Source organism: Paraburkholderia sp. DHOC27, assembly GCF_003429005.1.
Lineage (GTDB): Bacteria > Pseudomonadota > Gammaproteobacteria > Burkholderiales > Burkholderiaceae > Paraburkholderia.
Window position 1 is genome coordinate 518 of the sequence record NZ_QVQV01000004.1, and the last position, 56177, is coordinate 56694.

At 62.7% G+C, this 56177-nt stretch carries 56 protein-coding genes (1 of these 56 cut by a window edge); 22 read left to right on the forward strand and 34 right to left on the reverse strand.

What is annotated here, in order from left to right:
- Positions 1-434: 434 nt before the first annotated feature.
- The 8 genes from D0B32_RS15535 to D0B32_RS15570 all read right to left on the reverse strand — a co-directional run bounded on the left by D0B32_RS15535 (position 435) and on the right by D0B32_RS15570 (position 8743).
- The gene (locus tag D0B32_RS15535) at positions 435-896 is read right to left on the reverse strand and encodes a metallophosphoesterase family protein (protein ID WP_181969838.1); all 462 of its coding nucleotides are present in this window, start codon (positions 894-896) and stop codon (positions 435-437) included.
- Positions 897-937: 41 nt separating this feature from the next.
- Positions 938-1318, reverse strand: a complete 381-nt coding sequence (locus tag D0B32_RS15540) for a cupin (protein ID WP_181969821.1) — start codon at positions 1316-1318, stop codon at positions 938-940.
- Between the two features lie 9 nt (positions 1319-1327).
- Positions 1328-2722, reverse strand: coding sequence for an FAD-containing oxidoreductase (locus D0B32_RS15545; protein WP_117334893.1), 1395 nt, complete (start codon positions 2720-2722; stop codon positions 1328-1330).
- A gap of 305 nt (positions 2723-3027) precedes the next feature.
- Positions 3028-3219, reverse strand: a complete 192-nt coding sequence (locus D0B32_RS15550) for a hypothetical protein (protein ID WP_117334894.1) — start codon at positions 3217-3219, stop codon at positions 3028-3030.
- A 262-nt stretch (positions 3220-3481) separates the two neighbouring features.
- Positions 3482-4096 carry a glutathione S-transferase family protein gene (locus D0B32_RS15555; protein ID WP_117334895.1) on the reverse strand — a complete coding sequence of 205 codons (615 nt, stop codon included), beginning with the start codon at positions 4094-4096 and terminating at the stop codon, positions 3482-3484.
- Positions 4097-4234: 138 nt separating this feature from the next.
- Positions 4235-6544: a bifunctional diguanylate cyclase/phosphodiesterase gene (locus D0B32_RS15560; protein WP_117334896.1), complete on the reverse strand. Its 2310-nt coding sequence runs from the start codon at positions 6542-6544 to the stop codon at positions 4235-4237.
- Between the two features lie 182 nt (positions 6545-6726).
- Complete coding sequence (gene dapD / locus D0B32_RS15565; RefSeq protein WP_117334897.1) at positions 6727-7713, reverse strand: 2,3,4,5-tetrahydropyridine-2,6-dicarboxylate N-succinyltransferase; 987 nt, start codon at positions 7711-7713, stop codon at positions 6727-6729.
- Between the two features lie 265 nt (positions 7714-7978).
- A complete protein-coding gene (locus D0B32_RS15570; RefSeq protein ID WP_117334898.1) occupies positions 7979-8743 on the reverse strand; it encodes an SH3 domain-containing protein in 765 nt (254 codons plus the stop codon).
- Positions 8744-9023: 280 nt separating this feature from the next.
- Here D0B32_RS15570 and D0B32_RS15575 point away from each other — a divergent pair, with 280 nt between their 5' ends.
- On the forward strand, positions 9024-9818 hold the full coding sequence (locus D0B32_RS15575) for a hypothetical protein (RefSeq protein ID WP_310591198.1): 795 nt from the start codon (positions 9024-9026) through the stop codon (positions 9816-9818).
- A gap of 138 nt (positions 9819-9956) precedes the next feature.
- Here D0B32_RS15575 and D0B32_RS15580 read toward each other — a convergent pair whose 3' ends face one another.
- The 5 genes from D0B32_RS15580 to D0B32_RS15600 form a co-directional block, all read right to left on the reverse strand.
- The gene (locus D0B32_RS15580; RefSeq protein ID WP_181969822.1) at positions 9957-11462 is read right to left on the reverse strand and encodes a chemotaxis protein CheW; all 1506 of its coding nucleotides are present in this window, start codon (positions 11460-11462) and stop codon (positions 9957-9959) included.
- 14 nt (positions 11463-11476) lie between these two features.
- A complete protein-coding gene (locus tag D0B32_RS15585; RefSeq protein ID WP_259295019.1) occupies positions 11477-12007 on the reverse strand; it encodes a chemotaxis protein CheD in 531 nt (176 codons plus the stop codon).
- Positions 12000-12836, reverse strand: a complete 837-nt coding sequence (locus tag D0B32_RS15590) for a protein-glutamate O-methyltransferase CheR (RefSeq protein ID WP_117334900.1) — start codon at positions 12834-12836, stop codon at positions 12000-12002. Before D0B32_RS15590 ends, D0B32_RS15585 begins: the two co-directional genes overlap by 8 nt.
- A 26-nt stretch (positions 12837-12862) precedes the next feature.
- Positions 12863-14560, reverse strand: coding sequence for a methyl-accepting chemotaxis protein (locus D0B32_RS15595; RefSeq protein WP_117334901.1), 1698 nt, complete (start codon positions 14558-14560; stop codon positions 12863-12865).
- A 470-nt stretch (positions 14561-15030) separates the two neighbouring features.
- Positions 15031-15495 carry a hypothetical protein gene (locus tag D0B32_RS15600; RefSeq protein WP_117334902.1) on the reverse strand — a complete coding sequence of 155 codons (465 nt, stop codon included), beginning with the start codon at positions 15493-15495 and terminating at the stop codon, positions 15031-15033.
- Between D0B32_RS15600 and D0B32_RS32935 the strand changes: the two genes are divergently transcribed.
- Positions 15471-16001 carry a hypothetical protein gene (locus D0B32_RS32935; RefSeq protein ID WP_259295020.1) on the forward strand — a complete coding sequence of 177 codons (531 nt, stop codon included), beginning with the start codon at positions 15471-15473 and terminating at the stop codon, positions 15999-16001. The genes D0B32_RS15600 and D0B32_RS32935 overlap by 25 nt on opposite strands.
- 196 nt (positions 16002-16197) lie before the next feature.
- On the opposite strand, the gene D0B32_RS15610 is transcribed toward D0B32_RS32935, so the two are convergent.
- Positions 16198-17403, reverse strand: coding sequence for a YbfB/YjiJ family MFS transporter (locus tag D0B32_RS15610; RefSeq protein WP_117334904.1), 1206 nt, complete (start codon positions 17401-17403; stop codon positions 16198-16200).
- A 156-nt stretch (positions 17404-17559) separates the two neighbouring features.
- Between D0B32_RS15610 and D0B32_RS15615 the strand changes: the two genes are divergently transcribed.
- Positions 17560-18462 (forward strand): LysR family transcriptional regulator, encoded by a 903-nt coding sequence (locus tag D0B32_RS15615; protein WP_117334905.1) that lies wholly within the window; start codon positions 17560-17562, stop codon positions 18460-18462.
- Here the strand turns inward: D0B32_RS15615 and D0B32_RS15620 are convergent.
- Genes D0B32_RS15620 through D0B32_RS15635 form a run of 4 tightly spaced genes read right to left on the reverse strand, consistent with a single transcriptional unit; the run spans position 18447 to position 23592 of the window.
- On the reverse strand, positions 18447-20423 hold the full coding sequence (locus D0B32_RS15620) for a glycoside hydrolase family 127 protein (protein ID WP_117334906.1): 1977 nt from the start codon (positions 20421-20423) through the stop codon (positions 18447-18449). The genes D0B32_RS15615 and D0B32_RS15620 overlap by 16 nt on opposite strands.
- A gap of 13 nt (positions 20424-20436) precedes the next feature.
- The gene (locus D0B32_RS15625) at positions 20437-21378 is read right to left on the reverse strand and encodes a carbohydrate ABC transporter permease (protein WP_220444940.1); all 942 of its coding nucleotides are present in this window, start codon (positions 21376-21378) and stop codon (positions 20437-20439) included.
- On the reverse strand, positions 21371-22312 hold the full coding sequence (locus D0B32_RS15630) for a carbohydrate ABC transporter permease (RefSeq protein ID WP_117334908.1): 942 nt from the start codon (positions 22310-22312) through the stop codon (positions 21371-21373). Before D0B32_RS15630 ends, D0B32_RS15625 begins: the two co-directional genes overlap by 8 nt.
- Positions 22313-22323: 11 nt before the next feature.
- A complete protein-coding gene (locus D0B32_RS15635; RefSeq protein ID WP_117334909.1) occupies positions 22324-23592 on the reverse strand; it encodes a sugar ABC transporter substrate-binding protein in 1269 nt (422 codons plus the stop codon).
- Between the two features lie 244 nt (positions 23593-23836).
- On the opposite strand from D0B32_RS15635, the gene D0B32_RS15645 reads away from it, so the two are divergent.
- Positions 23837-24673: an AraC family transcriptional regulator gene (locus D0B32_RS15645; protein ID WP_117334911.1), complete on the forward strand. Its 837-nt coding sequence runs from the start codon at positions 23837-23839 to the stop codon at positions 24671-24673.
- A 70-nt stretch (positions 24674-24743) separates the two neighbouring features.
- Here D0B32_RS15645 and D0B32_RS15650 read toward each other — a convergent pair whose 3' ends face one another.
- The 3 genes from D0B32_RS15650 to D0B32_RS15660 form a co-directional block, all read right to left on the reverse strand.
- Positions 24744-25022 carry a hypothetical protein gene (locus D0B32_RS15650; RefSeq protein WP_117334912.1) on the reverse strand — a complete coding sequence of 93 codons (279 nt, stop codon included), beginning with the start codon at positions 25020-25022 and terminating at the stop codon, positions 24744-24746.
- A 468-nt stretch (positions 25023-25490) separates the two neighbouring features.
- Entirely contained in the window at positions 25491-25793 is a 303-nt protein-coding gene (locus tag D0B32_RS15655; protein ID WP_259295021.1) for a hypothetical protein, read from the reverse strand.
- Positions 25794-25983: 190 nt separating this feature from the next.
- Entirely contained in the window at positions 25984-26298 is a 315-nt protein-coding gene (locus tag D0B32_RS15660) for a DUF4148 domain-containing protein (protein ID WP_117334913.1), read from the reverse strand.
- 328 nt (positions 26299-26626) lie between these two features.
- On the opposite strand from D0B32_RS15660, the gene D0B32_RS15665 reads away from it, so the two are divergent.
- The 4 genes from D0B32_RS15665 to D0B32_RS15680 all read left to right on the forward strand — a co-directional run bounded on the left by D0B32_RS15665 (position 26627) and on the right by D0B32_RS15680 (position 30675).
- Positions 26627-28390, forward strand: coding sequence for a tannase/feruloyl esterase family alpha/beta hydrolase (locus D0B32_RS15665; protein WP_259295022.1), 1764 nt, complete (start codon positions 26627-26629; stop codon positions 28388-28390).
- A 441-nt stretch (positions 28391-28831) separates the two neighbouring features.
- Positions 28832-29347 (forward strand): carbonic anhydrase, encoded by a 516-nt coding sequence (locus D0B32_RS15670; RefSeq protein WP_117334914.1) that lies wholly within the window; start codon positions 28832-28834, stop codon positions 29345-29347.
- Positions 29348-29539: 192 nt separating this feature from the next.
- Positions 29540-30046, forward strand: a complete 507-nt coding sequence (locus D0B32_RS15675; protein WP_117334915.1) for a universal stress protein — start codon at positions 29540-29542, stop codon at positions 30044-30046.
- A 179-nt stretch (positions 30047-30225) separates the two neighbouring features.
- Complete coding sequence (locus tag D0B32_RS15680) at positions 30226-30675, forward strand: TerB family tellurite resistance protein (RefSeq protein ID WP_181969823.1); 450 nt, start codon at positions 30226-30228, stop codon at positions 30673-30675.
- Between the two features lie 76 nt (positions 30676-30751).
- On the opposite strand, the gene D0B32_RS15685 is transcribed toward D0B32_RS15680, so the two are convergent.
- On the reverse strand, positions 30752-31543 hold the full coding sequence (locus D0B32_RS15685; RefSeq protein ID WP_117334916.1) for an MHYT domain-containing protein: 792 nt from the start codon (positions 31541-31543) through the stop codon (positions 30752-30754).
- A 236-nt stretch (positions 31544-31779) separates the two neighbouring features.
- Complete coding sequence (locus D0B32_RS15690) at positions 31780-32166, reverse strand: ester cyclase (RefSeq protein ID WP_117334917.1); 387 nt, start codon at positions 32164-32166, stop codon at positions 31780-31782.
- 253 nt (positions 32167-32419) lie between these two features.
- Here D0B32_RS15690 and D0B32_RS15695 point away from each other — a divergent pair, with 253 nt between their 5' ends.
- Entirely contained in the window at positions 32420-33262 is an 843-nt protein-coding gene (locus D0B32_RS15695; RefSeq protein WP_117334918.1) for an enoyl-CoA hydratase/isomerase family protein, read from the forward strand.
- 75 nt (positions 33263-33337) lie between these two features.
- Here the strand turns inward: D0B32_RS15695 and D0B32_RS15700 are convergent, their stop codons facing one another.
- Positions 33338-34138, reverse strand: coding sequence for a prohibitin family protein (locus D0B32_RS15700; RefSeq protein WP_117334919.1), 801 nt, complete (start codon positions 34136-34138; stop codon positions 33338-33340).
- A 210-nt stretch (positions 34139-34348) separates the two neighbouring features.
- Between D0B32_RS15700 and D0B32_RS15705 the strand changes: the two genes are divergently transcribed.
- From D0B32_RS15705 to D0B32_RS15740, 7 genes are all read left to right on the forward strand, one after another.
- Positions 34349-35437, forward strand: a complete 1089-nt coding sequence (locus D0B32_RS15705) for an AI-2E family transporter (RefSeq protein ID WP_117334920.1) — start codon at positions 34349-34351, stop codon at positions 35435-35437.
- Between the two features lie 580 nt (positions 35438-36017).
- Positions 36018-37076: a LacI family DNA-binding transcriptional regulator gene (locus tag D0B32_RS15715; protein ID WP_117334921.1), complete on the forward strand. Its 1059-nt coding sequence runs from the start codon at positions 36018-36020 to the stop codon at positions 37074-37076.
- 218 nt (positions 37077-37294) lie between these two features.
- Positions 37295-38290 (forward strand): ABC transporter substrate-binding protein, encoded by a 996-nt coding sequence (locus D0B32_RS15720; RefSeq protein WP_181969839.1) that lies wholly within the window; start codon positions 37295-37297, stop codon positions 38288-38290.
- Positions 38287-39111, forward strand: coding sequence for an ABC transporter permease (locus D0B32_RS15725; RefSeq protein ID WP_117334923.1), 825 nt, complete (start codon positions 38287-38289; stop codon positions 39109-39111). The genes D0B32_RS15720 and D0B32_RS15725 overlap by 4 nt, the downstream gene beginning before the upstream one ends.
- Positions 39111-39974: an ABC transporter permease gene (locus D0B32_RS15730; protein WP_404935555.1), complete on the forward strand. Its 864-nt coding sequence runs from the start codon at positions 39111-39113 to the stop codon at positions 39972-39974. Before D0B32_RS15725 ends, D0B32_RS15730 begins: the two co-directional genes overlap by 1 nt.
- Positions 39971-41092, forward strand: coding sequence for an ABC transporter ATP-binding protein (locus D0B32_RS15735; RefSeq protein WP_117334925.1), 1122 nt, complete (start codon positions 39971-39973; stop codon positions 41090-41092). The genes D0B32_RS15730 and D0B32_RS15735 overlap by 4 nt, the downstream gene beginning before the upstream one ends.
- An 85-nt stretch (positions 41093-41177) precedes the next feature.
- Positions 41178-42005, forward strand: a complete 828-nt coding sequence (locus tag D0B32_RS15740; protein ID WP_117334926.1) for a phosphodiesterase — start codon at positions 41178-41180, stop codon at positions 42003-42005.
- A gap of 57 nt (positions 42006-42062) precedes the next feature.
- Here D0B32_RS15740 and D0B32_RS15745 read toward each other — a convergent pair whose 3' ends face one another.
- Positions 42063-42548: a DUF2569 domain-containing protein gene (locus D0B32_RS15745; protein WP_117334927.1), complete on the reverse strand. Its 486-nt coding sequence runs from the start codon at positions 42546-42548 to the stop codon at positions 42063-42065.
- 234 nt (positions 42549-42782) lie between these two features.
- Here D0B32_RS15745 and D0B32_RS15750 point away from each other — a divergent pair, with 234 nt between their 5' ends.
- The gene (locus D0B32_RS15750; RefSeq protein ID WP_117334928.1) at positions 42783-43985 is read left to right on the forward strand and encodes an MFS transporter; all 1203 of its coding nucleotides are present in this window, start codon (positions 42783-42785) and stop codon (positions 43983-43985) included.
- 64 nt (positions 43986-44049) lie between these two features.
- Here D0B32_RS15750 and D0B32_RS15755 read toward each other — a convergent pair whose 3' ends face one another.
- From D0B32_RS15755 to D0B32_RS15775, 5 genes are all read right to left on the reverse strand, one after another.
- Positions 44050-44490, reverse strand: coding sequence for a response regulator (locus D0B32_RS15755; protein WP_117334929.1), 441 nt, complete (start codon positions 44488-44490; stop codon positions 44050-44052).
- An 81-nt stretch (positions 44491-44571) separates the two neighbouring features.
- The gene (locus tag D0B32_RS15760) at positions 44572-45204 is read right to left on the reverse strand and encodes a response regulator transcription factor (RefSeq protein ID WP_117334930.1); all 633 of its coding nucleotides are present in this window, start codon (positions 45202-45204) and stop codon (positions 44572-44574) included.
- A gap of 153 nt (positions 45205-45357) precedes the next feature.
- The gene (locus tag D0B32_RS15765) at positions 45358-45894 is read right to left on the reverse strand and encodes a bacterioferritin (protein ID WP_117334931.1); all 537 of its coding nucleotides are present in this window, start codon (positions 45892-45894) and stop codon (positions 45358-45360) included.
- A gap of 98 nt (positions 45895-45992) precedes the next feature.
- Positions 45993-46154, reverse strand: a complete 162-nt coding sequence (locus D0B32_RS15770) for a DUF1328 domain-containing protein (RefSeq protein ID WP_074264073.1) — start codon at positions 46152-46154, stop codon at positions 45993-45995.
- Between the two features lie 55 nt (positions 46155-46209).
- Positions 46210-46386, reverse strand: a complete 177-nt coding sequence (locus D0B32_RS15775) for a DUF1328 domain-containing protein (protein WP_117334932.1) — start codon at positions 46384-46386, stop codon at positions 46210-46212.
- Between the two features lie 272 nt (positions 46387-46658).
- On the opposite strand from D0B32_RS15775, the gene D0B32_RS15780 reads away from it, so the two are divergent.
- Both D0B32_RS15780 and D0B32_RS15785 read left to right on the forward strand, forming a co-directional pair.
- On the forward strand, positions 46659-48062 hold the full coding sequence (locus D0B32_RS15780) for a sensor histidine kinase (protein ID WP_117335361.1): 1404 nt from the start codon (positions 46659-46661) through the stop codon (positions 48060-48062).
- Positions 48063-48263: 201 nt separating this feature from the next.
- A complete protein-coding gene (locus D0B32_RS15785; RefSeq protein ID WP_117334933.1) occupies positions 48264-48398 on the forward strand; it encodes an entericidin A/B family lipoprotein in 135 nt (44 codons plus the stop codon).
- A 356-nt stretch (positions 48399-48754) separates the two neighbouring features.
- Here the strand turns inward: D0B32_RS15785 and D0B32_RS15790 are convergent, their stop codons facing one another.
- Positions 48755-49546 (reverse strand): DUF4397 domain-containing protein, encoded by a 792-nt coding sequence (locus D0B32_RS15790; protein ID WP_117334934.1) that lies wholly within the window; start codon positions 49544-49546, stop codon positions 48755-48757.
- Between the two features lie 374 nt (positions 49547-49920).
- Here D0B32_RS15790 and D0B32_RS15795 point away from each other — a divergent pair, with 374 nt between their 5' ends.
- Entirely contained in the window at positions 49921-51975 is a 2055-nt protein-coding gene (locus D0B32_RS15795; RefSeq protein WP_117334935.1) for an NADPH-dependent 2,4-dienoyl-CoA reductase, read from the forward strand.
- 66 nt (positions 51976-52041) lie between these two features.
- On the opposite strand, the gene D0B32_RS15800 is transcribed toward D0B32_RS15795, so the two are convergent.
- Positions 52042-52899, reverse strand: a complete 858-nt coding sequence (locus tag D0B32_RS15800) for an oxidoreductase (protein ID WP_117334936.1) — start codon at positions 52897-52899, stop codon at positions 52042-52044.
- A gap of 129 nt (positions 52900-53028) precedes the next feature.
- Between D0B32_RS15800 and D0B32_RS15805 the strand changes: the two genes are divergently transcribed.
- A complete protein-coding gene (locus D0B32_RS15805; RefSeq protein WP_117334937.1) occupies positions 53029-53985 on the forward strand; it encodes a LysR family transcriptional regulator in 957 nt (318 codons plus the stop codon).
- A 95-nt stretch (positions 53986-54080) separates the two neighbouring features.
- Here the strand turns inward: D0B32_RS15805 and D0B32_RS15810 are convergent, their stop codons facing one another.
- Both D0B32_RS15810 and D0B32_RS15815 read right to left on the reverse strand, forming a co-directional pair.
- Positions 54081-54494, reverse strand: a complete 414-nt coding sequence (locus D0B32_RS15810; protein WP_117334938.1) for a VOC family protein — start codon at positions 54492-54494, stop codon at positions 54081-54083.
- Positions 54495-54554: 60 nt separating this feature from the next.
- Positions 54555-55178, reverse strand: a complete 624-nt coding sequence (locus D0B32_RS15815; RefSeq protein ID WP_117334939.1) for a LysE family translocator — start codon at positions 55176-55178, stop codon at positions 54555-54557.
- A 615-nt stretch (positions 55179-55793) separates the two neighbouring features.
- Between D0B32_RS15815 and D0B32_RS15820 the strand changes: the two genes are divergently transcribed.
- Positions 55794-56177 carry the 5' portion of an ATP-binding cassette domain-containing protein gene (locus D0B32_RS15820; protein WP_117334940.1) on the forward strand. 357 nt of this gene lie beyond the right edge of the window, so the window shows 384 of its 741 coding nt (coding positions 1-384); the start codon lies at positions 55794-55796; its stop codon lies off the right edge, out of view.

A 56177-nucleotide genomic window follows, 5' to 3' on the forward strand; every position in this document is an offset into this window, starting at 1 on the left:
TGGGCTGAACAGCAGCACGCAGCCAGCCAGGCCCGCAGCACCCGCCGCTCGCATAGCAATTGCCCGAAGAGGAGCGCGAAGCGTTGAACAAGCCTGATGAGGCGCATGAACAGTCATCAACATCGTCCTTATCAATAACAGTAAGAATTACTGAATATTGGGGACGATACCGAATGCGCAAAAAGATGGGTATCAGCTCAGCGCTGAGATTGCGTAGGGGATTTCGCACCTAAGCGTCAGTGCGAAGAAGACTACCGCCGCGCAGGCCCGCACGCGGGCGCGAGGGAGCTCTTCTTCGTAAGCGAGCGGCAACTCAAAGAATGACCAGAATCAACAAAAAAATGCGCCCATGAACTGCACCCCAAAAGTTGAACACATGTCCAACCTTCAGGGCGCACTCCGTGCCAGCTGTCTTTCGTTCAACGGCCGCTTATTCACTCCAGCAGTTGCTGCAGACTCGCCACCACCTGCGCGCCCTCCACCTCCAGCAGCCCGGCCGACACCGGCAGCTTGAACCGCCGCGGCCCCGCGCTGCCAGGATTGACGTACAGCACACCGTCGCGCTCGTCGATCAGCGGCTTGTGCGAGTGCCCCGTCACGACCACGCGGATGCCTTCGCTACCCGGATCGACGTCGATATCGGCCTGGTCGTGCACCACCAGAATCTTCACCTGCTGCACCGTCAGCGTGGCGTGAGTGGGAATCGCGCGGGCCCACTCGCCGCCGTCGTTGTTGCCGCGTACGGCGGTGACCGGCGCGATCTCACGCAGTGCCTCGAGCACACCCGGCTCGCAGATATCGCCTGCGTGAATGATCGCCTCGCATCCTTGCAGATGCCGGAGTACTTCGGGACGCAGCAGATTGTGCGTGTCGGAAATCAGGCCAATGCGAGTCATGACGGCGTGTGAGATCAGATAGGTCAGATACGTGGAGTCAATCAACGCGGCGCGTAGTGCACCGCGAGCCATACCGTCGGCACGCTTTCATGCGTCCACGCCACACGGTGTTTGCGATGCGCTTCGATCAACAGATAATCGCCCGGTTGCATGGCATGCACGCGCGCAGTGCCCTCGCTCTCATCCTCGTCGTCGCCAGTCCCCTCGCCCGCCGCGAATTCGAGCCGCGCGGCACCGCTTAGCAGCACCACCCACTCGTCACGCGGACTGTCGTACCAGAAGTCGGGCGGGCTCGTCTGCCCGGTCGACACGATGCGCTCGACGACCACGCCCGCCCGTTCAACCAGCGTATCCACCCACTCCTGCTGCGCGTGCGTGACCTCGTCACCGAGGCTGAACAGATTGCCGCTGCGACCCAGCATGCGCCCTCCCTATTTCATCGGCTTCAGACCGTCGAGCAAGGTGGGCACCAGTTCGCTGATGGTCGGATGAATGTGCATGGCGTATTCCAGCGTCGGGTATGGCGCGCCCGCCGCCATGATGTCGATGAAGGTGTGAATCGCCTCGTCGCCCTCGATGCCCAGAATCGCCGCGCCGAGAATCTGTTTGCTGTCCGCATCGACCAGCGCCTTCATGAAGCCATCGGTCTCGCCGCGTTCGCGGGCGCGGCCGACGCGCGTCATCGGCATGGTCGCGATCAACGCCGGGCGGCCCGACTCACGCACCTCCGCCTCCGACATACCCACCCGCGCGAACGGCGGATCGACGAACACCGCGTACGCCATGATGCGCGTATCGGCGCTGCGGTTGCCGCCCTCGAACAGATTGGCCGCGACGATCTGGTAATCGTCGTAGGAGGTGTGTGTGAACGCGCCGCGTCCGTTGACATCGCCGATCGCCCAGACGCCCGGCACCTGGGTGCGCAGCGCGCCATCCACGGGAATGATGCCGTGCGGGTTGGTGGCGATCCCGGCGGCATCGAGACCGAGATCGTCGGTATTCGGCCGGCGGCCGGTGGCGAACAGCAGATGCGTCGCCTCGATAGCCGGCTGCGCGTTGCCAAATGACACCCGCACGCCGTCGCCGGGCAACGGTTCGACGCTTTGCGGTTCGGCGCCGAAGCGAAACTCGATGCCCTCACGCGCCAGCACTTTCTGGATGGCCAGCGCGAAATCCGCATCCTCGCGGGCGAGCACGCGCTCGCCGCGCACGATCACCGTCACGCGGCTGCCGAAGCGGCGAAATATCTGGGCGAATTCCAGCGCGATATAACTGCCGCCGACAATCGCCAGATGCTCAGGCAACTCGGTCAGTTCGAGCAGGTTGGAGTTCGTGTAGTAGCGGATCCGCTCGAGACCTTCGAGCGGCGGCACCACCGCGCGCGTGCCCGTGTTGATGAAAATCTCGTCGGCTTCGAGTTCGGCGCTGATCTGCCCATCGTGACCGCTGACGCTGAGCGTATGCGGCCCCGTAAAGCGCGCATGACCGTTGAACACGGTGACGTTGTCCGCGCCGCGCAGCCATTTTTCGACCCCGCTGCGTGACTCGCCGATGATCCGGTCCTTGCGCGCCTTCACCTGGGCCAGATCGACCGTGACGTCGCCTGCCACCTGCACGCCATACGAAGCGGCCCGCCGCGCGACGTGGGCGACGCGCGCGCTGGCGACATAACTCTTGGTTGGCGTGCAGCCGACATTGACGCAGGTTCCACCGAACGCACCGCGCTCGATCACCGCCGTTTTGCGGCCGTTCTTGCCAAGGCGCACCGCAAGCGGCGAACCGCCTTGTCCGGTACCGATCACGACTGCGTCGAAGTGCTGTGGCATGGCTTATCTCCGGAAGCCCGTGAGTGGGTCCGTGCCATCTTACGCCAGCGAGTTTCTCGAGGGTGGCGATCCGCGCTTTGCGAATCAATCGGTCTGGGCGCGCGTTGGGGATTGCAGCGCTATGAACCGGATGATGAATTGCGCGTGGGAACTGCGCTTGATGAACTTCGACAACCTGGGCATCCGGCAACGTCGTGTCGCGGAACGGCTGCCTGAATACAGCTTGATTCTTGTTACTGTGTTGCTTGCTGTGTGGCGTGAAGCCAGCACCAGCGTGATACCGCCTGCTACGTTCGGCCTGAAACTCAGGCGTTGCAGTGATGCACTGCGCAGATCAGTTCACGCGAGCGTTGCAGCGCCCTGCGTGCGCCCATCGTCGCCACCAGCACGCCAACCTGGCTCAGGTTGAAGTCCTGCGCCACCATAATCTGCATCAACGACACCATCGGTAGCACCACCGCTGGGTGATAAAGCTGTCTTTCCAATAGGGCTCGCATATCCGGCTCCTTCGCATCCCATCGTCCCTGCACCGTGCCGGGACTGTTTCGATGGTGGGATTCTAGGGACTTCGGACATAGGGATAAATACCAGGAAACCGAAGGGACTTGTCGCTAAACACGAACAATCCGCCGGGATCGCGGAAACGCCCGCCAGACGGGGCTCGAGTGCATGTCTTAGGACTCCGGGAGATGTCGCGAACGCACGTTCACGACATCCGTTTCGCGCCTCGAGCCGTCAACCTCCACGCGAACAGCAAGGTTATTCGAGCGGCGCGCCGACGAATTCCGGCAACGCTTCAGCGCGCGCGGAGAAGGCCGCGAGCGCCGGATAGCGCGTTTCATCCACGACGCCGGGCAGCATGAACTGCGTGAAACGCCACGCCACCGCCACCGTGATGTCCGGTTGCATCAAACGCTCGCCGCACAGCCAGCCCGTGTGGCCCGCGAGGCGTTGTTCGAGAAGTGCGTAGGCCGCGTGCATCTGCTTTTCGACCCGCTCGATCCACGGCTCGTACTGCCATTGTGCGGGCCGCAGATTGCGCTCGTAGACCTGTTGCATGGCCTTTTCGGTGGCGGCAAGCGCGAGTCCGATGACGCTCAGCGCATGCAGCCGCGCGCCCGCGTCCTCGGGCAACAGCCGCGCCGCGGGCGCGACCTGGTGATCGAGATGATCGAGGATCAGGGTGGAGTCGATGAGTACCGTGCCGTCGTCGGCCACGAAGGTGGGCGCCTTCACCACCGGATTGATGCCGGCAAACTCGTCGTAATGGCGAAACACCGAGAGGCTGCGATGCTCGAACGGCAGACCGAGCACAGCCAGCGAAATCGCGACCCGACGCACATAGGGGGAGTCCAGCATGCCGATCAATTGCATTCGTTGCCTCGTGGAATGAGCCGAAGGAATGCATGACTTTAGACGAACTCCGTTGCACTGGCGAGGCGTCGGGGCGGTCTACTCCTTACACCGCCTGCCATGCCTACGACTCCCCACACGCTGGAGCCTTGCAGACACTCAACCGCCGCTCAGCACACCCATGCGCGCGCTCGTTTCAATGAGGCTGCGCGCATACGCGCTGGCCGCCACCGGACGGCTGAACAGATAGCCCTGCTGCTTGTCGCAGTCAATCGACCGCAAAAACGCCGCCTGTTCCGTGGTCTCCACGCCCTCGGCGGTCACGTTCATGCCGAGCGAGTGCGCCATCGCGATCACTGCCTGGGTGATGGCAATCGAATCGCGATGATCCGGCAACCCCGCCACGAACGAGCGGTCGATCTTCAGGTTGTGCAACGGAAAACGCTTCAGATACGACAGCGACGAATAGCCCGTGCCGAAGTCATCCACGGAAATGCGTACGCCCATGCGGGTCAGCGCGCTCAGCATGGGCAGCACGCTCTCGCTGTCGCTCATCAACAGGCGTTCGGTGATCTCCAGTTCCAGCGCGTCCGGCGCGAGCCCGTTGCGGGCGAGGCAGCGTTCGATCCATTCGACCAGTCCGTCGTTGAACTGACGCGGCGACAGGTTGACCGCGATCACCAGATCCGGCTCCAGCGTGCGGCGCCACTCGCCCAACTGCGCGCAGGCACGTTCCAGCACCCAGTCGCCAATCGCGATGATGAGGCCGGTATCTTCGGCCACCGGAATGAATTCCACCGGCGATACGTCGCCCAGTTCGCTGTTGTACCAGCGCAGCAGCGCCTCCGCGCCCACGGTGCGGTTGCGCCGGCTATCCACGATGGGCTGATACACGACGCTCAGTTCGCCCGCGCCCAGCGCGCGGCGCAGCCGTTGTTCGACTGCGAAGCGCCGTTGCAGATGCTGATTCAACTCCGCCGTAAAAAACTGGAAGTTGTTGCGGCCGCGCTGCTTGGCCGAGTACATCGCCGAATCTGCGTTGCGCATCAAGGTGGGCACGTCCTGGCCGTCCTCCGGAAACAGGCTGATGCCCACCGAGGCGCCCAGGTAGTACTCGTTGTCAGCCACCGCGAACGGCACCGCGATCGATTCCAGAATCTGCCGTGCGAACGCGATCAGATCCGTGGGATCGTCGTAGCCGTTCACGACGATCACGAATTCGTCGCCGCCCACGCGCGCGAGCGTCGCGTTTTCGTCCACGCAGGAAGCGAGCCGCCGTGCCACGCTGCACAACAGGGCGTCGCCCGCTTCGTGACCGGCCGTGTCGTTCACTTTCTTGAAGCCGTCCAGATCGACGAACAGCACGGCCACGCGTGCCAGTTCCATGCCGGGCGCCGACGGCTGGAACAGATCGCGCATCCGGTCGGCCAGATAGGCGCGGTTGTAGAGCCCGGTCAACGAATCGCGCGTGGCGAGGAATTTGAGCTGCTGTTGCGCCTTGCGTACCGGGCCGATATCGGTGAACGAAATGAGCAGCGAGCCGGGTTCGCTTTCGCCTGGCTTGCGGATCGGCACCACGTTCTGCGTGATCCACACCACGTCGCCGTCCACGAGTTCGAGGCCGATGGTTTGGCCGAGCAGCGGCTTGCCGCTCGCCAGCGCACGGATGGTCGGCCGTTGCGCGTGCGTGAGCGGCACGCCGTCTTCGTCGAAAGCACGCACCATCACGGTCAGGATATCGTGGCCGATCAGGTCCGCCTTGGCATGCAGGATTCGCAGCGCACTCGGATTGCAGGCGAGCACGACGCCCTCGCGCGTCTGCACCACGATGCCTTCGTTGAGATGATTGACGACCAGCCGGTGATGCTCCTCGCTTTGCGCGAGGCGTTGCGCCATAGCGTCCTGATGGACGGCGAGACCGACGCTGCGGCTGATGTCGCGCAGCATCGCCTCTTCTTCGTGGCTCGGGCGGCGCGGCATGCGGTAGTAGACAGCGAAGGCGCCGAGCACCTTGCCGACATCGTTTTCAAAAGGAATCGACCAGCAGGCGCGCAAACCGAGCGGCAGCGCCAGATCCTTGAAATGGGCCCAGAGCGGGTCGGTCTCGATGTTTTCGACCACCACCATGCGCCGCAGAAACATCGCCGTGCCGCACGAGCCCACTTGCGGGCCGATCTCGACGCCGTCGAGCGCGTCCGCATACGACTTCGGCAACGATGGCGCACCGCCTGCGCGGGCATGCAGGCCATCGGCGTCGAGCAGCAGGATGGTACAGCTCGCGCCATCGCCGAGCAGCGCTTCGGCGCGCCGGCACACTTCGTCGAGCAGTTCGGGCAGCGGCGTATTGCGCGTGATCAGCCGCAGCACACTGCGCTCGGAAGCGAGCAACTGTTCCGCCAGACCCGACGAATAATGGTCGCCGTCGGCGTCCGCGCCGTCCGTATCACCTGAAGTCACCTGAGCCGTCATATCTGAGCCCCCCATCTCAACATCGGCAGGTTTGGCCCCACGGCATACTGGGGTTTACGCCTGGCACTGCCTCGTAACGGCCGGTCCGTCGCTACATCGGCATCGCTCCGGATGCCTGGGATTCCTGTACACCTGCAATGCGTGCCTGGTGTTCACTGCACCGCTACCGCCGCGCCCGCCCGCTAGTTGTGCGCGTGCAGGTCTGGATTCAGTTGCCCCCACGTCTTGTTGCGCGAGATGGCTTCCACCGCGCCGGTCTGCGAATTGCGCCGGAACAGCCAGCCCGCCTGACCGGAGAGCGTGGCCGCCTTCGCCACCGAACCGTCCGGCAAGCTCAGGCGCGTGCCGGCGGTGACGTAGCAGCCGGCCTCCACGACACAATCGTCACCCAGCGAAATGCCGATGCCCGCATTCGCGCCGAGCAGACAGCGCTTGCCCACCGACACGACCTGCGTGCCGCCGCCCGACAGCGTGCCCATGATCGACGCGCCGCCGCCGATGTCGCTGTGATCGTCCACCACCACACCCGAGCTGATGCGGCCTTCCACCATCGAAACGCCGAGCGTGCCCGCGTTGAAGTTGCAGAAGCCTTCGTGCATCACCGTCGTGCCCGGCGCGAGATAGGCCCCGAGTCTGACCCGATCCACGTTGGCGATGCGCACGCCAGCGGGCACCACGTAGTCGGTCATGCGCGGGAATTTGTCGATGCCGGTGACTTCGAAAGCGATGCGTGCGGCCCGCGCGTTCAGACGCACCTGGGTGACGCTTTCGACCGCGCACGGCCCGAACGAGGTCCAAGCGACGTTCGCGAGCAGGCTGAACACGCCGCTCAGATTGGCCTCGTGCGGTTTGATGAGACGGTGGCTCAGCAGATGCAGGCGCAGATAGACGTCGTGCGCATCGCGCGGCGCTTCGGCGAGCGACGCGATGCCGGTGCGCACGCCGACCACTTCGACGCCGCGGCGTTCATCGAGACCGACGCAGCGCGCCGCGGCCTCGCCGAGTTCACGCGAGATTTCGTCTTGCGATAAACGCACGGTGCCGTCGATGACGGGCGCGTCGCTCAGTTGCGGCGCGGGAAACCAGCTATCGAGGATGGTGCCGTCGGCGGCGAACGTTGCCAGTCCGAGCGCCGACGCGCCGCCGAGCCTGTATTCAACCGATGCCATCGCACTCGTCTCCTTGTGGACGTGTCGCTCAATCTGGCCGCGCAACCGCGTGGTCCGCGTGGTCCGCGTAGTGGTTGGCCGTATGAGGGCCTTTGAAGTCTCCCCGGGCCTTTTACTACGCCTTGCGTAGCCGAAAGCTCAAAGCCCTTGCAGATGCTCAAGGGCGCTTAACGGCCCTTAAGCGCCCACTACGGCGCGCCAAGCTCTGCCCTATCACCGCTAGAGGTTCCGCGGCGACCTGCGCCAAGCCCCCAACTTGCCCGTGCTAGCGACTGTTGTTGCCGCCGGGCGGCCTGTTGCCACCCCCGCCACCACCGCCTCCGCCTCCGCCACCGGGTGGTCTGCCGCCGCCCGAGGGCCTGCCGCCACCGTTGCCGGGTGGCCGTCCGCCGCCACCGCCGCCCGGCGGTCTACCGCCAGCGTTGCCACCGCCATTGTTCGGCGGCCTGCCGCCGTTACCTCCGCCGTGGCCACCGCCATTGCCTGGAGGCCGGCCGCCGTGGCCGCCGCCATTTCCGGGTGGCCGCCCGCCGCCGTGACCCGGCGGGCGGCCGTGACCGGGTGGCGGACCCGGTGGACGCCCATGTCCCGGCGGACGACCGTGCCCATGTCCTGGCGGCGGACGATGCGCCCAGCGCCCCTGATCGTGATACCACGGCCGGTTGCGGTAATAGCTGCCCCAATACGCGCCGATCGAGAAGGTGACGATGGGCAGGCCGATTCTCGGCCCGTAGCCCAGCACGGGCACCGGCGTGCCTTGATAGGGATAGTTCAGACTTCCAGCGTAAACCCAGCCACGCAAGTTCGGTAGTGCGACATCGCACCATGTGTATCCGCTGACACATCCCATCACCGTGACAGCGGCGCCGGGCGGCAGTTGCGAGACCACCGGATAGTCCGGCGCGGGGCCCGCACGCAGGTTCGCGACGGTGTTGGTGAACGCCTGCGACTGCGCGAAAGCGGCGGCTGGAAATGCCAGCAAACAGCTCAACAGCGCGGCATACAGGTACTGCGCGAACGGTCTTCGCATCGATGCCTCCAATGGCACGGTGACGCTGCGTGGTTCGATCCCTGCCTAGCCTACCTCATCGCACCGGACGCCGCTGAATGATCTGTCACTTCAGCGGCGGCTCAGTTGGCACTTCAGTTGCCACTTCAGTTTTGCCCTTCACCACACCTCGCCTGCGATTGCGCACGGCAACATTTCGTAAGCAGCCCGGAAAAGGGTCTTGTGCTTCGCGCTCTGCCCGCTACGCGACACACCGATCATTCACGCCACGACTGACTGATACCTGTTCGCCGGAACCGCCATGAAGATCGCTCGCTCCTTTCCCTTCGCACGCCTTGCCTACGCTGCACGCCTCGGCCGTCTCGCCTCGCTCTCCGCTCTGCTGTTGGGTCCGCTGTTCGGTCCGGTGTCTGTGCATGCCACCAGCTTCGACTGCGCGCGCGGACGCTCCATCCCCGAGCAGTTGATCTGCCACACAACGGACCTGTCGAGACTCGACGACCAGCTCGGCAGGCTCTATTGGCAGGCGCGTCGCCGTGTCGACGATCCCAAGGCTTTTCGTGCCGACAGCGACAGCAAATGGAGCTGGCGTGAAGCGCATTGCCGCGAGGAAGCATGCCTGCGAACGTGGTACGGCGGCCGCATCGAAGAACTGCAGCAGTTGCTGGCGAGCCTGCCGGGTGGGCCGGCCGGTACCGCCAGATCGCCAGGCTCGTCGCCCGCACCGTGGCCCGCTGAACCAGACGCGGCGTCGGCCACGCCCGCGCATGGTCTGCACGAACTACCGCGCGATACAGGGCGGCGCGCATTTGCCGCCAACGAAAGCGAAAACGACAGCAGCGACGACCACGCCAAAGCCGATAACAACGGCACCCGCGCCCACGCCCCCTCGAAGCACCTCGCAAACAACGCAGCACTCGCCGCAACGACCCCATCACTTCAATGCACCGCAGCCGAACCCGGTCTCGTGCTGCACGATCAATGCCCAACCGTGCTGAAACAGAACACACAGTGGCGTTATCCGGCGCAGCCCGGCGACTGGTTTTGCGACGTGGCCACACTGGCGCAGACTCAGCGAGCGACGCGTGCGCAGTGAGACGCCGCGGACGGGACGATCACGCGCGGCCGCACGCGAGGGAGACCCGCCGCCTCATGTCAGAAGCTGAACCACGCGCGGCTCACGCACACCATCCACGAAGCCCCGTTCACATCAAACGGTACACACTCGTCCGTTTCAAACCTGCGCTTCGACCGCCGCGCGCTCACACAGCGTGGCAAGGTCGATCAGCATCAAGGTCCCGCGGCCCGGCAATTCCACTGCTTCCGTCATGCCGTTGCCCCAGCCGTTGCTCAACTGCCGCGTGAGCATGGCGGGCACAGGGATACGGCTCGCGGCGTCGATGGTCACGATGTTGTCCACCCCATCCACGACGAGGCCGTATTTCTCGCCACGGTGCTCGACGATCAGGATCTTCGCGTTCGCGAGATCCGCGTAGGGCGGCATGCCGTACATCGCGCGTACGTCGATCACCGTCACCATTTCGCGGCGCAACTGCAGCACGCCACGCACGAAGCTGGGTGCGCCGGGCGTCACCACGACCTCGTCCGAGTAGTCGATCACCTCACGCAACTGACCAATCCGCACGCCTAACAGATGGGCCAGCCGGAACGTCACATAGGTCTCGCGCGCACCGCCCCGCTGCCGCGTGGCTGCCGCCGCCCGCGCATTGTCGCGGTACAGATCGCGATGTCCACGTGCGATCGTCGTGATCCGTTCGTGCGTGCACAGCGCGTCCGCATTCAGCAGGATGATGCTGTCGCGGCCCTCGTTGCCGAGGCAGCCCGCGAACAGCGCAACGTGCCGGCGGCTGTACGCGGGCATCGCCAGCAGTTCGTCGTCACGGTAGGCGACGATGCTGCGCACTTCGTCGACCATCAAGCCGACGTGGATGTCCTGCTGGTTCAGCACCACGATGCGCCGCTCGTCCGCCGGCGTGCCGTGCACCGCCTGTGCCTCTGCCGTCGAGTTCTCGCGCGTGAGTCCCATGAAGCGCGCAAAATCGAGCACCGGCACCGTCGTGCCGCGCAGGTTCAGCATGCCAATGCAGATCTCGTCCGCGAGCGGCGACGGATGCATGGCGGGCACGCGAATGATTTCCTGGATCGCCGCCATCGGCAGCGCGAGGTGCGCACCGGCGACGCGAAACGACACCGTCTGGCGCCGCTGCGCCTGCTGCGCACGACGCTCGGCAGCACCCGCGCGATGATGCAGTTGCGGCACATCCGGCAAACCGAGCAGCGCGGCCGCCGAAAGAATCTGCAGGATGCGCTCGCCGCCATCGAGCTTGAGCGCGCCGCAGATCACCGCCGGCGCATGATCCGCGCGTTCGAAGGTAATGCGCTGCGCCGCGGGCACGCGCAGGATTTCGCCGGTGGTATCGAACAGCAGACCGATGCGCATGTCGGCGAGTTCGACGATCGCAATCTTGCTGGTGCTGCGCACGCCGTCATCTGGCAACTGGAGTAGCTGCCGCAGGTCGACAATCGGAATCAACGTGCCGCGCAGATTGAAGAGCCCAAGCAGATGGCCAGGGGCAAGCGGCACCGGCGTGATCGCAGCAGGATAATTGACCACTTCCTGCAAGGCCGCGACCGGCAGTGCCAACTCGGTCTGACCGAGATGAAACGAGCCGTACAGTTCGAGGCTCGCATTGCCGCGGGTGGCGTTCTGGGTTTCCATGTTGAGCATTCCGTTCACAGAGTGCGGGCAATCTTCTTCACGACGAACGAATGTTGCCGGCAATCTATCAGCAATTGCCTGCCGCTCTCTCCCCCCACATCGGTATGCACGATCCGCACGCCAAGCGCGTCGAGCAAACGCTGCGCGGTGCGAAAATTCTGCTCGCCGATCGGCGCATGCGACGGCCGGCGCACGTAGTGAACCATGTTCGCGCCGCCGGCCAGCACGACCTCCAGTTCACGATACGACGACCGCTGGATCTGCATCAGCGAAAGCAAGGACGGAATGGCCTGCGTGACGTATTTGGCGCCGATGGCCGCGGGTTGGGAGTGTGCCTGACTCTGGTTTGCAACCTGGCTCGAAGCATGACTCGCCGCATGACCCGGCGCTTCAGGCAACAGACAATGCGCGAGCCCATACAGTCCGCGCTCGCGCCACAGCACGCCGATGCCCACACACGAGCCGAGCGTGGCACGCAGCACATCCGCGCCACTGCCAATGCCGATCGCGCACATATGCACCTGAATCTCGCGGATATCAGTCACGGGTGCGCCCCGCCGGGTTACGGTAGATGAGCGGCTGTTCGAACTCGAAGCCCATGTCGAAGCGCGTGAGCGATTCCGATTCGCCGACGATCAGCAAACCGTCCGGCGCCATCGCGCGGCGCGCGTTGCTGAGCACCGCCTGCTGTCCCTCGGCATCGAAATAGATCAGTACGTTGCGCAACAGCGTGACGTCGATTGCCCCAATCTCACGCGGCAATTCATGCAGGTTGTGCTTGCGAAACGTCACGTTGGCGCGCAACGCCGGGCCTGCGCTAAAACCGTCGCCATCCGCGCGAAAATACTTCTCCACCAGATCGGGACGCGACTGCCGGAGCGCGTCGATACTGCGCCCCTGGTAGTGCGCGGCGCTTGCCTTGCGCAAGATGCCGTCGGCGATATCCGTACCGACGATCCGGTAACGAAACGCCGGATGCCTCGCGCGGAATTCCTCGCACACCATCGCCACCGTGTACGCCTCTTCGCCGCTCGACGCCGCTGCCGACCAGACCCGCAAGGGCATGTCCGGATGCGTGTCGAACCAGCGCGGCAGCAACTGCTGCGCGAAATACTCCCAGATGCGCGGCGTGCGGAAGAACGACGTTTCGTTGGTGGTCACGAGATCAATGAAGTCCCGCACTTCCTCGGGTTTCGCTTCCAGCATCTGCAGATAATCGCGGTAACCCGGCAGTGCGAGTTCCCGCAGACGGCGACGCAAACGGCCTTCCAGCAAGGTCCATTTACGCTCGCCCATCACAATGCCGGTATGGCGCCGCACCTGTTCGAACAGGGCGCGACGGGTCGCCGGATCGACCTCACGTTCCGTATCCACTGTGCCTCCTCAATTCGATGACACAGTCAGACGACAAAGCGCGTGACGGTTTGATCGAGCGCCTCGGCGCCCTGCATCAAGGTGGCGGAAGCGCGGGCGATGGTATCGCACGCGCCGGCGGACTTTTCGGTTTCCTCGGCAACCTGCTGGATCGCGGCGCTCACCTCGCGTGCGGCGATGAGCTGTTCGTCCGCGCCGCAGGAGATTTCCGAAATGGCCTGGGTCGTGCGGCTCACACCCGTGACGATCTTGTCGAACGCCTCGCCGGCCTGCTTGGAAATTTCGCTGCCCTGCGCGACCCGTTTGACGGATTCGTTGATGAGCTTGGAGATTTCCTTGGTCGCCTGCGACGAGCGCTCCGCCAGCTTGCGCACTTCATCGGCCACTACAGAAAAGCCGAGCCCGTGCTCGCCTGCGCGTGCGGCTTCGATGGCGGCGTTGAACGCGAGCAGGTTGGTCTGGCTGGCAATCTCGCCGATCACCTTGATGATTTCACTAATATCTTCGGATGACTTATTAATCAGATCCATCGCCTCGATCGAACGGGCGACCGCCTTGGCGCCGCGTTCGGCCTCCTGCTGCGTGTCCTTGGCGAGATTGTCGGCGCTGCGCGAATTGTCTGCGATCGAGTTGATCGACGCGGTCAGCTCTTCGATGGACGCGTTCATCTCCTCGACCGTCGCGCCTAGCAACTGCGCGCCGCTCGCCACCGTGTTGGCGCGACCCGCGATGTCCTGTGACGAAGCGGTAAAGCCGCCCGCCGAGTCGACCACCTTGCCGATCACCGCGCGCAGATCGTCCATCATGCGTTTGATGCCGGTGGCGAGTTGATCGATCGGATCGCTGCCGGTGATCTCGATGGCGCCGGTCAGATTGCCCGCGGCCGCGTCGTTGACCACGTGCAGCAAGGCGGCCACCTTGCGCTGGTCGCTTTCGGCGCGGCGTCGCACCTGTTCTTCCAGCTCCACCTGGGCGGTCACGTCCGTGGCGAACTTGATGACCTTGTGCAGGCGTCCGGCGCCGTCGAACACCGGGTTATAGGTGGCCTGAATCCACACCGGGCGTCCGCCTTTGCCGACCCGTTTATAGCGGCCCGCGTCGTATTCGCCGCGATTCAGTTTGGCCCAGAAATCACGGTATTCCGCCGTGACTGAATAAGCGTCTTCACAGAACAGACGGTGATGCTTGCCCTGAATCTCGTCGAGCCGATAGCCGAGCGTATCGAGGAAGTTCTGATTCGCAAACAGCACATGACCGGCCAGATCGAATTCGACCACGGCCTGGGCGCGATCCACCGCGCGCACCTTGCCTTCGTACTCCGCGTTTTGCTGGCGCGAGGCGGTGATATCCGTGGCGAACTTGATGACCTTGTAGGGCTTGCCGGTGGCGTCGAGCACCGGGTTATACGAAGCGTTGATCCACACTTCGCGGCCGCCCCGCCCTACCCGCTGATACTCGCCGTGATCGAACTCGCCACGCGCGAGCTTCTCCCAGAACTGGCGGTACGCGATGGTGTCCGCGTACACGGGATCGCAGAACATGCGGTGATGCTGGCCACGCACTTCGTCGAGCGTGTAGCCGAGGGTTTTAAGGAAGTTGTCGTTGGCGTGCAGGATGATGCCGTGCAGGTCGAACTCGATAACCGCCTGAACGCGGTTGAGTGCGGCGCTGATCGCACTGAGTTCGTGCAGTTCCTGGTGCCGCTCGGGCGTCGTAAGTTCCACTGCGTTCTCCTCGTTGAACGGACGCGATAAGTCACAACATGCCCAGCCCCCGCCTCGTGACGGAAGTCCGGCCCATGTTTTCTCTCAGTATGTTTAGTGTGTGCCGTGACAGAGAAGTCCCTCCCTGCGAACGATCTGGCGTCGTCGCCCTTGGACTTCACTGGCACCGCATGCGGTATATCGGCGGGGAAAGATGCAATCTTTATATCGGATTAGCCCTGGTTCCCAAATATTCGAGGCCCGCCTCTATGCCTTCACGGCCGGGGCGTTCCGCCGACATCGCGCTGCGGGGATTGGGACAGATCGCGGTTTTCGAAGCAAGCTGAATTTCCGGATCAGGTTGCCATTGCTACGAAAACAAAAAAGCCCGCGCGAAGGCGGGCTGAATCCACATCGGTGAAGATATGGAGGAGACGCTTATGAGTATATGCCGGAGTCAGTGAATCGCAAGGACTGTCGACGGATTAAGATCAAGCGCGCTTTTTCGCAACGGGATCAAATGGCAAACCGGCCTTGAAGCGGTCCAGTTTGTCGCTGGCTTCCGCCACGGCCCAGAACGGCACTTTCTGCAATTGATGGTCGTACAGGGTGACGATCTCGGCGAACGAGCGGAATCCGGCCATATCGAGCGCCCACACGCCGGTGGCGCGGCCTTCGTCGAAACACGCGGCAATCAGCGCGTCGGCGCGGCGCAGCGATTCCGGCGCGAGCGTGCCGTAGCCCGCATCGGTCAAGAGCGAGACCAGAATCATCGTCTGCGTCAGCGTCTGGGCATCGTTGAGGTTGCCCTTGCCACGCCGCAGCGCATCCAGTGCAAGATGAACCTGCAGGGCGAGCTCATCGGCGGTGGCACGCGGCAGCGGCAACAGCGCAGCCTTGGCGGCCCGGGCGCGGGCGGCCTGCGTGTGCTGTGAAAACGGTATGGTTTTGGCCATGGAGCAGTGAATTTACGGTTGTTGCGACGGAGGCAGCTGGCAAGCACGATAACGGCGCGCCAGCCAAAAGGTTTAGCCTCGCGCCTTCGCTCGTTTTGTCTCGTTCTTTGTGTCGCATTCACTGCCGGGTTTGGCCTCGTGGGCTGAAAGGCGGGGCTGCCGGCCGATTTGCAGATAGCTTCAAAGCGGGCAGCGCGGTAAAGTCTGGCTACTCCTCGTTATCGCGGCAGATCAACCTCAACAACGGAAGCGCGATGAATTCCCCGAAGAAATTCGCCCTGATTGCCCTGGCCCTCACGCTATTCGGCCTGTACAAATTGTTCGTGGTCTTTCACGACACGTACACGGGCTGCATCCAGTTTCAAACGCATCAAACCTGCAGCTTCGAAAACGCCGAGAATTTTCAAAACCTGCTGAATCTCGAACTGCTGTTTGCCTGCAGCTGGGTCGCCGCTGCCGCCGTCTGCTGGATGACGGTTTTGCAGGGGAAAAAGAAGGCGCGCTGACGGTAGATGACGTTTCGGTGACGGGCGCAGTGACGGTGCAGTGCCCGCCATTGCCTAATGCTGCGTTAAGCAGCGTTGCGTCGCCTTTAGCAGCGTAGCGTTCCGCCCCATCTGCTTCGGAATGCCAGGCAATGGCGTATTTGAGTGACGGCGAGAAACGTTATCTTGCGTTTGACGCCGCACTGCTCGAAGTGGCTCAGGAGAGCGAGGCAGCAGCCGCCTTGCGCGTGCCGAGCCAGGCAAGGGCCAACGCGCCGAAGCTCAATGCGGCGACTGCGATCCACAGCGCGAGGGAAAACGAACCCGTGTGGGCAGCAATCGGCGCAGCGACTAGTGGCCCGGCAATCTGCCCGAATCCGTATGCGCCAGTGGCATAGCCCATCAAACCGGCGGCCGATTCACCGCGCAGCCGGCGCGCCTCGCGCATCGCGAACAAGGTAATGGCGGTGAACGGCAAGCCGAGCAACATGCTGCCCAGTCCAAGGCCGAGCGCGGTCGGAAACACGATACCAAGCAGGATGCCGAGCGCCTGGATCACATAGCACGCGGCCAGAAGCAGCCGGTTATCCCACGTGATCGGCAGCCGTGCCCCCACCAGTGCGCCCACCATCAGCGCCAGTCCGAAGACAGGCCAGAACAGATCAGGCCACGGCGACCCCGGTAAAGCCTCACGCGCAATCACCGGCAGGAAAGTCGCGGTGATGATGTAGCCGAATCCCGCGAGGCTATAAAGACCAATGAGCCAGGCCGCATTGGTGCGCGTCGACGCGGTCGCGGTGGGTTCGGCCAGTTGGGCGCGCCCGCGCACGGCCGGCAACTCGTGAGCGAAATTGTTCCACACGAACACCACCGCAACCGCTGAGCACAACGCGAAGCCGATCCACACGAACGGCGCTGCCACGTCGTGCGCGGCAGCGGCAGCGCCCAGCAAACCCGTCGCGATGATGCCCACGCCGGGACCGGCATAGATCATCCCGGCGAGACTGTGCGCGTCGAGTTCGGCGAGACGTCGCAGGCCCCACTGCGAGGCAAACACGAATGCCCACGCGCTGACCACGCCCGCCGCAAAGCGAATGGCGGCCCACATCCAGTAGAGATCCACCACGCCCATGGCGAGTGTCAGCGCCACGGTTGCCGCCAACCCAAACCGCACCACGCGCGCATGATCGAAGCGGAGCGCGCCGCACGACAACGCCCCCACCAGATAACCCGCGTAGTTGGCGGACGCGAGCCAGCCGCCGTGACGGATATCCAGCGCGCCGCCTTTCAGCATCAATGGCAGCAGCGGCGTGAAGGCGAATCGCCCCACGCCGAGCGCCACCGCAAGCGCCACGGCGCACGCGAAGGCGGCGTGCTGCGCGGGACGGCCAGAAATCGAGGAAGTGCGGGCTAAGGGAACCATGAGCGGGAAATCGTAGCGGTGACGGCGGCAGACAAAGTGGCAAGCAAAGAGACAGGCAAAGCGATGGCAGCCAAAGCGCCAATATCCTGATCCTAGCTTGACCCACGCATCTTTAAAAATGAATAATGCAGATGTGATACATCTCAGGAAGAGATCATGGATTTGTCGGCATTGACCATTTTTCGGGCTGTCGTACGCGAGAACGGCGTGACGCGGGCGGCTGCCAAGCTCAACCGGGTGCAGTCCAATGTGACGACGCGTATTCGTCAGCTGGAAGAAACCTTGGGCGTGGACCTGTTTATCCGCGACGGCCGCCGCCTCGTGCTGACGCCCGCGGGCGAGACCCTGCTGCCCTATGCCGAACGCCTGCTGGCGCTGGCCGACGAGGCGCGCCACGCGCTTGTTGAAGATCATCCGCAGGGTCGTCTGCGACTTGGTACGATGGAGAGCACCGCCGCGAGCCGCCTGCCGCGTCTGCTGGCGATTTACCATCAGCGCTGGCCGCAGGTCACGCTCGAACTGGCCACCGGCGTGACGCGCACGCTCTTCGACGGCGTACGCAGCTTCGAATTCGACGCCGCGTTGATTGCACGGCCCATCGAGCCCGACGCATTGCACGCCGGGCTGTTCGAGTCCGTGCCGGTGTTTACCGAGGAACTGGTGCTGTGCACGCCGCGTGGACAGGCGCCGGTGACGACGGCGCACGACGTCGCGGGGCTCACGCTGATCGCCTTCGAGGCGGGCTGCGCCTACCGTTCATACGCCATGCGCTGGTATGAACAGCAGGGCATCCGGCCCACGCGTGTGCTCGAACTCAGTTCGTATCACGCGATCGTCGCCTGCGTGGCGGCAGGTGCGGGCGTCGCGGTAGCGCCGCGCTCGGTGCTCGAACTGGCGGGGCTCGACGGCGAAGTCGATCTGCATCCACTCGGCGAACTGTCACGGGTGGATACCCTCCTCGTCTGGCGCAAAGGACATTTCTCAGCCGCGCTCAATGCATTGCGCGACCTGCTGCTGGATGGCGCGCAGCCGCCGCGCCAACTTCACTCGCCCCGGTAGTTCAGCCACACCTTCATCGGTCCGCTGGCGCGGTTGTGCCAGGCGAAGTACGGGATGGCAACAAACGTGGCCGCGTTGTGCTGCGTCGCGTCTGTTGTCGACGCGCTCTGGTTGAATGGCCGGTACAACGCGCTCGACCAGTCCGCCTCGATTGCGCGCCGTTGCGCCTCGCCCTTCAACACGACCACGCCGCCAAGCTGAGCCTCGCGCCATTCCGCGGCCACACTCTGCGGATCGACGAACAATTCGTCCAGATCGACACCGGGCATATCGGCGCGCTCGACACAGTACAGCACCGGCCCGCGACTCAGCGCAACCCGCCCACGGTTTTCAGCGACCTTGGGATGGCTTTGCCAGACACGTGTCGTCATGGGCAGTTCGAGTCGAACCGTGTCGCCGGCTTTCCATGTGCGACGGATCGTGACATAGCCCTGAGTGTTCGACGTGGTGTCTGGAGCTGTGTCAATTTTTTCGCCGTTCACAGTCACCGTGACCGCAGCAGCCGTTTGCGGAGACGCAGCAGTGTGCCCTGCCGCTCCGTCCACCCAGCCAGGAATGCGCAACTTCAGCGCGAATTGCGCCTCTGCATCGACACCGATCTCGACCACGCCGTCCCACGGATAACGCGTCCTCTGGTGCAACTGCACCGTCTGTCCATTGAGGTCGATGCTCGCATCGCTCTCCATATACAACTGCACGTAGATCGAGTCCGCATCCGTGCCGTAGACGTAGCCGGGCAGCGAGGCGACGGTACGCGCCACGTTCGGCGGACAGCACGCACAGTAATACCAGGGTTGCCGGCGGTGCCCTCCATCGTCTTCCAGCGGATTCACGTAGTAGTACGCCTGCCCGTCGAGCGACCAGCCCGGCAGCATGCCGTTGTACAGCGTCCATTCGAACAGGTCGGCGTAACGCGCGTTACCGGTGGCCGCGAGCAGCCGGTGACACCACATCATGCTGCCGATAGCCGCACACGTCTCTGTGTAGGCCTGCGCGTTCGGTAATTCGTAGTCCGCACCAATTGCCTCGCCGTCGTGACGCGAGCCGACTCCGCCGGTGATATACATCCGTTGCGCGGTCAAACGGCTCCACAGCGTTTCGAGGCGCGACAGCAAGTCGGCCTCACCGGTCTCCAGATAAAGATCGGTGATCCCGCACGCCATGTACAACGCGCGGACCGCGTGCCCCGCCAGGTTTTCCATCTGCGCGAACGGCACATCGTCCTGGAAGTACGCGTCACCGAAGCGGCCGCCCGCGAGCAGGCCGTGGCCGCGTGCGCCGATAAAGAAACGCGCCAGCGCAAGATAGCGCTCGTTGCCGGTCTCCCGCGCCAGTTCGATGAGCGCCATTTCGACTTCTTCGTGCCCGTCGATATCCTCGACCTTCCCTTCCGACTTCGGACCGAAACGCTCGCACAGTAAATCGGCCACCCGTACCGCCACATTCAGCAAACGCCGCTGACCGGTCGCGCGATGATGCGCCACCGCCGCCTGAATCAGATGGCCCGCGCAATACAGTTCATGCAGGTCACGCAGATTGGTCCAGCGCTCGCCTGCGCGTTCGAGACTGAAATACGTGTCGATATAGCCGTCATCACCCTGGGCACGTTCGATCAGCGTAATGCCTTCATCGAGGCGTTTTTCGAGTTCGGCGTTTGGCCCACGTGCCACCACCCACGACGCCGCTTCGAGCCATTTGTACAGATCGGTGTCGTTGAAAAAGAGCCCTTCGTGCGGGCCATCGTACGCACCGAACACGCGCCGGAAGTTATTGAGCCGCCCGGTGCTTTCGAGCAGATCCCACTGGCTTGGCAGCGTGCGTTCGCTATTGGTGGCAAAGCGCGCGCCCCAGAAATCGCCGCGCAGATCGACCGCCGTGACCGGCACCGGTTTGATGCGCGCATAGCGGGTCGACGCGGCGTCCACCACTACGGGTTGCCGCAAGGCTCTTGTGTCGTTCATGGTGTCCCTGGGGTTATGCCTTGACCGCGCCTGCGATCAGACCGTTTATATAAAAGCGCTGCAAAAGCAGAAAAAGAATCGCGCACGGCAAAATGGAAATCGTGATGCCGGCTTGCATCAGCCCCCAATCCACGGCACCGAGCTGACCGCTCTGCGCATTGAGGAGCATCACGGGCAAGGTGTAGTTCTTTGCGTCGCCCAGCAGAATCAGCGCCGCGAGCAGTTCATTCCACGAACCAAAGAAAGCAAAAAGACCTGCTGTCACGATGCCCGGCAACACGAGCGGCACCATGATCATGCGCAGCGACTGCAACGAATTGCAGCCGTCGATCAACGAAGCGTCCTCGATCTCGCGCGGCACGGCGTCGAACGAATTGCGCATCATGAAGACCGCAAACGGCAACTGGAAAGTCGTGTAGACGAGCGCCAGGCCGAACAGCGTGCCCTGCAGATGCATCCAGCGCAGCAGCACGAAAAGCGGATTGAGAATGGACTGGAAGGGGATCATCAGCGTGGCGAGAATCACGACGAAGATCACGTTGCGCCCCGGAAAGCGGAAGCGCGAAAAACCGTAGCCGCCGAAGGTGGCCAGCACCAGCGTCATCGCTACCGTCATCATCGCCACGGACGTACTGTTGCCGAGATAGCGCCAGATCCCCGCGCCGTACCCCGCGAGGTTCTGATAGTTCTCAAACGACAGATGCGACGGCATCCATTTGGGCGGCGATGCGCTGGCGTCGGCCGGGGAATAGAACGAGGTGAACGCGGACCAGGCGATCGGAAACAGAAACGCCAGCGTGAGCACACTGCATACGAGGTAATACAGCGCCACGGAGAGTCTGGCCTTGAGGCGCGCCGCGCGTTCCGAATAACGCAACGCATCGAACTTCGAGGCGAGCGGATCGGAGGTCATGGGCGCGAAACTGCTGTCGGCGGAGCGGGATCGGTTACTCATCGTCGTCTCGCAGAAGAACCATCTGAATGACGCTCAACACGAGCAGCACGATCAGCAGCACCACCGACATGGCTGCGCCGTAGCCCAGCTTGAAGTAGGTGAAGGACGCGCGGTAGATCCAGTGGACCACCGTGATCGTGCTGTTCATCGGCCCACCTTTGGTCATCACGTAGAACTGCTCGAACGCGAGGTACGAGCCGATCACCGCCATGATCAACGCAAGCGCGAAGGTGCGCCGCATCATGGGGATGGTGATGAAACGCTGTTGGGCCCACCAGCGTGCGCCGTCGATGCGCGCCGCTTCATAGAGGTCTTGCGGAATGGCCTGCATGCCGACCAGCAGAATCACCATCGTGAAGCCGCATGCCTTCCACACCACCATCACGATCAGCGATGCCAGCGCGGAATTGGTGTCGCCCAGCCACTGAACCGGTTCATCGACAATCCCCAGTTGCATCAGGATCGCGCTGAAAATGCCCACCTGATCGTTGAACAGCCACACCCATAGCAGACTCGCCGTCGTCAAGCCAATTACGACGGGCAGAAAAAACGCCGTCCTGAAGATGCCCACGAAACGGCTCGCGCGCCGCACCAGCAACGCAAGCGCGAACGCCACGACGAAGATGGCGGGCGTGACGAGCAAGGTGTATTTGGTGGTGAACCAGAGCGCGCCCCAGAACGACTCGTCATGCAGCAGGTCGAAATAATTCTTCAAGCCGTTGAACGACGGCACGCCCATTAGCGGCCACTGATAGAACGACATGCCGATCGTCATGGCCAGCGGCAGCAGAAAAAACACCGCCGTGAACGCGAGACAAGGCAGCACGAACCAGTAGCCCGCGCCCTGCCGCCCTATCCCGCCGCGCGGCTTCCTGCGACGCACCTGCGGCGCAAGAGCAGCATCGTCTGCGATGGATTCGCCAAGGACATCCATGATGGTGCGTCCTATTGTGTGTTCAGGATCTGCGTGAAGCGCTCCTGCGCATTCGCCACGGCCACATCCACGCCCTTGCCGAACACAGCCTCCTGAATCATCGCGGCCCAGGGGCCGTTGGGATCGTTGATCAACTGATTGAACTTGACGCTATACGGGGTCTTGCCCTGGCTCATCGCGGTGGCCGCGGTCAGATAGCGGCTATCGAGCTTGCTATAGGCGTTGTTCGCCAGATCGACGCGCACCGGAATGCTGCCGTTTTTCGCAAACTGATCCACCTGCACCTGTTCGCCGAGACACCACTTGATGAATTCCATCGCGTCTTTCTTGTGCTGCGAGCCGATTGGAATCGCGATCACATCGCCGCCCGCAAAGCTCGCCCAGCCGCCGTTTTGTCCAGGCAGATACGCGAGGCCGAAATCAATTTCAGGGTGACTCTTCTTCAGCAAGCCAATCGAAAACGCGCCCGTGCCTGCCATGCCCACCTTGCCGGTCTCGAAGGCGTTGATGAAGTTCACGCCGCTGTCGGTCTTGGCGCTCGCGGGAATCTCGCCCGCTTCCCACATGCGGCGATACATGGCGAGCGTGCCTTCAAGCGCGGGATTCTTGAGCGTCGCGGTCTTGCCGTCAGCGGACAGCACATCGCCACCCGAGGCCCACACATACGGCGTCAGCGTGAAGATGTTGCAACTGCCGCACGCGCCAGAGAAATAGAAACCTTTGACGCCGCCGCCAAGCGCTGTGATCTTCTTCGCGTCCGCTTCGAGTTCCGCCCAGGTTTTGGGCGGCTGGTCGGGATTCAGCCCGGCGCGTTTGAAGAGGGTCTTGTTGTACAGCAGCATCGAACTTTCGGCGCTGAAGGGCAGCGCGTATTGCTTGCCCTCATAGGTGCCGAGTCGCATGTGTGACGGGCTCAGGCTTTGGTAGAACGGCAGCTTTTTGGCCTCATCGGTGATGTCGGTCAATTGCTTGTCGTGCGCGAATTCGGGCACGTAGATGAGATCAATCGCAATGACGTCGGGCGCGGCACCGCCTGCCGCAGCCGTGCCGAACTTGGTCACGAAATCGTCATTCGGAATGATGGTGAGGTTGACCTTGGTGGGATGACTCGCGTTCCATGCGGTGACGACGGGAGTCACGAAGCCCGAGTCCGACGCGCGCACCCAGAACGAAAGGCCATCGTCGGCGTGTGCGTAAGGGATGGCAAGCGGGGTGACAAGCGAGCCGGCGAGCACGGTTGCACATGCCCCTAGACGCAGCCATTGGTTGCAACGAATCATAGGTGTCTCCTCCTATAGCCGATGCACGTCCTGCGTCCCTTTCCGGACTGTGAGGGCGGACCACGCGAGGCGCGGAACGCGCATCTGAAGCTGCTGAGAAATGTGCTTTTTTCTACCTTGGCGTGCCGCGTCGAGGCTTTTCGCACTCCCGCGCGCGCCAGGTGCGGAAAGCTTGACACGCCCAACCGACACTCGCAAGATGAAGAAAGCGCAGTAAAACAGGCTAATTCCGACTTTTTGCGCCATGACCGAATCCGCACTGCATCTGGCATTTCCACTGGGTCTCGAAGCAAGCAACGGCGGCTTGTTTGTCTCGCGCGGCGTGGGCGTGCATCCCTCGCGAACCATCCAGTCGTACGAGCTGATCTACGTGCGGCAAGGCGCTCTCCATCTGCATGAAGACGGGCGGCACTTCGAGGTCAATGCGGGGGAGACGCTGTTGCTGTGGCCCGGCCGCTTGCATGGCGGCACCTCGCCATTTGCACCGGACCTCAAGTTCTACTGGGTGCACTTCACGTTGCCCGATGGCCCGCAGCGCGGTTCGGCCGCCGAGGTGCTGCTGGAAATTCCGCAGCATGCCAGTGTCGAGCGGGCCGATCATCTGTCCGGTATCTTCCAGCGCCTCCTGAACGATCAGCAGATCTACGGCGTGCAGCCGCTACCGGATAGCCTGACCATCCTGCTCATGCTGTGGGAACTCAAGCGTTCGCGGGTCGCGGTCAAAGCCGCCGACGGCGCCCCGCAGCAACTCGCGGCAAGCGCCGATCAATGGATTCGCACGCACTTTCATGAGTCGATCAGCGCGTCGGAGATCGCTGCGCATCTCGACTGCAATGCCGACTATCTGGGACGGGTGTATCGCGCCACCTTCGGACGCACGCTGACGGACGCCGTACACGAACGGCGCATGCTGCATGCCGCCATTCTGCTTGCGGAAGACCGGCTGAGCATCGCGCAGGTAGCGTATGCGTGCGGCTTCGACGACAGCGGCTATTTCCGGCGATTATTCAAACGAAGCAAGGGCATGACGCCGAATGCGTTCCGACGGCTGCACGTTCGGGTCCATGTGAATACGGCCTGAAGTTGCGTCTGAACAGGCAGCCGCTTCGATGTTAGGAATGCTATGGATATGCCTGCGGTGACGCCTGCGCTCATTCGCAGTCGAACACCACCGTGACGTGGTCACTCGTTATGCGCATCATGCCGTCGGTGGAGGTATCGACCGGCCTCGCCTGCTTGCCTTGGGCCGCGCAGTAGGCCTTCGCCTGGTCCAGCGCGGTGTTTCTAACGCTGGTCCATGAGACGAATTCCGAATTGAGGTTGCCACGCGCCGTCACGGCCAGGTGTCCGGACTGTGTGGAAGTGACGTCTGAAGCCGTCGCGCATCCGGCCAGCGCGGCCAGACAAAGTATCGCCAGGGTTATCCGCATTCTTGTCGGTCGAGATCAGAATGGTGTGATGACTGGGGCCGCCTGAAGCGAGACGTCTGCCAATAAGTTCGCACTTCATTGATCAGCGTAATCGTCCGCCACGTCGAGCCCTTCGGTACTTCCGGCATTTGCAGGTGCCGAAGCACAGCGTATTGTATTTTGCCGGCCGAAAAAGAGCATTAGCGAATCGGCAACACACTGTTAGCGCAGGGGAACAATAGAAATGCAGACCGTTAGCCGTGAGGGGACGGCTGGCGGCGCTACTGGAAGGGATTTGAAGTATCCGCAACGGGTGCCATCGAGAGATGACATCCGCGCGGATAAGAGATGCTTCGCGTTGCAGTGAAGCCGGTGGTGCTGGACGTGCGCTTTAACGGGCCAACAAACGGTGGAATAAGCGGTGTAACAAGCGCATACGGCATGACAAACGTGCGGCTATCGAATGCATAGCCAGCTTCGATGACGATCCTAATGACCGTTATCGACGCCATTTGCACGCGCATTCGGTTCAGCAGCCTGCGAGGGTGCTACATACGAAGCACGATAACCACCCGACTCCGATGCAGTACTGCTCACGCCGCCGTATGCACTGTTGTCCTGCTGCTCGGCCCGTTCAGCAGCAATGGTTTGCTCATTTTGCCCTTGCTCCGAAGCCGGTGCACCCACGGTTGGATTAAAGAATGGCGCTGGCCCGTAATTGCTGGCAAACGCGGGGCTGACTGCAACAGCCGATACGGCTGCGACTAAAGCGGCGAGATAGCGGGTTTTCATGGCGGCTCCCAGACATTGGCACATCGGTTCAGAAAAGCGCAATCAAATGCCGTGGAAACACATTTGAAGCGCCTACTGAATCAGTTTATGACGTGAGCAACAATCAAACAGACGATATTACGAAATTGCTTGTTTCAGATTTGCGCAATAACCGGATGCGCGCGGCATCCGGTTTGCGCAAATGACCGCATTACGGGCGGTTGTACATGGCGGCCCAATCCGCTTTCGATACGGCCGGCCGTCCCATTTGCGACGAACCATTGGCCACGCCGCCTACGCCCGTGGCGCCATTCTCTGCCGAGACCTTCGCTTCAGCGGCCTGCACCTGCGCCGGATAGCTGGTGTTGTCGCCATCGCCCGGGCGCCAGCCGGTTTGCTCGAGCTGTACGAGTTGCGCACGCACTTCTGCGCGCGTGGCGGGCTGATTCGGATTCGACTGGGCAAATACAGCAGCGGGAGCAGCAAAGGCGGCAGCAATAACCACGGCTTGAATAAGGGATTTCATGATTAACCTCCAGACTTGTTTGTCCTGCTACGAACAACCCTGTTCGTAATTCAGTGACTAGAGTCTAGGTAAATGCACACTTAAGATTAATACCTTTGTCGTGAAGGGACTGTTGTGAAATTCGGGTTAACCCTTTAGTAAGCCATTGCTGCCACCGCGCTACGCAAAACGCGATTGGGGCTGTACTGCTCGCATCAATGACTATGATGTACAGAATCGGCGGCCGAACTGACCCGGACGACACGAGGGTCATTGGCGCGTTGCGACATAGGGGCTGATGCCGCAGCGTTCGACGCCGTCTCCAGGCCCCATGCAAGGAGACGAGGCGATGAACTCGAGCAGCAGGCTGTGGCATGCGTGTGGGCGCATGCTGTCGTGGCTGGGTGCATTCTGTGTGTTGATGCTGTGCGCGCTGTCGAGCGGCGGCGCGTCTGCGGACCCCGCGGGAGGTCCATGTCGAGGCGAAGCGTGCAAACCGCACAAGCCGCCGCCTCCGCCGCCCAAGCTGAACTGTTCGCAACTGAATGGCTTGACCATCGCGGCTCACGAAATCGGCCTGCCTACCACCGGCGCCGCCGTCACGTCGACTACGCAGATCGCGGCAAGCGGCAGCGGCGCAACCGCAACGGGTTCGTACTGCCTCGTGGTCGGCGCCATTCATCCGGTCGATCCGTCCGCGCCAGACATCCTGTTCAATCTCGCGTTGCCGGACCAGTGGAACGACAAGATCCTGATGCTGGGCGGCGGTGGCTTCGACGGTTCGATTCCTGCCGTGACGGGCAACGTACCGAGTGCGCCGGCAAATCTGCCGGGGCCGCTCTCGCGCGGCTACGCGGTGTTCGCCAGCGACTCCGGTCACGAAGCAAGCAACGGCTCAGTGAACGGCGCGTTCTCCGTCAATGCCGAGGCGTACGACAACTTCATGGGCGAGGCGCTCAAGAAAACGCATGACGCCGCGCTCGTGATCATCCGGGCGCACTACGGCGCGCATCCCGAGAAGGCGTATTTCGCCGGCGGTTCGACGGGCGGACGTGAGGCGTTGACGGTCGCGCAGCGCTGGCCGCAGGACTGGGACGGCATCATCGCCTTTTATCCCGCGTACGATTTCACGACGCTTAGCCTGCAGCAGTTGCGCGCAACCGAAGGCTTCGCCGCGCCCGGCGCTTACCTCGATACGGCGCAGCGCGCGTTGCTCCTGAAAGCGGTGATGCAGGCGTGCGATGGTCTCGATGGCGTCGTGGATGGATTGATCAGTAACGTGCAGGCGTGTAATGCGACCTTCAATCCGTTCACGGCCCGCGTCGACGGCACGCCTTTGCGTTGCCCGCGCGGTGTCGCGCACGGTGACACGTGCCTGTCTGACCAGCAGATCGAGGCGCTCAATACAATGAACTCGCCGCTCGTGTTTGGCTATCCGCTCGAAAGCGGCGAAACATTTTATCCGGGTTACAACATCTACGGCGCCGATCTCGGCGTGGGCAGCGATTCGCCGCTCGAAGGCACGGTCACGTCGCTCGCGCTCGGCACGACGCAGCCGTCGTATCCGCTGCAAAGCACCGCCATGTTCGACGGACAGATCAGCGATCAGTTTGTCCGCTATACCGTGATGGACAATCCGAACTTCGACTCGCTGACGTTCAATCCGGCGCTTGCCGGCCGATGGTCGGGACGCGTCAGCATGCTGTCAGGGCTCGATGCCACCGACGCGAACCTCACGCCCTTCATGCGGCACGGCGGCAAACTGCTGATGGCGCATGGCACGGTGGACCAGACCGTCAGCACGCGCGCTACCGAGATCTACTATCAGCGCATGTTGTTCACGATGGGCTTTGGCGCGGTGGCGTCGTTCGCGCGTTTCTATGAGATTCCGGGGATGCAGCACGCAATCGGCACCGAGTTCAACGCCTCATGGGACTCGCTGACCGCGCTGGAAAACTGGGTGGAGCACGGCGCGCCGCCAGTGCATCAGATCGTCACCGACACGGCCGGCGTGCCGGGGCGCACGCGTCCGCTCTGCCAATACCCTGCGTGGCCGAGCTATAACGGTGCTGGAGATGTGGACAATGCGGCGTCGTTTACGTGTGTGCAATGAGTTGTCTGCAATGAGCGCGCAATACCTGCGCATTAGCACCTCGGGTATGGCCGGTCGGCTCTCGCGAAGTTGCGAGCCGACCGGCCGCGCCAGATGTCGCATCGCGCTCGCGAATGCAACCACGTAAAACCTAAGCCGCGACGGTTGACCGAAGAGAACAATTGAATTGCCCCGCGCCTTGCTGTTTTCGCGTGCAAACGCGTCCAGAATCAAATCCATCTGCCAACCCACCTGACACGCGCTGCCGTTGATCGTCGCGCGCCGTGTCATGCGGTCTCGTGTCTTCTCGTGTCGCCGCGCGTTGCCTTGCAAGCGGCTCGATGCACGACGCTAGCCCAATCTCGGCCTCATGTTAGTGGCGCGTTTTCAATGAGTGCCGAACAACCGCGCTGACACGCAATCGAACATCTCGATCGCCCGGCGCACAGATGGAGAATCCAGATGAGTCTGATCGAACATGCAATCGCTTCGAGTCAAGCCAGCGAAAAGAATCACGATCCCTCGCTAGCGGGAAAACCGGCGCCCAAGGTCGCCATCATCACCTGCATGGACCCGCGCATGAACCAGCTTCTCGAGCGCCTCGACATCAAACCGGCGGACGCGGACCTCATTCGCAATGTTGGCACCGTCGTGACCGAAGACGTGGTGCGCTCGCTGATGTTCTCGATTCACGTGCTGGGCGTGACTGAAATCATGATTGTTGGCCACACGGGATGTGGCATGGAGATGTTCACAGACCTGAGTTTCGAAAAGCATCTGCAAGAACGCACCGGCAAACTGGCCGTGACGCCCGCCGTGTTTCATTTCTATACCGACGTCAACGACGCCACCCGCAAGCAGATGTTGAAGCTGCGGACTCATCCGTGGGTGCCCGCGAATATCACCATTCGCGGCTTCGTGCTGAACCTTGCAACCGGCAAACTGACCGAGGTGAGCGCGGAAACGGTTGCCAGTTGATCGCGTAGGTCTCGCTCCCCCCCTCTCCCGTCGCGCTTCGCCGCGCCCCCATCGCCTTTGACCCCCTCGCCCTTCGCTCACGCAGCGAGGGGCGCTAATTTTCCTCTCATTCTGCCGCGTGATGATACGGCCACGGATCACGAGCGCCCTAGTGCCGTGATCCACCGTCCCATTACTGAAGAGGCAACCAGAATGTTCTCCAGGATTCTCGTCGCAGTGAGTGCAGGCTCGATCAATACGGTATTGGGATCGGCCGTGGAAATCGCCCGAAAGCATGATGCAAGCATTCTCGCACTGCACGTCGTCGACTCGTCGCCCTGTTTGATGTGGCCAATCGAGTACGACGTCGGGCTCGTCGTCGAAGCGATGGAAGCCAACGGGCGCCACATGGTCTCGCGCATGGCCAATGTGCTGGACAGTCACGCGCAGCTTGCGGAGACCCGCATGGTGACGCTGCCGTTATCGGGATGTTCGGTGGGCCGGGCGATTGCCGCTGCTGCCGATAGCTCGGACGTCGACCTCATTCTGCTCGGCGAGCGCAACGCAAACTGGTGGAACTTCTTTAGCGAAAACGTCGCCGCCCAGGTGCGGCGTCATACGGACACGCCTATCCAGGTTGTCTCCAGCCAGCTCGGTGTGAGCCCAACTCGCCGTGCCGCAGGACGGTTCGCGGGTACACCGGCGGCCGGGGCACGATAAATCCGAAACGTTGCTGCGCGCGGTTTGGGTTGCGGGTTTGGGTCCGCAAACTCTCTTAACCGCTTCGGCATCCTTAGTTATTTGAATTGCGCTTCACAAAAAAACTGTCACCTTGATTCACGGGCCATTTCAACGCTCCCCAACTGGCCCATTGCTGTCAATCTAGTAAGGAGTAGCAAATGCGTCACTATCCCACCAACAGCCCTGACGCCGCCGGTCGAATTCTTGCGGCTTGTCTGCTGACCGACGGACACATCAGCCTCATCGAACTCGAAACCCTCGATCGCTGCGGCATGGAAAGACGTCTGTTATTGAACCGGCATCGCCTGCTCGCTATCGTGCGAACGCTTTATGAAGACCTGACGCATTGCGGGTATCTGAGCTGGAACGATGTGTGTCATGTCGATCCCGAGACGCTCGCCTGGCTGGCGGCCGATGTGCAGGACCGGCAGTTGCGGCGCGACATTCTCGACCTGTGCAATGAAGCGGTCAACGCGGATCGCAATCATTGCGACCGTGAAGCCGATTTCCTGCGACTGCTGCGCGAAGCGTGGAAACTGCCGGTGCGCTCCGATGCCACCGCAGAGAGTGGTGGCCGCGCGCGCGTGTTTCAGAATCGTCAGCTCTGAACGGGCCTGTCAAACGCACGTTACGCGCATGCCTCGCTCACTCGCAGAATCGGAGCACGAGGCATGCGTCAGACGCTCAATGCGAAGGACGCCGCGCGCGATCAATCTGATCGTTCAAGCGCGCAACGGAATTGGCGAGAAACGCGACTCTCGCGTCGAGGCGGGAAAGCAGCAGCGTCCCGGTGAGAATGGCAAGCGCGAACAACACCACCGCGCCAGCGAGCCATTGCGGACTGATGCTGTTCGCTGCGCCGCAGATCGACCCGCGCGGGAAACTGGCCGCAGCCATGCCCGTGTAGTGCATCCCGACGATAGCCACGCCCATCACACAGGCAGCTCCGATGCGCTTGGGCATCACGTGGCTCTGATGCGCGCCGCGCAAGGTGTGCGCAAGCCATAGCGCCGCCGTGGAAGCAACGATGGCAACCAGAATGGACGCCACCACGAGACCGGGTTCGTAGCGGATCGCCGGGCGCATCAGCATGGCGGCCATGCCCATGTAATGCATGCCGGCAATGCCGAAGCCCATCAGCACGCCACCGGCCAGCAACCAGGGCAGCTTCAGACGCTCCCGCGTCACGATATGCAAGGCGAACCACGATACGAGCACGGCAATACCGAGCGAATAAAAGGTAATGGCGAAATCGTAGCCGAGCGGAATGCTCAAAGAGAACGACAGCATGCCGATAAAGTGCATCGACCAGATGCCCACGCCCATTGCCAAGGCGCCGCTGGCGAGCCACAGGTGCCGCGTGCGTGCATACGTCAGGATGGAGAGCCGGTCAGCGAGGTCGATTGCCGTGAACGAGGCGAGCGTTGCCACGATAAGGGAAACGGCAACCAAGCCGAAGTTGTAATTACTTTGCATAGATGGGCGGCTTTTTGAAAAGCTCGTTTAATGGTGTTAGCCAGCTTCGCAGGGTGTCTCCGCCCAGGAAGGACTGCTCTCTCATGTTCGCACGGCCTGTGCGCTTTTAAATGTATTCTGAATCCATGCCATCGCTGACTTTCGTCTGCGATAAGGTAAAGCAGGTTGGCTTTTGCAGCAAGCGAATTGATACGTTGCGTTTTTAGCGTGGCGCCGTCACCGTGAGGCGCAGGGCACTACAGTTGACGCTCGATGGCGGCTTTGTCGATGACCGACCACACGCGCTGAATCCGCGCCTCGTGGAATTCGTAGAAGACGTTCTCGGTGAAACTGATGCGCTTTCCATGCACGGGCAGCCCAAGAAATATCCCCACCGGCGTGCAGTCGAAATTCAGGCGGCTCGCGACGCGCGGCGGCTCGCAGACCAGAATGGCGATTTCGAAGCGCAGATCCGGAATCTCACGGAAATCCTTTTCGAGCATCGCGCGATAACCCGACAGGCCGATCCGTTGCCCGTTGTATTCGACCGTGTCGCCCACGAAGGTACCGAGGCTTGCCCAGTCCTGCCTGTTCAGACAGGCAAGGTAGCCGCGGTAGATATCGGCGAGATTGGCGTTATCCATCGTAATCGTCCTCCGGGCCTGAGACAGTGAGTGGATTGTGGACGATCTCGCCTGATGTGTCGAACCGCGCAACACACCCACGCATCAGTCCTTTCCGCGCAGGCAAAGCTGTTTGTCCGTGACAGGGGCTTGGCGCAGCGGGCCGTTGATCCTAGATTCTTCCTGGGGAGCCGTTGGCCCGACGGGAGCAAAATCCGGCATTAAAATTCCGCTCCCGTCGAGGCGTCGCAGTCTTTCATTCGGAGAACGTACGATGACGTCGGACGACAAGCAGGAGTTCAGCATCACGCGTGTCAGCGAGGCATACTGGCGCGTCACCATCGACCACCCGCCCTTCAACATCTTCGGACCCCAGTCCATTCCGATGCTCGATCGCGTCGTCACCGAAATGGAGAAAGACGCGACGCTTAAGGTGGTGGTATTCGACAGCGCCGTACCCGGATTTTTCCAGACGCATTTCGACTTCATTCCGCCGCTCGAAACCACCACGTCTATGGCGCCAGGCACGACAGGCCTGCCGCCTTTGCCGGATATTTTCGTGCGCCTGACCCGCTCTTCCGTGGTGACGATTGCTGAAATTCGCGGGCGGGCCAGTGGCGTGGGCAGCGAACTCGCCCTTGCGTGCGACATGCGCTTTGCCAGCCGGGAAAAAGCCGTGCTGTCGCAGTTCGAGATTGGCGGAGGCTTTACGCCAGGCGGTGGCCCGATGGTGCGCTTGCCGCGCCTGATCGGCCGGGGACGGGCGCTGGAAGTGATGCTGGGCGGTAACGACTTCCCCGGCGAGCTTGCCGAGCGCTATGGTTACGTGAATCGCGCCGTGCCGGATGCCGAACTGGGCGAGTTCGTGGACACCTTAGCGCGGCGCATCGCAAGCTTCGACAAAACCTCCCTTGCCGATATCAAGCGCATGGTCAACACCTCCACGTTGCCGTCCAACGAGGAGGTCGCCGCCGAGTGGGCTTCGTTCATCACTTCCGTGCAGCGTCCGGCGGCACAACGCGCGGTGACGAAATTGATGGAACTCGGACTGCAACAAAATCCCGACGTGGAAATCAACTTGCCCAGATACACCGGCAAGGTCAATCAGGCTGATTGACCGTTGCGCGGTGCTCCGAGTGCCGCTGCGCGAAAGCGCGACGAGATTGTCTGTTTCTCGCCACGCGCAGCGGTCTTATTTCTGCGTCGCGAGATTGACGAACGGGATCGCCGCGCCCGACCACTGCTGCGGCAGATGGCCGTCCCACTTTTTCACCGCTTCGAGGGCGACGTATTCCGTGCCGCCCTGCTGCTGGATGGCCTGCGCCTGAATCGCAATCGCCTTCGCCTGCCCTTCTGCTTCAACGATTCTTTGCTCGGTCGAGACCCTGGCCGTTTCCAGATTCTGCTCCGCGGTCAAGCGATTCTGTCCAGCCACGACCTTCTGACGCACGGCGGCGGCGAACTGCGGGTCGAAGTGGAAGTTTTGCACGTTGATGTCCGACACGATGATGCGGTACTTGCTTAGCTTGGCCTGCAGTTTCTGAACGATGTCCGTCGAGACTTTGGCGCGTTGCGTGACCAGTTGCTCGGCGGTGTATTGCGAAGTCACCGCCTTAAAGGATTCGTACAGCGCGGGCACGATGAATTTCGCTTCTATGTCCTGATCGTCGCCGAAGTTGTTATAGACGTAAGGCGCGTGGGCAGGATCATATTCATAATTCAGCGTGATGTCTTCGAACACCTCCTGAAGATCGGCAGTCCCGCCTTCGGCATTTTGCGCGGTCGCGCTCTGAAAGCGGACATTGAAGTCCACCACTCGCGCCAGCGGGTTAAGAATGTGCAGGCCCTCGGGAAGCGGCTGATCCTGAACGTCTCCGAACAGCTTGACCACGCCGCGATGCCCGGCAGGAACGACATGGATCGAACTGAATGCCAACAACACAACGGCTAAAGCGACCGCCACTAACCCCGTATTCTTGTTGCCAAGTTTCATTTGTATCAGCCTTTTTTATTAACCCGGAAAGTTGCCCCTGGCGAGGCGCCCCGCTAAATATACCGCCAGGCAAGCGCGGCGGGTGCGCGTGCATGCTCTCTGAGCTTCAATAACAACAGCCTCAGGAACGTCAATTGCTAAGATTGCAACTCGTAACTGAATTCGGTCTCAGGTCATAGAACCGATACGGGTCAAACAGCAAAGGCGATCATGTCCGGAACCACGTTTCATCAAAGAGTATTCCATCTGCTGCTCGCCATCGTCAGTGTTGCACTTGGCTGGATCCTGCTGCCGTTTTTTGGTGCAGTGTTCTGGGGCACCATTCTCGCCATCCTGTTCCAGCCCATGCAGCGCTACCTCGCGGCGAGATTTGGGCGCAGGCGAAATCTCGCTGCGTTGCTCACCCTCGGCGGGACCATCGTTATCGTCATTCTCCCGCTGTCGTTCATCGCGGCAACGATGGTTCAGGAAATCGGCCTGGCGTATGCGGAGATCAAGTCGGCGCAGCCCGATATGACCACCTACTTCCAGAAAGCGATCCATGCACTGCCGTCCACGGTTCAGACTCTGCTCGAACGCTTCGGCCTGACCGATGTGGCAGGCATCCAGAAGCGCTTGACCGACGGCGCCGCAACGATCAGTCAGTTCGTTGGCGCGCAGGCGTTGAGCATTGGGCAAAACACGTTCGACTTCGTCATCAGCTTCGGGGTCATGCTTTATCTGGTCTTTTTCCTGCTGCGCGATGGGCCGGAGATCGGCGGACGCATACGGCGCGCACTCCCGCTCGATACGCTTCACAAGCAGCATCTCATCGCGAAGTTCACCACTGTGGTACGGGCAACCGTGAAGGGTAATATCGCCGTCGCCGCCGTGCAGGGTTTTCTCGGCGGGGTGATTTTCATGTTGCTGGGTATCAAGGGGGCGCTTTTGTGGGGTGCCCTGATGGCTTTCCTCTCGCTGTTGCCCGCGATCGGCGCGGCTCTGGTTTGGGCCCCCGCCGCCGCTTATTTTCTGTTGACGGGCGATATCTGGAAAGGCGTGATTCTGATTGTCTTTTGCGTGGTGGTGATCGGGTTGGTCGACAATATTCTGAGGCCCATTCTGGTGGGCAAGGATGTCAAGATGCCTGACTGGTGCGTGCTGCTCTCCACGCTGGGCGGCATGGCCATCTTCGGCATTAATGGCTTTGTCATTGGACCGCTGATCGCTGCGCTGTTCATGGCATCGTGGGATCTATACACGCAGGACGAAGAGGTCTCGGCCAACGACGACGCGGATTCGGGCACAGCGGAAGAGTGAACGCCAGGCAAAGGCGGCGCGCAGGAACGACATGAACGATCGAAACGCGCTCGTGGTGCCGGGGACCGGACTCGAACCGGCAAGCTGTTAAGCGGCGGATTTTCTTCACACCACGTCTTTCGACGCCGGAAATACCGGGCGGCATTTCCGTTCGTGCGCTGGACTATGCCTTCGCCATCGCGGTGCGCTGCGCGCTCCGCCTTAGGCGCCCCCCGTCTAGTCTCTACACCTTCCGCACCCTCGCAGTCATGCGACGGCAGGCTTGGCTCGGCGTTGCCTCGACCGGCTGACGCGATCAGGGGTTTCACCGAATTTGAGGGGTTCTGCACCAACCGTTTCCGGTCGGGCACTCAATTTTTTAAGTCCGCTATGTTTACCAATTTCATCACCCCGGCAGGGCGGACGCGATTCTACCATTGTCGCGGAGCGGCTCCAAACCCGCCCAGAGCGGGCCCGCATGCCGCCACACCCTGGCTGCAGCCCCGCCCATCCCGGCCTTAATGGCGTCATCGGGCAGTCACAAAGCGTGTCGATAATCCGTTCGACGAAAACGTTTACACACCCGGTGAAAATCACGGCGATGACTCCCACCATCAAGGATGTCGCGGCACACGCAGGCTTCTCGATTGCGACGGTATCGCGCGCGATCAATGCGCCGCATACCGTCAATCCGGCCACCCTCGAGAAGGTCCGCCAATCCATCGACGCGCTCGACTTCCGCCCCAGCGTATTCGGGCGTCAGTTGCGCGGCGAGCGCACGCGCCTGATCGGCGTGGTGCTGCCCACCATCGCCAATCCGGTGTTCGCCGAAAGCCTGCAAGGCATCGACGATCTGGCGAGCGCGCACGGTTATCGCCTGATGCTGATGACCACCCAGTACAACGCCGAGCGCGAGCGCTATGCGATCGAAACGCTGCGCGAGCATCGCGTGGAAGGCATGATCCTGACCGTGGCCGACGCCGACACGCACCCGCTGCTCGACGAACTGGACCGCGCCGGTCTGCTCTACGTGCTCACGCACAACGATACGGTGCGCCGCCCGTCGGTCTCGGTGGACAACCGTCTCGCTGCCTATGACGGCGTACGCATGCTGATCGCGCACGGCCACCGCCGTATCCTGATGCTGGCCGGTACGCTGGCCGCCTCCGATCGCGCCCGCCAGCGCCACCTCGGTTACGCCCAGGCCATGCAGCAGGCCGGCCTCGTTCCCGCGCCTGCGCTTGAAATAGATTTCAATAGCGAAGAACTGGAGCCTGCGGTCCTCGCGCATCTGATCAGTGGTCCGAACCGTCCCACCGCCCTCTTTTGCAGCAACGATCTGCTGGCCATGATCGTGATGCGTGGACTGCGGCGCGCCCGCTTGCAGATTCCCCTCGACATGTCGATTCTCGGCTTCGACGGTCTCGCTATGGGCGAACTGCTGCAACCGCCGCTCGCCAGCATTTGCGCGCCGAATCGTGAGATTGGCTGCGCGGCATGGCGGCGTTTGCTGGCGCGCATCGAGCGCAGTTTCAGTGACGCTTCACTCGCCACGCTCGCGCTGACGCTGCCGCATTCGCTGCGCGAAGGTGCGACCATTGCCGCAATTCCGAATGCCAGCGATGCGCCGCGCGTGCGCGCCCTGCAGCCCTTCGCCTGAGATTCGCCGGATTCACACGAGACTCGCAGAACGTTGGCCTACATCCGCAGGAACGATCCCCGCATAGAACCCATGCGTTGCCAAATAGAAGCATCGGCGGCCCGCGCGCCGCGCATTGCTCAGCATTCCCAAGGAGACCTGTTGTGATTCACCGCCTCTTCCGGTGCGGTTCCGTCTGGCGCAAGCCGCTGCAACGTGGACGTGTGGGTGCGCTTTGTATGTCGGTACTGCTGGCCGGCGTCATAAGCCTGCTCACGTTGAACACCGCCTACGCCGACGAAACCGCAATCTGCTACAACTGCCCGCCCGAATGGGCCGACTGGGCCAGCCAGATCAAGGCGATCCAGCAGAAGACCGGCATCCGCATGCCGTTCGACAACAAGAACTCGGGCCAGTCGATTGCCCAGTTGATGGCCGAACAAAAGAGCCCGGTAGCAGACGTGGTGTATCTCGGCGTCTCGTCCGCATTCCAGGCCAAAGACAAAGGCGTGATCCAGCCGTACAAACCCGCGCACTGGAACGACATTCCCGCCAATCTGAAAGACCCGCAGGGTTACTGGTTCGCCATCCACTCGGGCACGCTGGGCTTTTTCGTCAACAAGGACGCGCTCGAAGGCAAGCCGGTGCCGCGCTCGTGGGCCGATCTGCTGAAGCCCGAATACAAGGGGATGATTGGCTACCTCGATCCATCGAGCGCGTTCGTTGGCTATGCGGGCGCGGTGGCGGTGAATCAGGCGCTAGGTGGCAGCTTCGATAACTTTCAGCCGGGCCTCGACTGGTTCCGCAAGCTCAAGGCCAACGCGCCCATCGTGCCGAAGCAGACCGCTTATGCACGCGTGCTGTCCGGCGAAATTCCGATTCTGCTCGACTACGACTTCGACGCATACCGCGCGAAGTACAAAGACCAGGCCAACGTCGAATTCGTGATTCCGCGCGAAGGCACGATCTCGGTGCCCTACGTGATGAGTCTCGTGATGGGCGCGCCACACGAAGCAAACGGGAAGAAGGTGCTGGATTTCGTGCTCTCCGATGAAGGTCAGCAGTTGTGGGCCGCAGCGTATTTGCGTCCCGTGCGTAGCGTCCAGATGGACCCCGCCATTGCCGCGAAATTCCTTCCCGCGAGCGACTACGCCCGCGCCAAACCGGTCGATTTCGGCAGGATGGCCGACAAGCAGCAGAGCTTCGGTCAACAGTATTTGCAGGTGATGCATTGAACGACGTCACGTTTCCGCTGCGCTGGCGCATCGTGCTGCTGGCGCCCGCGCTCGCTGTCTTTCTCGCCTTCTGGCTGCTGCCCATCAGCGCGCTTGCGCAACTGAGCGGCGACGGTCACGCGTTCGCGACGTATCGCGCCCTGCTCACCAACCCGCGTTACATGACGAGCCTCGCCGCCACCGTGTTGCTGTCCGCCGCGGTGACGGCCACCACGCTGGTGTTTTCCGTAATCGCCGGCCTGCTGCTCGCGCGCCGTGAGTTTGCCGGCAAGCGCACGTTGCTTGCGCTGCTGACTTTTCCGCTGGCGTTTCCGGGCGTGGTGGTCGGCTTCATGGTGATCATGCTGGCGGGACGCCAGGGCTTGATCGGCGTGCTGTCGCTCAAGCTCACCGGGGAGCGCTGGGTGTTTGCCTATTCGATGGCGGGCCTCTTTCTCGGCTACCTCTACTTCTCGATTCCTCGCGTGATCGTCACGGTGATGGCCTCGGCCACGCAACTCGATGCTGCGCTCGAAGAGGCGGCGCGCTCGCTAGGCGCGTCACCATGGCAGATCATGCGCGACGTGATCTTGCCGGCCCTCGCACCTGGCCTGATCGCCGCCGGAGCGGTGTGCTTTGCGACCGCGATGGGCGCATTCGGCACCGCTTTCACGCTCGCCACCGATATCGACGTGCTGCCCATGACCATCTACACCGAGTTCACGCTGAACGCGAACATGGTGACGGCGGCGGGCCTGTCCATCGTGCTGGGTCTCGTCACGTGGCTGGTGCTGGCACTCGCGCGCAGCATGACGGGTTCCGCCGTGGCGGCGAGCGCATAGTGTCGACGCGTACCCTGCTCGCCGCCGGTCAGTGGCTCGTGACCCTGTTGCTGTGCGCCTTCCTGATCGTGCCGGTGGCAATGTCGATACTTGCGGGCCTCACCGTCAACTATTTCAAGGGCGTCGCGAGCGGCCTCACGCTGCGCTGGCTGATCGAAGTGTGGACGCAGTATCACGCGTCGGTCTGGCTCTCGCTCGAAATCGCGCTGGCGACGCTCGTCGTCACGTTGCTCACCGGCGTACCCGCGGGGTATGTGCTGGCGCGCAGCAAGACGCGTCTCGCGCGCCTGATCGAAGAGCTGCTGGTGCTGCCCATCGCGCTGCCGGGGCTCGCCTCGGCGCTGGCATTGCTGGCGGTGTACGGCGGCTTCACGCGCTTTCGCATGAGTGTGGCTTTCATCGTGGCCGGGCATGTGGTGTTCACGCTGCCCTTCATGGTGCGCGCGGTGGCGGCCGTCTGCGCGAGCGCCGATCTGCGTACGCTGGAAGAAGGTGCCGCGAGCCTCGGCGCGAGCTTCATGCAGCGCTTCGTCACCATCGTGCTGCCCAACGCACGCCCTGGCATCGTGGCGGGCGCGCTGGCAGTGGTGACGCTTTCCATCGGTGAGTTCAACCTGACGTGGATGTTGCACACGCCCGAGATGAAGACCTTGCCGGTGGGTCTCGCCGACACCTACGCGTCGTTGCGCATCGAGATCGGCAGCGCGTACACGATCCTCTTTTTCATCATGACCATGCCGCTACTCGTCGCCATGCAATGGCTCGGCGTCGATGTCACCGGTCAGCGCAGCGCCAGTGCGAAGCGTCGCCGCGCCGCTTTATCACGAGGCGTCCGTCTCGAGCGTCTCACCGATACACCATGAAACTCGCCCCTGTCTCCATCACGCTCGCTCAATGCGGCAAGACTTTTCGTGGCACACGTGCGCTCGAACCCCTCGATCTGCGCATTGGCGCCGGTGAAACGCTGGTGCTGCTCGGGCCTTCCGGTTGCGGCAAGACCACGACGTTACGGATGATCGCCGGACTCGAAACGCCGGATGCGGGTGGACGTATTGCCTTCGGTGATGACGACGTGACCGCGCTGCCCATCGAGCGTCGCCAGGTGGGTATGGTGTTCCAGAGCTATGCGCTATTTCCGAACCTGACGGTGCGCGGCAACATCGGCTACGCGCTGAGAATCAAACGCGTCGCGAAAGACGTGGCGCGGCAACGCGTCGACGAACTGCTCGCCATGATGCGGCTCACCGCGCAAGCCGACCAACCCGTCGATCAACTCTCGGGCGGTCAACGGCAACGCGTTGCACTGGCCCGCGCACTCGCGATGCAACCGCGCGTGCTGCTGCTGGATGAACCGCTTACCGCGCTCGACGCGCGCTTACGCGACACGCTGCGCAGCGAGATGAATGCGCTGCTGCGCGGACTCGGCATCACCACGGTCTACGTCACGCACGACCAGGCCGAGGCGATGGAACTCGGTGACCGCATTGTCGTGATGAGCGCGGGACGCATCGAGCAGATCGGCACGCCGCGCGAGATTTACTACCAGCCGGCCAACCGCACAGTCGCGCAGTTCGTCGGCACGATCAACCGGCTGGCAGGCGAGCAGCGCGATGGTGTGCTGACCACGACGGGCGGCACGGTCCCGCTCACGCGGCGCGTGTCGGATGAAGGCGATGCACGCGAGATCCAGGGCGCCGATGCGTTGTCAGCCGCATCGCAAGCCACATCGCCAGCCACATTTCCAGCAGGCCCCGGCGAGCTGTTTTTCCGGCCCGAAGACGCGTCTCTCGTCGATCCGGCCAACGCCCAGTTACGTGGCACCGTCGCGGCGGCCGCATTTCTCGGCGAGCGTACCCGTCTGACGATCCACGGCGCGGCACCCGACGCCCTGCTCGTCGACGTTGCCGGGCGCGTCGAACTCGCACGCGGCACGGCGGTCGGTATTTCCATCGCACCCCACGCCCTGATTGCGCTATCGTGATACCGAGCGTCGGCTTTCTCTCTAACACCTGTCACACCTGTACCCCTTTCTGCGCCCCTTTTTGCGCATTACAAGGACACTCACCATGTTGCTAGCCCAGATCAGTGACCTGCACATCAAGCGCCCCGGCAGCCTGGCCTACCGGCGCGTCGACACCGGCGCCGCGCTGGCGCGCTGTATCGCCGCGCTCAACGCGCTGAACCCGCGCCCGGACGCCGTGGTGATGACCGGCGACCTCGTCGACCAGGGCGACCCCGAACAGTACGCGCACCTGCAAACGCTGCTGGCGCCGCTGCAGATTCCGTATTACCTGCTGGTCGGCAATCACGACGCGCGCTCCGCATTGCGCGAAGCGTTCAGCGACCGGCCCGAATTGCGTGAAGGCGGCGAGTTCGTCCAGTACGCGGCGGATATCGGACCGGTGCGTCTGCTGGCGCTCGATTCAATGGTGCCCGGCGAAAGCGGCGGCACGCTCTGCGACACGCGGCTGGCGTGGCTGGAAGCGCAACTGGCGGCGGCACAGGACAAGCCGGTGATCATCGCATTGCATCATCCCCCCTTCGATTGTGGCATTGGGCACATGGACAACATCCGGCTCGACCGGGACGCGACGCAGAAGCTGGCCGCGCTGGTAGCGCGTCATCCAAACGTCGAGCGGGTGATCTGCGGCCATGTGCATCGTTCGATGTTCGTGCGCTTTGGTGGCACGCTCGCCTCGGCCGTGCCGTCACCCGCGCATCAGGTGGCGCTCGATCTGCGCGGAGACGCGCCGTCGGGCTTCGTCATGGAGCCGCCGGCGTTTGCGTTGCATCGCTACGAGCCGGCCTCCGGTCTCGTGACGCATCACGCTTATGTCGATGCGGCGCCCGGCCCGTATCCGTTCTACGAGCCCGAAGGTGAGTTGATCGACTGAGACTGTATATCGCTGAGGAAGGTGGCGCGCGTCTGGGCCGTCAAGGCGCACCACCGTTCACGCGCGCACGAACGTATGACGGACGCGCCGTGACCACCTGAAATATGGCACGCCGAACACCGCGGCCACCACGGCCCAGACGAAGCCGTCGAGCGGCAGGCCGATTTCGATGGCGATGGCATGCGTCATGAAATCGCCCAGCAGATAAGCGAACGTGCGCATCACCAGCGTGGCCAGCAGCCACGCCTGCACGTGCCCGACAAAGCGCGCCGACCTGCGCCACATTAGCATCAGCAACCAGCCCGCACCGGCGACGATAAACGTGCCGGTGAGCACGTCCATGCCGACTAGCAGGATCACGACGCGATACCAGCCATGTGTCTCTGGACGAACGAACACGGCGAGCAGTTCCGGTTCGAGCATCATCTTGAGCGGGTCGCGCATCTCGATGACCGTGGCCGTCACCATCGCCGCCAGCCCGAGCAGGGCCAGCAACAGCCAGCCACCAATGCCGTGGGGTTCGTGTTCTGCGGGGATATCCATCTGTTCAGGGTGAATCGCGTCGGGTGAGGGTGCGTTTGCAGGGCGCGTTGCAGGTTGCGTCTGCAACGGGCTCCGTCGAGGAGCCGCGCGATTTTACGGACCGGCCGACCGCGTACATCTCATATTGATCAGCCCGCATCGCCCGATGGGCGTGGTCAGCAGGATTCGCCTCGCTCCGGTATGATCGACACGCTTAAATACTGCCTCTCCGGGCGGTCCATCGAATCCCCGCTTATGTCCACGACCCCGTTCCCCTCCGCCGCCGACGAGCGTGCCTTGCGCCGGCTGTTGCTGCTGCTCGCCACCATCGCCGGTGTCGCCGTTGCCAACATCTATTACAACCAGCCGCTGCTCGACAGCCTGCGTGGGTCCTTTCCGCAGAGTGCTTCGTGGGTGGGCGCGGTGCCCGCCGTCACGCAACTCGGCTACGCGGCCGGCATGCTGCTGCTCGCCCCGCTCGGCGACCGTTTCGACCGACGCCTGCTGATCCTGCTGCAGATTGCCGGTCTCAGCATCGCGCTGATCGTTACCGCCGCCGCGCCGAACCTCACCACGATGATCGGTGCGAGCCTCGCCATTGGTGTGCTCGCCACCATCGCGCAACAGGCCGTGCCGTTCGCCGCCGAACTCGCGCCGCCCTCGCAGCGCGGTCATGCAGTGGGCACGGTGATGAGCGGCTTGCTGCTCGGCATTCTGCTGGCGCGCACCGCGGCGGGTCTGGTCGCCGAGTACTTCGGCTGGCGCACGGTGTTCGCCGCGTCGCTGGTGGCATTGCTGGCGCTGGCCGTGGTGATCTGGATTCGCCTGCCCAAAAGCAAGCCGACCTCGACGCTGCCCTACGGCAAGCTGTTGATGTCGATGTGGCATCTGATCGTCGAGCACCCCGGTTTGCGCGAGGCGTCGGTGACGGGCGCGTGCCTGTTTGCCGCGTTCAGCATCTTCTGGTCCGTGCTCGCGCTGCTGCTGGCCGGTGCGCCGTTTCACCTCGGACCGCAGGCGGCCGGGCTGTTCGGTATCGTCGGCGCCGGTGGCGCACTGGCTGCGCCGATTGCCGGCAAGTCCGCGGATCGCCGTGGACCGCGCGCGGTCATCTCACTCTCCATCGTGCTGGTGGCGATCTCGTTCGTGGTGTTCGGGCTGTCCGGCGCGAGCATCGCCGGGCTGATCGTCGGCGTGATCATTCTCGATGTCGGCGTGCAGGCCGCGCAGATCTCGAACCAGTCGCGCATCTATGCGCTCTCGCCCGAGGCGCGCAGCCGCGTGAATACGGTCTACATGGTGACGTACTTCATTGGCGGCGCAGCAGGTTCGGCGGTGGGCGCCTTCGTCTGGCCGTGGTTCGGATGGATGGGTGTCAGCGTGGCGGGCCTGGCCTTCACGGCCCTCGCCGGGTGGAGTCACGCGCGGCGCAGGACGAGGCCGGTGACGGCGTCGTAGCTTCGATGGGTGTCGGAATGGCCACTTGAAGTAGCGGGTTAAAGCGTGGCCCGTTAAAGCGCTTTCAGACGCCCGCCTGACGCCCCACGCTGCGCGCTTCCGCGTAATCGTGCAACGCGTCGATCACGCGATCGAATTCAAACGATTTGTCGTAGAAATGGCGCACGCCATATTGCAGGCAGCGCTCGCGATACGCCGGCAACGCGTGATTGGTCAGCACGGCGGCGAAGGTTTTCTCGATCAACCCTTCGCGCTGCAAATACGCCAGCACGGGTACGCCCGAGCCGTGCTTCAACTGTAGATCAATGATCACCGCGTCGAAGGCCTCTGCGCTCAGCAACGCGATAGCCTCATCCGACGTATCCGCGTACGCCGTGACCTGCAGTACGCCCGAGGCGTCGATGGCCTCGGCGACGCTGCGGCGGATCAGCGGCGAATCCTCGATCAGCAGCACGCGCAAAGGCGCGTGGCCGGCATCGTGTTGGGCATTCGATTCGCTGATCATGGCACTGTTCCGCGCAGGGTTCCTCGCACTGTGTCCTCTATCGTACAACTCACGTTTCGCGTGTCACGCGAATGAGTCACGTCATTCGATCAAGCCGTTTTTGATCGCGTAGTAAGTCAGGTCCGCGTTGTTGGTCAGGCGCATTTTCTCCAGCACCCGCGCCCGGTAGGTACTCACCGTTTTCACCGACAGATGCAGTTCTTCGGCGATATCCGTGGGGATCTGCCCGGCCGCGAGCTTGCAGAAAATCTGGAACTCACGCTCCGACAGCGCCTCGTGCGGGCGCCCCGCGGCCGGTTTGTCGAGATTGTCGGCGAGCGTGTCGGCCACTGCCTCGGACAGATACCGATGCCCGCGCGCCACCGCGCGAATGGCCCGCACGATCTCGTCGGGCGCGCAGTCCTTGTTCAGATAACCGTTGGCGCCCGCACGCAGCAGGTTGATGGCGTACTGGCTCTCCGGATAACCGGAAAGGATCAGCACGCCCTGCTCCGGCCTTACCTGCTTGATGACGCGCAAGGTGTCGATACCGTTCTTGTCCGGCATGGCGATGTCGAGCAGCACCACGTCGAACGCCTGCTCGCGCACGAGGCTGATGGTCTGGTCGCCCGTCGCGGCTTCCGCCGCCACGCACATATCGGGCTCGTCGGCCACGAACTGCTTGAATCCGCCCCGGACAATCGCGTGATCGTCGGCTATCAACACTCGAATCATCGGTTTCTATCCGTGCAGTGGAAATGGCTCCAAAGCAGACATTGTAATGAGGTCTCGCCGCACCAGCCGCGAGACGTGCCACTGCGCAGCATCACGGCTCAGATGAAACGCAGGCACGCCTGCTTTGCGTTCCATCGGCCGCCCACTCTTTAATCACTCGCGCCCTTCCAGCAGATCCGCCATATCGTCGGCATGTTCTTCCTCGACCGCCAGAATCTCTTCGAAAATACGACGCGTGGTCACGTCGTCCTCGCCGAGGTACTTGATGATCTCGCGATAAGTGTCCACTGCAATCCGCTCGGCAACCAGGTTCTCGCGAATCATGTCGGTCAGATCCTTGCCCTCCTGGTACTCCGAGTGCGAGCGTGTCTTCAGGCCGTCCGGTGCGAAATCCGGCGCGCCGCCCAGCTGCACGATGCGCTCGGCGAAGCGGTCGGCGTGTTCCTGCTCTTCCGCCGCGTGCTCGGCAAACTCGGCCGCCACCGCTTCGGAATTGATGCCCTTGGCCATGAAATGGTGACGCTTGTAACGCAACGTGCAAACGATCTCCGTCGCGAGCGCGTCGTTGAGCAGCTTCAGCACGGTTTCTCGGTCAGCGCCATAGGTCTGCGTGACCGGGCCGTCCGACATATGCTTGCGCGCGTCGTCGCGGATTTTCTTCAAGTCCATCACGAAAGGTGACTTCGACATTTAATTTCTCCTTTATCCGGTATGGGGGGTATTGCGCATCCCGCACGAAACGCGCCTGATGCGCCGGTCAAGAGAAAGACCCGCAAAAGTCCTACGCGCTACGTTCGGAACACGCCCAGCAGCAGCGTCACGACGAACACGACGAGGAAGATGTAGAACAGGATCTTGGCAATTTCAGCCGCGCCCGCTGCAATGCCGGTAAAACCGAACACCGCCGCGATGATCGCGATGATGAAAAATACGACTGCGTAGTGAAGCATGGCGACTCTCCTTGCCGGAAGGGTTGTTGTCTAGGTCCAGAGTAAGCGCCCCCCGCTAATCGACTATCTTTTTCGTCACGACAAAGCCGAGCACCAGAAACACCACGCACAGAATCAGGAACACGATGAACAGGAACTTCGCGATTGCCGCAGCGCCTGCCGCAATGCCGGTAAAGCCGAGCACACCCGCAACGAGGGCGATCACAGCGAAGATCAGGGCCCATTTGAGCATGGTGAAATCCTCCAGAACGATAATTGAGCTGACAGAGTCATCCTAATGAGCCGTGCGGCGCAGCGCATTCCGGCTCCGGCCGTTTTTCGTGTGAGAATCCGCTGACATGGCATTACAGCCGCTTTACGATGTCCGCCGCGCCGCCCGGCTGAACGTGGCGGATACACGTGTCACGCGTCTGAACAGGTGCACAATGCGTCGATGAGCGTCTATACAAAAAGCCGGGTAATAAGGAGCACGACCTGAAAGTGGCAACCACATTGAACGAATGGATGCGCAACCGCAGTTGGGCGATTGCGATGACGGTCGCCATTGTCATCACGGTGGGCGGGCTCGTGATTCTCGAAACGGCCCGCGAACGCATCGCCGCCGAATACGAAAGCGCGCTCGAAGCGCGCGACGTCACGGTGCAATTGAGCACGCTCGAAAGCCAGCTCGAACGCCTCAGCGCCTACCAGGCCAACTTTCTTCTGACGAAGCAGGTGGCGCGCGCCCAGGCCTACTGCACGAACGCGACGCGGCTGCGGCAAACCATCCAGCAACTGAACACCACGTACTACCGCCGCGAAGCCGACAGTGCCGAGCAGGCGAGCTTCTCGCAGATCGCCGCGCTGATCGAGGCGCGCATCGGCGCGGGCGTCACTGCCATGCAGCAGGCCACACCGCAACCGCTGGCGCTGGCCGCGTGCGGCACCGCGAGCGGCGCGCAAACGGTGGATGGGGCGTTGATCGACAGCACCCTTTCCCTGCTGCGCGACAACGAAACACGCCGCGCGCAGCAGGCACTCGACGCGAGCCGCGCCGATCAGCGTGTCTCTACCTTGTGCGCGGCGGCACTCTCCGCGCTGAACATCGTGTTGTTCATCCTGCTGTTTCGCAACCTCGGCATCCAGATCGACCGGCAGGCGCGCGTGCAGCGGCAACTCATCACGCAGCAGGAGGAACTGGACCAGCTCGTCACCGAACGCACCCGTCAGCTCGAAGCGCTGGGCTGGCATTTGCAGGCCGTCGCCGAAAACGAAAAGACGCAACTGGCGCGCGAACTGCACGACGAACTGGGCGCGATCCTGACCGCCAGCAAGATGGACGTGGCCTGGGCCAACCGCAAACTGAAGGACAGCGAACCGGCGGTGGCCGAGAAACTGGCGCGCGCGCTCGCCAACCTCGATCAGGGGATTGCACTCAAGCGCCGCATCATCGAAGACATGCGGCCTACGGTACTGGCGAACTTCGGTCTCGTCACCGCGCTGCGCACCCTCGCCGACGAAGCCGCCCAGCGCAACAACTGGATGCTCGAGCTGCGGCTGCCCGCCGACGACATCCAGCTCGACGAGCAGACCGAGATTGCGCTGTTCCGGGTCGCACAGGAGTCGCTGACCAATGCGGCGAAGTACGCGCGGGCCTCGCGCGTGTCGATCGGTTTGCAGATCGACGAGGCACAGGTGGCGCTGTCCATCTCCGATAACGGCGTGGGCATCACGCCCGCCGACCTCAAGCGCACCCACACGCATGGCCTGCTCGGTATGCGTCAGCGGGTGGCGGCGCATGGCGGGCAGTTCGACATTCACCGTGGCGTACCAAGCGGTACGGACATTCATGTGGTGATGCCCTGCGCCCGCCGCGCCATGCCGCTGGACGACATCGCACCGGCCGCTCCCTCCGAGCGCAGCTTGTAGCCTCATGTAGGAGGGCGCTGACGCGAGAAAACGCGTCCCACCTACAAGAAAATCGCAGCCGCGCCGACAGCGTCCTGCTCCCCGATTTTTTAACATGCAATCAGACCGGATCGACTGGCGCGAAGCCCCGGTCGTAAGCCACGCAGCACGCGCCGGCTACCGGGCGCGTCCATTGATGCATTCTTGATAAGGGGAACACTCATGACTCGACTCTTCGCTCTGCTTCTGATCGCTGCGACTGCTGCGCTCGCTGGATGCAACACGATGGCAGGCGCTGGCCAGGATATCTCGAACGGCGGCCACGATCTGTCCAACGCGGCAGATAACGCCAAGTAAAAGCCGTCACTTCAGTGGCGTTGTCTGACGCTGGCTCGACTGCAACATCGAGTCAGCGAATCCTTCAGCCGCACTGATTCCACGCGTTTTGATCTCACGTTTAGCCCGCTGTGCTCGCACAGCGGGCTTTTTTACGCGCGTACGTCACGCACCTTCTGGCAGACGCTACGCCTGCAATGCAAAAGGCGCCCGCAAAAACAAAGCGGCGATCCACACGTGGCGGACCGCCGCTCTGCCCTCCCTGGTACGCCGCTTTTAGCGCGGCTCGATGCCCTTGATCTGCTTGTGATGCGACTGCTGCGATTCAACCGGTTTATGCAGCATCAAGCGCTTGCCGGCTCACACCTGAACGCGGCTTATTGACCCGTCAGTGTGTTGCTCAACTCGACCGCCGGCGTACCCGTGTTGCCGCCCTGCGCGACCAGCAGATGGATCTGGCCCGGCAGCAACTGGCTCAAGGTGCCGGCGATCGGCACCGTGGTCACCAGCCAGTCGGCATTGTTGGCAAGACTAAACGTTGCGGACTGGAAAATCGCTGTCTTGCTGCCCGCTGCCGTCACGATCGCCACATATGTACCGCCCGACAGATACAGCGAGTCCTGGCCGCTCGCCGGCACGGCGTTGCTGAACGACACGCCCGCCATCGTCGGACTCACGCCGTTGATGTTGGTCCCCGACGGCACGATGTAGATGTCGAGATTGGTCGCGTTTGCCGACGCGTTGAACGCACGCACACGGGCATCGTTGGAGAGCAGCCCCTTGTCGAACGGATCGTCGATCAGGCCGATGCCCGGCGCCGTCAGACCCGGCAATGCGAGCACGGTGTATTCGTGACCGTTGGCCGCATCCGGAAAGTTGCCGCTGGCGAGCGCCGTGGTCGTGCCGGTGCTGGCATAGGCGACGTTGGTCGAACCCGTGTTGATATTGGTGAAGTTGGTGACGCCCAGATAGTTGATATTGGTTTGGCCGCCGGGTGCTGCGCCGTTGACGAGGAAGTCCACGGCCGGGCCGCCCGGAATGGCGTGAACGAAGTGGATCTCAGGATCAGTAATGCCAAGTGATTTCGCGGCGTCGCTGCCGCTGCCCCCACACGCCGTCAATACGGATGCGACGCCAATGACCGCCGCCACGGTTCGAATGAGCTTCATGTTTTTTCACCTATATCGAAGTCGGGTATCGCCCGCGTCCTGCTGCGGGTCGCTCCCTGAGTCTTTCCCATTAGTTATGTGAGCATCGCGTCCGGTGCAGTGCCTTGTTCGTTGATCGTTTGAACGGCATTGTCCGGTCTCTCTCGCGACACTCCCTCCTATCCCTGTGGCACGTCCTTGCCTCGGCGCCAGGTCGTGCGTGTTATGGACGCTCGCATCGAGCAATCGGTGTGCCGCATGCACCGGCATGGACACCTGCACCGCAACCGGGCTTGCTGGACAACGCGTTTCGCGAATTAGAATTTTTCCTCGGACGATGGGCACGATGCGCGGTGTATCGTTCGTGCGCACCCCACTTTTACAAGGCGCGTTGCATGCCTTACCCACACGCTTCCCCGCATTCATACCCGCACTTGCTCGCCGAACTCGACCTCGGCTTCACGACGCTGCGCAATCGCGTCGTGATGGGCTCGATGCATACCGGCATGGAAGACCGCTTCTGGAACTATCCGAAGCTGGCCGCGTATTTCCGCGAGCGCGCGAGAGGTGGCACGGGGTTGGTCATCACCGGCGGCATCTCGCCGAACCGCCAGGGTTGGCTGTTGCCGTTCGGCGGCACGTTGAATTCCGTTTTCGATCTACGCAATCATCGTTTGCTGACCGCGGCCGTGCATGCCGAAGGCGGCAAGATCGCGCTACAGATCCTGCACGCGGGGCGGTACGGGTATCAACCGTTCGTCGTATCCGCGTCGGCGCTCAAGTCGCCCATTTCGAAGTTCAAGCCGCGCGCGCTCACGGAAGCCGGCATCGCGCGGACGGTACGCGATTACGCACGCTGCGCACGGCTCGCGCAACGCGCCGGGTATGACGGCGTGGAGATCATGGGCAGCGAAGGCTACCTGCTCAACCAGTTCCTCTGCCCGCGCACCAACCAGCGCACCGACCGCTACGGCGGCAGCCTCGAAAACCGCATGCGTCTCGCGCGTGAGATCGTCGAGGCCGTGCGTGCTTCATGCGGCGAACGCTTCATCGTGATCTACCGTTTGTCGCTGATCGATCTCGTCGAAGGCGGCAACACCTGGGATGAAACCGTGCAGGTCGCGCAGGCGCTGGAAGCGGCCGGCGTGACCATGTTCAACACCGGGATTGGCTGGCACGAGGCCCGTGTGCCGACCATCGTGACCTCCGTGCCGCGCGCGGCCTTCGCACCGTTAAGCGCACGTTTGAAAGCGTCGGTGAAGGTGCCGGTGATTGTCTCGAACCGCATCAATACCCCGCAGGTGGCCGACGACCTGCTAGCGCAGGGCATGGGCGATCTGGTTTCGATGGCGCGGCCGCTACTCGCCGATCCCGAGTTCGTCAACAAGACCGCAGCGGGACGCACGGACGAAATCAACACCTGTATTGCCTGCAACCAGGCGTGCCTCGATCACACGTTTCAGAACCGGCGCGCCACCTGCCTCGTGAATCCGCGCGCCGGCCGCGAGACCGAACTCGTCTACCGGCCGCTCACGTCCAAAGACACCGTGCGTACGGTTGCCGTGGTCGGCGCGGGGCCGGCCGGGTTGTCGGCGGCGACGGTGGCGGCATCGCGCGGGCATCGGGTGACGCTGTTCGATGCGAGCCCTGTGCTGGGCGGTCAGTTCAATCTCGCGATGCGTGTGCCGGGCAAAGAGGAGTTCAGCGAGACGATCCGCTACTTTCAGAGTCAGTTGCAACGTCACGGCGTGGACGTGCGTCTCGCAACGCGCGTCGATCCGGCTTTGCTCGCAGCGAGCCGCTACGACGATGTGATTCTCGCTACCGGCATCGTGCCGCGTCGTCCGCAGATCGCAGGCATCGACGGGCCGAACGTGCTCACCTATGTCGACGTGCTGCGCGGCGCGCCGGTCGGGCGCAGTGTGGCGGTGATCGGCGCGGGCGGTATTGGTTTCGATGTCAGCGAGTTCCTGCTGCATCGTCCTGGTGAACCGTTGCCGCAGCCGCGCGATGCCTGGCTCGACGAGTGGGGCGTGGATCTCGGCGTGAACGAACGCGGCGGACTCAAGACGCCCGCTCACGCGCAACCCGTGCGCGAAATCTGGCTACTGCAGCGCAAGGCAGGCAAACTCGGCGCGGGGCTCGGCAAAACCTCGGGCTGGGTGCATCGCGCGGCGCTGGCGCGCAACGGTGTGCACATGCTCGATGGCGTGTCGTATCTGGAGATCAGCGCGCGCGGTCTGAAGATCGCGCGTGAGGGTAAGGAGCAATGGCTCGACGTGGAGACGATCGTGGTGTGCGCGGGGCAGGAGTCGTTGCGTGAATTGCAGCCTGCCACGCCGTCTCAGGATGGTCCGCGCTATCACGTGATAGGCGGCGCGGCGCTCGCGACCGAACTGGACGCGAAGCGCGCGATCCGCGAAGGCGCAGAACTGGCAGCGCGGTTGTAGGTGCGGTTGTAGCTACGGCTGTGGGTGCGAGGGCAAACGCCCTCTCCTATCGCGCTCCGGCTCGCCTTACTTGGGGAAGTCCGTCGATGCCGACAACGCCTTCCACGTTTCCGTTTCCTGCGTCACGAACGCATTCTTCGCGGCAATCGCGGCCAGCGTATCGGTGCCGAGCGGCAGACGCAGCGGCGGCGTCGGCGCGTCGACCAGCTTGAGCATCGCGGCCGCCAGCTTGACCGGATCGCCGGGCTGGTTGTGGTTCATCTGCGCAGCGCGGCGCCGCACCGCGCCCGAAGTCGCATCGTAGTCGTCGATCACGTCAGCGGCGACCAGCATCGACGACGCATCCAGGAAGTCCGTGCGGAAATAGCCTGGCTCGACCACCGTCGCGTGGATGCCAAGCGGGCTCAATTCTGTGTGCAAAGCCTCGGTGATGCCTTCCACCGCGAACTTCGTCGATGAATACACGCCGAACCCCGCTGAACCCCGATAACCGCCAATCGACGAAATGTTGATGACGTGGCCCGAGCGGCTCGCGCGCATGGTCGGCAGCACCGCCCGGGTCACGTTCAGCAGGCCGAACACGTTGGTGTCGTACATGCGGCGGATGTCCTTGTCGGCGGATTCTTCCACCGCGCCAAGCAGGCCGAAGCCCGCGTTGTTCACCAGCACGTCGATGCGTCCGAAGGTGTCGAGCGCCTGCTGCACGGCCACTTTGGCCTGCGCTTCATCGGTCACGTCCAGCGCCACCGGCAGCAACGCGTCCGAGTCGCCAAGCCGCTCGACGATAGCCTTGACGTTGCGTCCTGCCGCGACGACGGCGTTGCCGTCCGCGAGCGCCGCCTCCGCGATCAATGCGCCAATCCCGCGCGACGCACCGGTGATGAACCATACACGCCTGAAATCGCCGTTCCGGATGTTTGCCATGATGTTTCTCCTCAGTGGATGGGGTCTGCCGCTCGAAGTGATGCCATCGTAGGCTTGACGATTGACCCGAACTAGCCACTAATTGCTAGACTCATAATCAATGATTATTTGCGAATCCGGACGCCGACCATGAACGAAATCCGCGCGATCACCACCTTCGTCCGTGCCGCGGCGCTGGGGAGTCTGCGGCGCGCCGCGGTCGACCAGGGCATCTCGCCGCAGGCGGCGAGCCATGCGGTGATGCAACTGGAGAAGGAACTGGGCGTGCGACTGTTTCACCGCACCACGCGCAAGCTGAGCCTGACCGAAGAAGGTCAGCGGCTCTTCGAGAGTGTGAAGCCAGCGCTCGGCATGCTGTCGTCGGCACTCGACGAAGCGCGGCGTTCGAAAGAGGACGTGGGCGGCCTGCTGCGCATCAGCGCGCCGCGCTCACTCGGCATGCCGTTGCTGTGGCCGTCTTTCGAGGCGTTTCAGCAGCTTCATCCGAACATACAACTCGACGTGCAGCTCGACGACCACTTCACCGATCTCGTCACCGAACGCGCCGACGTCGGATTCCGTGCCGGACCGCCGCCGTCGGGCGGCTCGATTGCGCGCCGGCTTTTGCCCATTCAACTGATCGTCTGCGCCTCGCCGCAGTACATCGAGCGCAATGGCGCGCCGCGCACGCTCGACGAGCTGACGCAGCATCGCTGCACCGGCTACCGGCGCGTGAATACCGGCAAGCTCGCGCAGTGGCAATTCCGCCTTGGTGACGAAGTCGTGTATCGGGACATACCCGCCGTGGTCTGCGCCAACGACACGGAGATGGAAACCCAGGCCGTGCTGGCGGGTTTAGGCATCGGGCAACTCGCTACCTTCAACTGCACGGCCCACATCCGCGCGGGCCGGCTCGTGCCGTTGCTGACCCAGCACATCGCCGATTACGGCACGATCCACATCTACTACGGGCATCGCACCGAGCAGCCGCTACGCGTGAAGACGTTCATCGACTTCATGATCGGGCGCCTCGCCAACAACCGCGAGTTCTTTCTCGACGCCGCGGAACTGCGCGCCGCGCGCATGCCGCAGCGCACGGCGCGGTGAATCACGGCGAAGCCGTTCGAGCCTTCGAATCGCGTTAGACAGGTTCCCGCCGCGTTCTTGCCGAAACCTCGGCGGGTTCTTGTCGGAAGCTTCGGTCAGGCCTTCGGCACCAGATCGAACTCGAGGCGAATCCCGCCCGGCTCGTACACCATCATGTGCCGCTTCGGGCCTTTGCCCAGCAGTTCCGGCGCGAACTCCATCTTCACGCCCGGCCAGCTGGAGACCTTTTCGAACAGCGTGTCGAAGGCGTTTTCATCGGCGGCGCGAATGGCCAGATGATGCAGCCCGACGTTGGTCTTTCTGTCGAAGTTCACCGCGACACTGGTATTGACCAGTTGCCACAAGGTCAGCGTGACGTGGCCGTCCGAGACGAAAATCGCCGGGTAATCCGGCTTTTCGCCGACCTTCTTCCAGCCGAGGCAGTCGATGAAAAACGCGCTGGTGAGGGCAAGATCTTTCACGGTGAGACCAATGTGGTCGACGCCCATCGTGAGTGAAGCTGAGCTCATGCCGAGACTCCTTTTAAGGTTTCAGATAGCGGACGCAGGCGTCCTGATTCACGCTCGAACTTACAGATGTGCACTGGCGAGTTTGGCCGCGAGGCCGACGAACACGATACTGGCGAAGCGGTTCAGCGCGCGCTGGGTGCGCTCCGAACGCAACAACACCTTGCCGCCGGTACCCGAAAAGTACGCGATGAGGCTGAACACGATCAGGCTCGCGACGATGAACACCAGGCCTAGTGTAGTGATCTGCAGCGCAACGTGCCCGCGATCTGCAATGACGAACTGCGGCAGGAACGCGAGAAAGAAGATCACCACCTTGGGATTGCTCAGATTCATGATGACGCCGCGGCGGTACAGATGCCCCGTCTCGATGCGCTCGACGCCCTCCGCCTTGATGCCGACCGGCGCGCGCCAGGCCTGCCATGCGAGGTACACCAGATACACGGCGCCCACGCTCTTGAGCACTGTGAAGGCGAGTTTCGATGCCACCAGCAGCGCGCCGAGGCCCACCGCGACCACGAACGTATGCACCAGCAGCCCTGTGCAAAGGCCCAGCACAATCACCATGCCGGCGCGCGGGCCGCGCATGGCCGACTGCAACAGCACGAACACGTTGTCCGGGCCCGGCGCGAGTCCAAGCACGAGTGACACGCCGAAGAACGGCAACAGGGTCGAGACCGGTAGCATGCGAAACACTCCTTTTTTCAGGCACTACTCGCGACGCGACCTGTTCGGTAGATCGCGCCTTGCGTAACTGCATGGCCGCAGATGCCGACGCTCATCGCGACTGACGAGCCGGACCGTTGCGTGGCCGCGTGATGTGGCTGCATGATGTGGCTGCGGGGCATAGCCGAATACGTCTGCTCGATTCGAGCTTAACCGCGCGGCCCTGACTGACGAATCCTCGAACCGCTCAAAAACATGCTCGGGCGACTCAACCCTTGCATGTGCAGCAGGGCATGGGCGGGGGTCAGGCAGGCGACGATGCCGGCGCCATCCTGCACCGGCGCCGAACGCGAACCGCGCCGAGCCAGGCCGAACCGCGCCGGCGCATCATTTTGCGCCAACAGTCCCAATACGGCGAGCTTTCAAACACGGCTCTTCGCGCAAGCTATCGACGGTCATCGCCGCATCGCATCATCGTGTTTATCCCTACACGGACGATCCGCAGGTAAACCCGATAACGCAGGAGCCTTGCTTGCGAAAGAGCATCCATGTGCTATAAAAAAATGCTGGTTAGCAGGTCTACCGGTCGCCCGTCCGCAGAAACGGGCGCAATCTAACAAGCGAGCGCGACCACCCATGAGTCTGTTGGAGCTCAGAGACGTTTCCAAGCATTTCGGCGCCATTCGCGCCCTGACCGACGTGACGTTGACTCTGGAGCCTGGCCAGGTGGTCGGACTCATGGGCGACAACGGTGCTGGAAAATCGACGCTGGTGAAAGTCATCGCCGGCAATTTTCCGCCCTCACACGGGGACATTCTCATCGACGGCAAGCCGGTCCATTTCGGCAGACCGGTCGACGCCCGCGCCCAGGGCATCGAGGTGGTCTACCAGGACCTCGCGCTGTGCGACAACCTCACGGCGGCGGCCAATGTGTTCCTTGGTCGCGAGCCGCGCATCGGCGTCTGGCCCATCCGCATTCTCGATCACGCCGCCATGTACCGGCGCGCCGGCGAACTGTTC

What these genes read in the sequence shown, in the direction of transcription:
- D0B32_RS15535 (WP_181969838.1), bottom strand. Translation starts at nt 896, where the DNA reads ATGACTCGCATTGGCCTGATTTCCGACACGCACAATCTGCTGCGTCCC.
- D0B32_RS15540 (WP_181969821.1), bottom strand. Translation starts at nt 1,318, where the DNA reads ATGCTGGGTCGCAGCGGCAATCTGTTCAGCCTCGGTGACGAGGTCACG.
- D0B32_RS15545 (WP_117334893.1), bottom strand. Translation starts at nt 2,722, where the DNA reads ATGCCACAGCACTTCGACGCAGTCGTGATCGGTACCGGACAAGGCGGT.
- D0B32_RS15550 (WP_117334894.1), bottom strand. Translation starts at nt 3,219, where the DNA reads ATGCGAGCCCTATTGGAAAGACAGCTTTATCACCCAGCGGTGGTGCTA.
- D0B32_RS15555 (WP_117334895.1), bottom strand. Translation starts at nt 4,096, where the DNA reads ATGCAATTGATCGGCATGCTGGACTCCCCCTATGTGCGTCGGGTCGCG.
- D0B32_RS15560 (WP_117334896.1), bottom strand. Translation starts at nt 6,544, where the DNA reads ATGACGGCTCAGGTGACTTCAGGTGATACGGACGGCGCGGACGCCGAC.
- dapD (WP_117334897.1), bottom strand. Translation starts at nt 7,713, where the DNA reads ATGGCATCGGTTGAATACAGGCTCGGCGGCGCGTCGGCGCTCGGACTG.
- D0B32_RS15570 (WP_117334898.1), bottom strand. Translation starts at nt 8,743, where the DNA reads ATGCGAAGACCGTTCGCGCAGTACCTGTATGCCGCGCTGTTGAGCTGT.
- D0B32_RS15575 (WP_310591198.1), top strand. Translation starts at nt 9,024, where the DNA reads ATGAAGATCGCTCGCTCCTTTCCCTTCGCACGCCTTGCCTACGCTGCA.
- D0B32_RS15580 (WP_181969822.1), bottom strand. Translation starts at nt 11,462, where the DNA reads ATGGAAACCCAGAACGCCACCCGCGGCAATGCGAGCCTCGAACTGTAC.
- D0B32_RS15600 (WP_117334902.1), bottom strand. Translation starts at nt 15,495, where the DNA reads ATGGCCAAAACCATACCGTTTTCACAGCACACGCAGGCCGCCCGCGCC.
- D0B32_RS15610 (WP_117334904.1), bottom strand. Translation starts at nt 17,403, where the DNA reads ATGGTTCCCTTAGCCCGCACTTCCTCGATTTCTGGCCGTCCCGCGCAG.
- D0B32_RS15615 (WP_117334905.1), top strand. Translation starts at nt 17,560, where the DNA reads ATGGATTTGTCGGCATTGACCATTTTTCGGGCTGTCGTACGCGAGAAC.
- D0B32_RS15620 (WP_117334906.1), bottom strand. Translation starts at nt 20,423, where the DNA reads ATGAACGACACAAGAGCCTTGCGGCAACCCGTAGTGGTGGACGCCGCG.
- D0B32_RS15625 (WP_220444940.1), bottom strand. Translation starts at nt 21,378, where the DNA reads ATGAGTAACCGATCCCGCTCCGCCGACAGCAGTTTCGCGCCCATGACC.
- D0B32_RS15630 (WP_117334908.1), bottom strand. Translation starts at nt 22,312, where the DNA reads ATGGATGTCCTTGGCGAATCCATCGCAGACGATGCTGCTCTTGCGCCG.
- D0B32_RS15635 (WP_117334909.1), bottom strand. Translation starts at nt 23,592, where the DNA reads ATGATTCGTTGCAACCAATGGCTGCGTCTAGGGGCATGTGCAACCGTG.
- D0B32_RS15645 (WP_117334911.1), top strand. Translation starts at nt 23,837, where the DNA reads ATGACCGAATCCGCACTGCATCTGGCATTTCCACTGGGTCTCGAAGCA.
- D0B32_RS15650 (WP_117334912.1), bottom strand. Translation starts at nt 25,022, where the DNA reads ATGCGGATAACCCTGGCGATACTTTGTCTGGCCGCGCTGGCCGGATGC.
- D0B32_RS15655 (WP_259295021.1), bottom strand. Translation starts at nt 25,793, where the DNA reads ATGAAAACCCGCTATCTCGCCGCTTTAGTCGCAGCCGTATCGGCTGTT.
- D0B32_RS15660 (WP_117334913.1), bottom strand. Translation starts at nt 26,298, where the DNA reads ATGAAATCCCTTATTCAAGCCGTGGTTATTGCTGCCGCCTTTGCTGCT.
- D0B32_RS15665 (WP_259295022.1), top strand. Translation starts at nt 26,627, where the DNA reads ATGAACTCGAGCAGCAGGCTGTGGCATGCGTGTGGGCGCATGCTGTCG.
- D0B32_RS15670 (WP_117334914.1), top strand. Translation starts at nt 28,832, where the DNA reads ATGAGTCTGATCGAACATGCAATCGCTTCGAGTCAAGCCAGCGAAAAG.
- D0B32_RS15675 (WP_117334915.1), top strand. Translation starts at nt 29,540, where the DNA reads ATGTTCTCCAGGATTCTCGTCGCAGTGAGTGCAGGCTCGATCAATACG.
- D0B32_RS15680 (WP_181969823.1), top strand. Translation starts at nt 30,226, where the DNA reads ATGCGTCACTATCCCACCAACAGCCCTGACGCCGCCGGTCGAATTCTT.
- D0B32_RS15685 (WP_117334916.1), bottom strand. Translation starts at nt 31,543, where the DNA reads ATGCAAAGTAATTACAACTTCGGCTTGGTTGCCGTTTCCCTTATCGTG.
- D0B32_RS15690 (WP_117334917.1), bottom strand. Translation starts at nt 32,166, where the DNA reads ATGGATAACGCCAATCTCGCCGATATCTACCGCGGCTACCTTGCCTGT.
- D0B32_RS15695 (WP_117334918.1), top strand. Translation starts at nt 32,420, where the DNA reads ATGACGTCGGACGACAAGCAGGAGTTCAGCATCACGCGTGTCAGCGAG.
- D0B32_RS15700 (WP_117334919.1), bottom strand. Translation starts at nt 34,138, where the DNA reads ATGAAACTTGGCAACAAGAATACGGGGTTAGTGGCGGTCGCTTTAGCC.
- D0B32_RS15705 (WP_117334920.1), top strand. Translation starts at nt 34,349, where the DNA reads ATGTCCGGAACCACGTTTCATCAAAGAGTATTCCATCTGCTGCTCGCC.
- D0B32_RS15715 (WP_117334921.1), top strand. Translation starts at nt 36,018, where the DNA reads ATGACTCCCACCATCAAGGATGTCGCGGCACACGCAGGCTTCTCGATT.
- D0B32_RS15720 (WP_181969839.1), top strand. Translation starts at nt 37,295, where the DNA reads ATGTCGGTACTGCTGGCCGGCGTCATAAGCCTGCTCACGTTGAACACC.
- D0B32_RS15735 (WP_117334925.1), top strand. Translation starts at nt 39,971, where the DNA reads ATGAAACTCGCCCCTGTCTCCATCACGCTCGCTCAATGCGGCAAGACT.
- D0B32_RS15740 (WP_117334926.1), top strand. Translation starts at nt 41,178, where the DNA reads ATGTTGCTAGCCCAGATCAGTGACCTGCACATCAAGCGCCCCGGCAGC.
- D0B32_RS15745 (WP_117334927.1), bottom strand. Translation starts at nt 42,548, where the DNA reads ATGGATATCCCCGCAGAACACGAACCCCACGGCATTGGTGGCTGGCTG.
- D0B32_RS15750 (WP_117334928.1), top strand. Translation starts at nt 42,783, where the DNA reads ATGTCCACGACCCCGTTCCCCTCCGCCGCCGACGAGCGTGCCTTGCGC.
- D0B32_RS15755 (WP_117334929.1), bottom strand. Translation starts at nt 44,490, where the DNA reads ATGATCAGCGAATCGAATGCCCAACACGATGCCGGCCACGCGCCTTTG.
- D0B32_RS15760 (WP_117334930.1), bottom strand. Translation starts at nt 45,204, where the DNA reads ATGATTCGAGTGTTGATAGCCGACGATCACGCGATTGTCCGGGGCGGA.
- D0B32_RS15765 (WP_117334931.1), bottom strand. Translation starts at nt 45,894, where the DNA reads ATGTCGAAGTCACCTTTCGTGATGGACTTGAAGAAAATCCGCGACGAC.
- D0B32_RS15770 (WP_074264073.1), bottom strand. Translation starts at nt 46,154, where the DNA reads ATGCTTCACTACGCAGTCGTATTTTTCATCATCGCGATCATCGCGGCG.
- D0B32_RS15775 (WP_117334932.1), bottom strand. Translation starts at nt 46,386, where the DNA reads ATGCTCAAATGGGCCCTGATCTTCGCTGTGATCGCCCTCGTTGCGGGT.
- D0B32_RS15780 (WP_117335361.1), top strand. Translation starts at nt 46,659, where the DNA reads ATGCGCAACCGCAGTTGGGCGATTGCGATGACGGTCGCCATTGTCATC.
- D0B32_RS15785 (WP_117334933.1), top strand. Translation starts at nt 48,264, where the DNA reads ATGACTCGACTCTTCGCTCTGCTTCTGATCGCTGCGACTGCTGCGCTC.
- D0B32_RS15790 (WP_117334934.1), bottom strand. Translation starts at nt 49,546, where the DNA reads ATGAAGCTCATTCGAACCGTGGCGGCGGTCATTGGCGTCGCATCCGTA.
- D0B32_RS15795 (WP_117334935.1), top strand. Translation starts at nt 49,921, where the DNA reads ATGCCTTACCCACACGCTTCCCCGCATTCATACCCGCACTTGCTCGCC.
- D0B32_RS15800 (WP_117334936.1), bottom strand. Translation starts at nt 52,899, where the DNA reads ATGGCAAACATCCGGAACGGCGATTTCAGGCGTGTATGGTTCATCACC.
- D0B32_RS15805 (WP_117334937.1), top strand. Translation starts at nt 53,029, where the DNA reads ATGAACGAAATCCGCGCGATCACCACCTTCGTCCGTGCCGCGGCGCTG.
- D0B32_RS15810 (WP_117334938.1), bottom strand. Translation starts at nt 54,494, where the DNA reads ATGAGCTCAGCTTCACTCACGATGGGCGTCGACCACATTGGTCTCACC.
- D0B32_RS15815 (WP_117334939.1), bottom strand. Translation starts at nt 55,178, where the DNA reads ATGCTACCGGTCTCGACCCTGTTGCCGTTCTTCGGCGTGTCACTCGTG.